At 63.1% G+C, this 55,244-nt stretch carries 62 protein-coding genes and 2 pseudogenes (1 of these 64 running past the window's edge); 44 read left to right on the forward strand and 20 right to left on the reverse strand.

Annotated features, from left to right (window positions below):
- Positions 1-147: 147 nt before the first annotated feature.
- Positions 148-1,053 (reverse strand): aldo/keto reductase, encoded by a 906-nt coding sequence (locus tag ABIB56_RS06625; RefSeq protein WP_354568296.1) that lies wholly within the window; start codon positions 1,051-1,053, stop codon positions 148-150.
- A 458-nt stretch (positions 1,054-1,511) separates the two neighbouring features.
- Here ABIB56_RS06625 and ABIB56_RS06630 point away from each other — a divergent pair.
- Positions 1,512-2,312, forward strand: a pseudogene (locus ABIB56_RS06630) (IS1380 family transposase); the annotation flags it as partial.
- A gap of 140 nt (positions 2,313-2,452) precedes the next feature.
- Here the strand turns inward: ABIB56_RS06630 and ABIB56_RS06635 are convergent.
- From ABIB56_RS06635 to ABIB56_RS06650, 4 genes are all read right to left on the reverse strand, one after another.
- Positions 2,453-3,901, reverse strand: a complete 1,449-nt coding sequence (locus tag ABIB56_RS06635; protein WP_354568298.1) for an aldehyde dehydrogenase family protein — start codon at positions 3,899-3,901, stop codon at positions 2,453-2,455.
- Positions 3,898-5,037 (reverse strand): NAD(P)-dependent alcohol dehydrogenase, encoded by a 1,140-nt coding sequence (locus ABIB56_RS06640; RefSeq protein ID WP_354568300.1) that lies wholly within the window; start codon positions 5,035-5,037, stop codon positions 3,898-3,900. Before ABIB56_RS06640 ends, ABIB56_RS06635 begins: the two co-directional genes overlap by 4 nt.
- Before the next feature lie 89 nt (positions 5,038-5,126).
- Entirely contained in the window at positions 5,127-5,990 is an 864-nt protein-coding gene (locus ABIB56_RS06645; protein WP_354568301.1) for a fumarylacetoacetate hydrolase family protein, read from the reverse strand.
- Positions 5,947-6,879, reverse strand: coding sequence for a VOC family protein (locus tag ABIB56_RS06650; RefSeq protein ID WP_354568302.1), 933 nt, complete (start codon positions 6,877-6,879; stop codon positions 5,947-5,949). The genes ABIB56_RS06645 and ABIB56_RS06650 overlap by 44 nt, the downstream gene beginning before the upstream one ends.
- A 139-nt stretch (positions 6,880-7,018) precedes the next feature.
- Here ABIB56_RS06650 and ABIB56_RS06655 point away from each other — a divergent pair.
- The 13 genes and pseudogenes from ABIB56_RS06655 to ABIB56_RS06715 all read left to right on the forward strand — a co-directional run.
- Positions 7,019-7,198 (forward strand): annotated as a pseudogene (locus ABIB56_RS06655) (helix-turn-helix domain-containing protein); the annotation flags it as partial.
- A 93-nt stretch (positions 7,199-7,291) separates the two neighbouring features.
- Positions 7,292-7,807 carry an IclR family transcriptional regulator gene (locus ABIB56_RS06660; RefSeq protein WP_354568501.1) on the forward strand — a complete coding sequence of 172 codons (516 nt, stop codon included), beginning with the start codon at positions 7,292-7,294 and terminating at the stop codon, positions 7,805-7,807.
- A 236-nt stretch (positions 7,808-8,043) separates the two neighbouring features.
- Complete coding sequence (locus ABIB56_RS06665) at positions 8,044-9,591, forward strand: sugar ABC transporter ATP-binding protein (protein WP_354568303.1); 1,548 nt, start codon at positions 8,044-8,046, stop codon at positions 9,589-9,591.
- 2 nt (positions 9,592-9,593) lie between these two features.
- Positions 9,594-10,610 carry an ABC transporter permease gene (locus ABIB56_RS06670; RefSeq protein ID WP_354568305.1) on the forward strand — a complete coding sequence of 339 codons (1,017 nt, stop codon included), beginning with the start codon at positions 9,594-9,596 and terminating at the stop codon, positions 10,608-10,610.
- A 43-nt stretch (positions 10,611-10,653) separates the two neighbouring features.
- Complete coding sequence (locus ABIB56_RS06675) at positions 10,654-11,664, forward strand: sugar ABC transporter substrate-binding protein (protein WP_354568306.1); 1,011 nt, start codon at positions 10,654-10,656, stop codon at positions 11,662-11,664.
- A 66-nt stretch (positions 11,665-11,730) separates the two neighbouring features.
- On the forward strand, positions 11,731-12,702 hold the full coding sequence (locus ABIB56_RS06680; RefSeq protein ID WP_354568307.1) for an ABC transporter permease: 972 nt from the start codon (positions 11,731-11,733) through the stop codon (positions 12,700-12,702).
- Positions 12,703-12,718: 16 nt separating this feature from the next.
- A complete protein-coding gene (locus ABIB56_RS06685) occupies positions 12,719-13,891 on the forward strand; it encodes a zinc-dependent alcohol dehydrogenase (RefSeq protein WP_354568308.1) in 1,173 nt (390 codons plus the stop codon).
- 13 nt (positions 13,892-13,904) lie between these two features.
- Entirely contained in the window at positions 13,905-14,726 is an 822-nt protein-coding gene (locus tag ABIB56_RS06690) for an SDR family NAD(P)-dependent oxidoreductase (RefSeq protein ID WP_354568309.1), read from the forward strand.
- Positions 14,727-14,851: 125 nt separating this feature from the next.
- Entirely contained in the window at positions 14,852-15,157 is a 306-nt protein-coding gene (locus tag ABIB56_RS06695) for a hypothetical protein (RefSeq protein WP_354568310.1), read from the forward strand.
- Positions 15,126-15,860: an SDR family NAD(P)-dependent oxidoreductase gene (locus ABIB56_RS06700; RefSeq protein ID WP_354568311.1), complete on the forward strand. Its 735-nt coding sequence runs from the start codon at positions 15,126-15,128 to the stop codon at positions 15,858-15,860. Before ABIB56_RS06695 ends, ABIB56_RS06700 begins: the two co-directional genes overlap by 32 nt.
- Positions 15,861-15,888: 28 nt before the next feature.
- Positions 15,889-16,194, forward strand: a complete 306-nt coding sequence (locus tag ABIB56_RS06705; protein ID WP_354568312.1) for a Dabb family protein — start codon at positions 15,889-15,891, stop codon at positions 16,192-16,194.
- 141 nt (positions 16,195-16,335) lie between these two features.
- Positions 16,336-17,004: an HAD-IA family hydrolase gene (locus ABIB56_RS06710; protein WP_354568313.1), complete on the forward strand. Its 669-nt coding sequence runs from the start codon at positions 16,336-16,338 to the stop codon at positions 17,002-17,004.
- Positions 17,005-17,153: 149 nt separating this feature from the next.
- Positions 17,154-18,556, forward strand: a protein-coding gene (locus ABIB56_RS06715; RefSeq protein ID WP_354568314.1) for an IS3 family transposase whose coding sequence is annotated in 2 segments (ribosomal slippage) — positions 17,154-17,484 and positions 17,484-18,556 — 1,404 coding nt in all. Because the reading frame shifts where the segments join, the coding sequence is not laid out codon by codon here.
- 340 nt (positions 18,557-18,896) lie between these two features.
- Here the strand turns inward: ABIB56_RS06715 and ABIB56_RS06720 are convergent.
- Positions 18,897-19,067, reverse strand: coding sequence for a hypothetical protein (locus ABIB56_RS06720; RefSeq protein WP_354568315.1), 171 nt, complete (start codon positions 19,065-19,067; stop codon positions 18,897-18,899).
- 268 nt (positions 19,068-19,335) lie between these two features.
- The gene (locus ABIB56_RS06725) at positions 19,336-20,181 is read right to left on the reverse strand and encodes a helix-turn-helix transcriptional regulator (protein WP_354568316.1); all 846 of its coding nucleotides are present in this window, start codon (positions 20,179-20,181) and stop codon (positions 19,336-19,338) included.
- 102 nt (positions 20,182-20,283) lie between these two features.
- Between ABIB56_RS06725 and ABIB56_RS06730 the strand changes: the two genes are divergently transcribed.
- Positions 20,284-20,979, forward strand: a complete 696-nt coding sequence (locus ABIB56_RS06730; RefSeq protein WP_354568317.1) for an SDR family NAD(P)-dependent oxidoreductase — start codon at positions 20,284-20,286, stop codon at positions 20,977-20,979.
- Between the two features lie 41 nt (positions 20,980-21,020).
- On the opposite strand, the gene ABIB56_RS06735 is transcribed toward ABIB56_RS06730, so the two are convergent.
- Positions 21,021-21,758, reverse strand: a complete 738-nt coding sequence (locus ABIB56_RS06735) for an alpha/beta hydrolase (protein WP_354568318.1) — start codon at positions 21,756-21,758, stop codon at positions 21,021-21,023.
- Positions 21,755-22,639, reverse strand: a complete 885-nt coding sequence (locus ABIB56_RS06740; protein WP_354568319.1) for a helix-turn-helix transcriptional regulator — start codon at positions 22,637-22,639, stop codon at positions 21,755-21,757. Before ABIB56_RS06740 ends, ABIB56_RS06735 begins: the two co-directional genes overlap by 4 nt.
- Positions 22,640-22,773: 134 nt before the next feature.
- On the opposite strand from ABIB56_RS06740, the gene ABIB56_RS06745 reads away from it, so the two are divergent.
- The 4 genes from ABIB56_RS06745 to ABIB56_RS06760 all read left to right on the forward strand — a co-directional run bounded on the left by ABIB56_RS06745 (position 22,774) and on the right by ABIB56_RS06760 (position 25,423).
- Positions 22,774-23,643 (forward strand): DUF4397 domain-containing protein, encoded by an 870-nt coding sequence (locus ABIB56_RS06745; RefSeq protein WP_354568320.1) that lies wholly within the window; start codon positions 22,774-22,776, stop codon positions 23,641-23,643.
- Positions 23,630-24,307, forward strand: coding sequence for a class F sortase (locus tag ABIB56_RS06750; protein WP_354568321.1), 678 nt, complete (start codon positions 23,630-23,632; stop codon positions 24,305-24,307). The genes ABIB56_RS06745 and ABIB56_RS06750 overlap by 14 nt, the downstream gene beginning before the upstream one ends.
- 30 nt (positions 24,308-24,337) lie before the next feature.
- Positions 24,338-24,715 (forward strand): DUF3054 domain-containing protein, encoded by a 378-nt coding sequence (locus ABIB56_RS06755; RefSeq protein WP_354568322.1) that lies wholly within the window; start codon positions 24,338-24,340, stop codon positions 24,713-24,715.
- 540 nt (positions 24,716-25,255) lie between these two features.
- Positions 25,256-25,423: a hypothetical protein gene (locus ABIB56_RS06760; RefSeq protein ID WP_354568323.1), complete on the forward strand. Its 168-nt coding sequence runs from the start codon at positions 25,256-25,258 to the stop codon at positions 25,421-25,423.
- 30 nt (positions 25,424-25,453) lie between these two features.
- Here the strand turns inward: ABIB56_RS06760 and ABIB56_RS06765 are convergent, their stop codons facing one another.
- Positions 25,454-25,948 (reverse strand): FBP domain-containing protein, encoded by a 495-nt coding sequence (locus tag ABIB56_RS06765; protein ID WP_354568324.1) that lies wholly within the window; start codon positions 25,946-25,948, stop codon positions 25,454-25,456.
- Positions 25,949-26,114: 166 nt separating this feature from the next.
- Between ABIB56_RS06765 and ABIB56_RS06770 the strand changes: the two genes are divergently transcribed.
- From ABIB56_RS06770 to ABIB56_RS06790, 5 genes are all read left to right on the forward strand, one after another.
- Complete coding sequence (locus ABIB56_RS06770; protein ID WP_502917575.1) at positions 26,115-26,483, forward strand: hypothetical protein; 369 nt, start codon at positions 26,115-26,117, stop codon at positions 26,481-26,483.
- A complete protein-coding gene (locus tag ABIB56_RS06775; protein ID WP_354568325.1) occupies positions 26,480-27,250 on the forward strand; it encodes an HNH endonuclease signature motif containing protein in 771 nt (256 codons plus the stop codon). The genes ABIB56_RS06770 and ABIB56_RS06775 overlap by 4 nt, the downstream gene beginning before the upstream one ends.
- A gap of 38 nt (positions 27,251-27,288) precedes the next feature.
- On the forward strand, positions 27,289-28,809 hold the full coding sequence (locus tag ABIB56_RS06780; protein WP_502917580.1) for a DUF7059 domain-containing protein: 1,521 nt from the start codon (positions 27,289-27,291) through the stop codon (positions 28,807-28,809).
- A 91-nt stretch (positions 28,810-28,900) separates the two neighbouring features.
- Positions 28,901-29,761, forward strand: a complete 861-nt coding sequence (locus tag ABIB56_RS06785) for an alpha/beta fold hydrolase (protein ID WP_354568327.1) — start codon at positions 28,901-28,903, stop codon at positions 29,759-29,761.
- Positions 29,754-30,359, forward strand: a complete 606-nt coding sequence (locus ABIB56_RS06790; protein WP_354568328.1) for a TetR/AcrR family transcriptional regulator — start codon at positions 29,754-29,756, stop codon at positions 30,357-30,359. The genes ABIB56_RS06785 and ABIB56_RS06790 overlap by 8 nt, the downstream gene beginning before the upstream one ends.
- 10 nt (positions 30,360-30,369) lie before the next feature.
- Here the strand turns inward: ABIB56_RS06790 and ABIB56_RS06795 are convergent, their stop codons facing one another.
- Positions 30,370-30,999, reverse strand: a complete 630-nt coding sequence (locus ABIB56_RS06795; protein WP_354568329.1) for a TetR/AcrR family transcriptional regulator — start codon at positions 30,997-30,999, stop codon at positions 30,370-30,372.
- An 87-nt stretch (positions 31,000-31,086) separates the two neighbouring features.
- On the opposite strand from ABIB56_RS06795, the gene ABIB56_RS06800 reads away from it, so the two are divergent.
- The 7 genes from ABIB56_RS06800 to ABIB56_RS06830 all read left to right on the forward strand — a co-directional run bounded on the left by ABIB56_RS06800 (position 31,087) and on the right by ABIB56_RS06830 (position 34,824).
- Positions 31,087-31,461 (forward strand): VOC family protein, encoded by a 375-nt coding sequence (locus ABIB56_RS06800; protein WP_354568331.1) that lies wholly within the window; start codon positions 31,087-31,089, stop codon positions 31,459-31,461.
- Positions 31,462-31,593: 132 nt separating this feature from the next.
- Entirely contained in the window at positions 31,594-31,851 is a 258-nt protein-coding gene (locus ABIB56_RS06805) for a hypothetical protein (protein ID WP_354568332.1), read from the forward strand.
- Between the two features lie 85 nt (positions 31,852-31,936).
- Entirely contained in the window at positions 31,937-32,542 is a 606-nt protein-coding gene (locus ABIB56_RS06810) for an MFS transporter (RefSeq protein ID WP_354568333.1), read from the forward strand.
- Between the two features lie 50 nt (positions 32,543-32,592).
- On the forward strand, positions 32,593-33,426 hold the full coding sequence (locus tag ABIB56_RS06815; RefSeq protein ID WP_354568334.1) for an SDR family oxidoreductase: 834 nt from the start codon (positions 32,593-32,595) through the stop codon (positions 33,424-33,426).
- 59 nt (positions 33,427-33,485) lie between these two features.
- Complete coding sequence (locus ABIB56_RS06820; protein WP_354568335.1) at positions 33,486-33,659, forward strand: hypothetical protein; 174 nt, start codon at positions 33,486-33,488, stop codon at positions 33,657-33,659.
- Positions 33,660-33,669: 10 nt separating this feature from the next.
- Positions 33,670-33,936 carry a hypothetical protein gene (locus ABIB56_RS06825; protein ID WP_354568336.1) on the forward strand — a complete coding sequence of 89 codons (267 nt, stop codon included), beginning with the start codon at positions 33,670-33,672 and terminating at the stop codon, positions 33,934-33,936.
- Positions 33,937-33,981: 45 nt separating this feature from the next.
- Positions 33,982-34,824 (forward strand): DUF3097 domain-containing protein, encoded by an 843-nt coding sequence (locus tag ABIB56_RS06830; RefSeq protein ID WP_354568337.1) that lies wholly within the window; start codon positions 33,982-33,984, stop codon positions 34,822-34,824.
- Positions 34,825-34,895: 71 nt separating this feature from the next.
- Here the strand turns inward: ABIB56_RS06830 and ABIB56_RS06835 are convergent, their stop codons facing one another.
- The gene (locus ABIB56_RS06835; RefSeq protein ID WP_354568339.1) at positions 34,896-35,525 is read right to left on the reverse strand and encodes a DUF1345 domain-containing protein; all 630 of its coding nucleotides are present in this window, start codon (positions 35,523-35,525) and stop codon (positions 34,896-34,898) included.
- 80 nt (positions 35,526-35,605) lie between these two features.
- On the opposite strand from ABIB56_RS06835, the gene ABIB56_RS06840 reads away from it, so the two are divergent.
- The 3 genes from ABIB56_RS06840 to ABIB56_RS06850 are packed head-to-tail and all read left to right on the forward strand — an operon-like array spanning position 35,606 to position 37,330.
- Positions 35,606-35,788 (forward strand): PspC domain-containing protein, encoded by a 183-nt coding sequence (locus tag ABIB56_RS06840; RefSeq protein WP_354568340.1) that lies wholly within the window; start codon positions 35,606-35,608, stop codon positions 35,786-35,788.
- A gap of 26 nt (positions 35,789-35,814) precedes the next feature.
- Positions 35,815-36,303, forward strand: a complete 489-nt coding sequence (locus ABIB56_RS06845) for a GNAT family N-acetyltransferase (RefSeq protein WP_354568503.1) — start codon at positions 35,815-35,817, stop codon at positions 36,301-36,303.
- A 49-nt stretch (positions 36,304-36,352) separates the two neighbouring features.
- Positions 36,353-37,330: an aldo/keto reductase gene (locus tag ABIB56_RS06850; protein WP_354568342.1), complete on the forward strand. Its 978-nt coding sequence runs from the start codon at positions 36,353-36,355 to the stop codon at positions 37,328-37,330.
- A gap of 9 nt (positions 37,331-37,339) precedes the next feature.
- Here ABIB56_RS06850 and ABIB56_RS06855 read toward each other — a convergent pair whose 3' ends face one another.
- Positions 37,340-37,921, reverse strand: a complete 582-nt coding sequence (locus ABIB56_RS06855) for a TIGR03086 family metal-binding protein (RefSeq protein WP_354568343.1) — start codon at positions 37,919-37,921, stop codon at positions 37,340-37,342.
- 129 nt (positions 37,922-38,050) lie between these two features.
- A complete protein-coding gene (locus ABIB56_RS06860; protein WP_354568345.1) occupies positions 38,051-38,659 on the reverse strand; it encodes a TetR/AcrR family transcriptional regulator in 609 nt (202 codons plus the stop codon).
- Between the two features lie 82 nt (positions 38,660-38,741).
- Here ABIB56_RS06860 and ABIB56_RS06865 point away from each other — a divergent pair, with 82 nt between their 5' ends.
- Genes ABIB56_RS06865 through ABIB56_RS06875 form a run of 3 tightly spaced genes read left to right on the forward strand, consistent with a single transcriptional unit; the run spans position 38,742 to position 43,484 of the window.
- A complete protein-coding gene (locus ABIB56_RS06865; RefSeq protein ID WP_354568347.1) occupies positions 38,742-39,656 on the forward strand; it encodes an aldo/keto reductase in 915 nt (304 codons plus the stop codon).
- Positions 39,657-39,678: 22 nt separating this feature from the next.
- A complete protein-coding gene (locus tag ABIB56_RS06870; protein WP_354568348.1) occupies positions 39,679-42,564 on the forward strand; it encodes an alpha/beta fold hydrolase in 2,886 nt (961 codons plus the stop codon).
- Complete coding sequence (locus ABIB56_RS06875; protein ID WP_354568349.1) at positions 42,561-43,484, forward strand: ABC transporter permease; 924 nt, start codon at positions 42,561-42,563, stop codon at positions 43,482-43,484. The genes ABIB56_RS06870 and ABIB56_RS06875 overlap by 4 nt, the downstream gene beginning before the upstream one ends.
- Positions 43,485-43,531: 47 nt before the next feature.
- On the opposite strand, the gene ABIB56_RS06880 is transcribed toward ABIB56_RS06875, so the two are convergent.
- The 3 genes from ABIB56_RS06880 to ABIB56_RS06890 form a co-directional block, all read right to left on the reverse strand.
- The gene (locus ABIB56_RS06880; RefSeq protein WP_354568350.1) at positions 43,532-43,795 is read right to left on the reverse strand and encodes a hypothetical protein; all 264 of its coding nucleotides are present in this window, start codon (positions 43,793-43,795) and stop codon (positions 43,532-43,534) included.
- 138 nt (positions 43,796-43,933) lie between these two features.
- Positions 43,934-44,434, reverse strand: coding sequence for an SDR family NAD(P)-dependent oxidoreductase (locus tag ABIB56_RS06885; protein ID WP_354568352.1), 501 nt, complete (start codon positions 44,432-44,434; stop codon positions 43,934-43,936).
- A 100-nt stretch (positions 44,435-44,534) separates the two neighbouring features.
- Positions 44,535-45,521: a hypothetical protein gene (locus tag ABIB56_RS06890; RefSeq protein ID WP_354568353.1), complete on the reverse strand. Its 987-nt coding sequence runs from the start codon at positions 45,519-45,521 to the stop codon at positions 44,535-44,537.
- Between the two features lie 69 nt (positions 45,522-45,590).
- On the opposite strand from ABIB56_RS06890, the gene ABIB56_RS06895 reads away from it, so the two are divergent.
- Together ABIB56_RS06895 and ABIB56_RS06900 are read left to right on the forward strand one after the other, a co-directional pair.
- On the forward strand, positions 45,591-46,103 hold the full coding sequence (locus tag ABIB56_RS06895) for a PaaI family thioesterase (RefSeq protein ID WP_354568354.1): 513 nt from the start codon (positions 45,591-45,593) through the stop codon (positions 46,101-46,103).
- Between the two features lie 92 nt (positions 46,104-46,195).
- Complete coding sequence (locus tag ABIB56_RS06900; protein ID WP_354568355.1) at positions 46,196-47,140, forward strand: cation diffusion facilitator family transporter; 945 nt, start codon at positions 46,196-46,198, stop codon at positions 47,138-47,140.
- A gap of 71 nt (positions 47,141-47,211) precedes the next feature.
- Here ABIB56_RS06900 and ABIB56_RS06905 read toward each other — a convergent pair whose 3' ends face one another.
- A complete protein-coding gene (locus tag ABIB56_RS06905; RefSeq protein WP_354568356.1) occupies positions 47,212-47,769 on the reverse strand; it encodes a YceI family protein in 558 nt (185 codons plus the stop codon).
- 115 nt (positions 47,770-47,884) lie between these two features.
- On the opposite strand from ABIB56_RS06905, the gene ABIB56_RS06910 reads away from it, so the two are divergent.
- The 5 genes from ABIB56_RS06910 (at position 47,885) to dinB (ending at position 52,680) form a co-directional block, all read left to right on the forward strand.
- Positions 47,885-48,415 (forward strand): DUF1697 domain-containing protein, encoded by a 531-nt coding sequence (locus ABIB56_RS06910; RefSeq protein ID WP_354568357.1) that lies wholly within the window; start codon positions 47,885-47,887, stop codon positions 48,413-48,415.
- A 251-nt stretch (positions 48,416-48,666) separates the two neighbouring features.
- Positions 48,667-49,482 (forward strand): M23 family metallopeptidase, encoded by an 816-nt coding sequence (locus ABIB56_RS06915; protein ID WP_354568358.1) that lies wholly within the window; start codon positions 48,667-48,669, stop codon positions 49,480-49,482.
- 82 nt (positions 49,483-49,564) lie between these two features.
- Positions 49,565-50,392: a glycosyltransferase family 2 protein gene (locus ABIB56_RS06920; RefSeq protein WP_354568359.1), complete on the forward strand. Its 828-nt coding sequence runs from the start codon at positions 49,565-49,567 to the stop codon at positions 50,390-50,392.
- A gap of 38 nt (positions 50,393-50,430) precedes the next feature.
- Complete coding sequence (locus ABIB56_RS06925) at positions 50,431-51,357, forward strand: oxygenase MpaB family protein (protein ID WP_502917576.1); 927 nt, start codon at positions 50,431-50,433, stop codon at positions 51,355-51,357.
- A gap of 12 nt (positions 51,358-51,369) precedes the next feature.
- Positions 51,370-52,680: a DNA polymerase IV gene (gene dinB, locus ABIB56_RS06930; RefSeq protein WP_354568361.1), complete on the forward strand. Its 1,311-nt coding sequence runs from the start codon at positions 51,370-51,372 to the stop codon at positions 52,678-52,680.
- On the opposite strand, the gene ABIB56_RS06935 is transcribed toward dinB, so the two are convergent.
- Together ABIB56_RS06935 and treZ are read right to left on the reverse strand one after the other, a co-directional pair.
- Complete coding sequence (locus tag ABIB56_RS06935; protein WP_354568362.1) at positions 52,661-53,476, reverse strand: dienelactone hydrolase family protein; 816 nt, start codon at positions 53,474-53,476, stop codon at positions 52,661-52,663. The genes dinB and ABIB56_RS06935 overlap by 20 nt on opposite strands.
- Before the next feature lie 63 nt (positions 53,477-53,539).
- On the reverse strand, positions 53,540-55,244 hold the 3' portion of the coding sequence (gene treZ / locus ABIB56_RS06940) for a malto-oligosyltrehalose trehalohydrolase (protein ID WP_354568363.1). The gene runs 23 nt beyond the window's last position; only the last 1,705 of its 1,728 coding nucleotides appear in the window; the start codon falls outside the window, past its right edge; its stop codon occupies positions 53,540-53,542.

A 55,244-nucleotide genomic window follows, 5' to 3' on the forward strand; every position in this document is an offset into this window, starting at 1 on the left:
GCCGCTCCCACTGGCGCCGACGACATCAACAAACAGCGAAACGCCACTACTACAAAACCCGCGGACACAGCCCATAAACGCGACTGCAGTACTAGCGGGGCGAGAATGCGACTGGCGTGAAGCTGTAGGCCCCGGGTTTTTGCAATGTCAGCTCGGTGAGCCTGCCGAAGACAGTGCGTTGACTTCGTCGGCACTGAGCGACAGGGCACCGGCGGCCGTGTTCTCCTCGAGGTGGGAGCGCTGGGAGGTGCCGGGGATTGGTACTATCATGTCGTCGAATGCCAGCAGCCACGCGATGGCAATCTGCCCCACCGTGGCGTTGTGGTCGCGCGCTATTTGGCCGATCGGTCCCGCACTCTCGTCGAGGCGACCCTGCGCGACCGGAGCCCAGGGGATGAAGGCGATGCCGTCTCGGGAGCACACGTCGAAGACGGCTTTCGCGCTGCGATCGACAACATTGAACCGGCTCTGCACCGAGGCGATTTTCACTATTCCCCGAGCCTCCTGCAGCTGTTCGGGTGTGATTTGAGACAGACCAATCGCGACGATCTTCCCCTCGTCCTGAAGGTTCTTCAACTCCCCGACCTGGTCCGCGAGCGGCACCTTCGGGTCGATCCGGTGAAGCTGGAACAGGTCGATCTGGTCTACGCCCAGCCTACGCATGCTCATCAACGCCTCTTGCCGAAGATACTCAGGCCGACCGACCGGAGGCCAAGCCGCCGGTCCGAGCTGCTTCGTACCCTCATTGGTGTCGATGACATCCGGGCCGTTGCGAGTCAGCCCGGCCTTGGTGGCGATCAGCAGATCGTCAGGGTAGGGATGGAGCGCGTCGCGCAGTATCTGCTCGCTAACATACGGCCCGTAGGAGTCGGCGGTGTCGATGAACTGCACGCCGAGATCAACGGCCCGCCGAACAGTAGCGATGCACTCGTCACGGTCGGCTGGCTCGCCCCAGATGCCGCGGCCGGTCAAGCGCATCGTGCCGAAGCCGAGACGGGCGACCTGCTTTCCCGCGATCTGAATAGTTCCGGTCTGATCACTGAGAGCGTTCATGATGGATCTCCTTCAAATGTGATGGTACTCGGCTGGCTCACGCAATGGAACAAACGAAAGGGCGACTCTGGGGCGCCGCTGCGTGTACGAGGTTAGCTCTCCGCATCGATTTCGCGGATCGAGGACCGCACATTGTTCGCCGTACTGATGGCACCCGAAAGATAAAATCCTTCACCGGGATGCCGCACATCGTCCGGGGCCTGCGGCTGAATCATCAGGACACTATTTGGCCGCCATCATCGCCGAGATCAGTCTGGCAAGCTACACGAGGTTTGTGTCATCAACGAATGTGGAAAAATGGCTCGATTTGCGGAAAATTTGAACCTCGAGATGGCTTCAATATTGGTCAAAAGTCATCCCCTAATAGGTTCAGTTTTAGCGCATTTCTTTCTTATCGCGCCGTCTACTCCTAAGCCTCGATCCACCGATGAATGCTTGGGTTGTGGCGCCTTACACCCGGCTTGAAGGTTGAATCTCTCATCGCTGGGATGGTCGCCGGGGCTGACTCGATCGATGACATGGGCTTGTTGCGTCACGGTGGGATGAGCAGGATCTTCTCAACCTGTTATGCGCCGTCGACGCTGGGGTCGTTTCTTCGCTCGTTCACTTTCGGGCACGTTCGCCAGCTCGACGCCGTCGCGTCCAGGTTCCTGGTGAACCTCGCCCAGCACGCACCGATCGTTCCCTCCGCAGCTGGCGGCATGGTGTTCGTGGACGTTGATGACACGATCATCGAAGTCCACGGTCATCAGAAACAGGGTGCCGGGTTCGGGTACTCCGGGGTTCGTGGCATCAACGCTCTCCTTGCGACGGCATCGACCGCCACGAGCGCACCGGTGATCATCGGACAACGATTCCGGAAAGGTGCCTCCGGATCTCCTCGGGGCGCCGCACGGATCGTCGCGGATGCGTTGAAGACCATCACGAGGCTCTCTAGCCTCTCCTCGCAGAAAGTGTTGCTGCGGGCGGACTCCGCGTATTACGGCTTCGTGACTGTGAACGCGGCACTGAAAGCAGGCGCTGACGTATCGATCACTGCCCGTCAGGACCCGGCCGTGAAACGCGCGATCGCCAGCATTCCCGACGAAGCCTGGACCACGATCAACTACACCGACGCGATCTTCGACGAGAGCACCAAAGCATGGATCTCTCGCGCCGAGGTAGCCGAGGTGTCCTTCACCGCGTTCAGCTCCCGAGCAAAGAAAGACCACACACCCGGCCGCCTCATGATGCGTCGTATCCCTGAGCTGAACCGGAAAGACTGACCTGTCCGAATGCGCCGTATGAGCACCGGGCTCACGATGACGAATACAGAGAGGAATGTGAAGCGGCTCGCGGCACCGTCAAACAGATGGTGCATGGGCCGCCCCGGGAACTGCGGCGCGTAGTACTGGCGAAATTAGGAGACTGTCGAGCGATAGATGTGTTTGACTTCTTGGAATTCGGCGAGTCCGCCTGGTCCGTTGAGGCGTCCGATGCCGCTCTTTTTGTAGCCGCCTTCTTCGAATTGGTCGAGAATCTGCGCCCACGAGTTGATCCAGACGGTACCGGCTTCGATGCCTTCTGCGACGCGTTGGGATCGCGCTCCATCTTTTGTCCACACCGACGCGGACAGGCCGTATTTTGTGGCGTTCGCCCGGTTGATGGCCTGATCCTCGGAGTCGAAGATCTCGAACGTCACGACGGGGCCGAAGACTTCTTCTTGGATAAGCGGGGAATGCAGATCGAAGACGTTGATGAGTGCGGGTCGGAAGAATGCACCGGCACCGTCGGTGAGCCCGCCCCGTAGTGCGACGGCGTCTTCGCCGAGGGCCGCGACGATCCCGTCGACTCGGGTCGCTGCGGCATGGTCGATAAGCGGTCCCAGTTGAGTGTCCGGATCGGTACCGGCGCCTACTCGTACTTTCGACAGCTCGTCCACAAGGCGGTGCTGCAGTTCGTCGGCGATACTGCGTTCGGCAAGTACCCGGCTGCCAGTCATGCAGAACTGCCCGGCGAACGTCGTGACCGCCGCCACCAGAACAGGCACGACTTCGTCCAGATTGGAGTCGGCGAACACGATCATTGGGGTCTTACCGCCCAGCTCGAGAGAGACCTTCTTGAGCTTTTCACCCGCCGCGATGGCGATGCGGGTCCCGACCGCGGTGCTTCCGGTGTAGCTGAGGACGGGAACGTCGTCGGAGGCGACGAGTTCCTTCGCTCCCGCATCGCCCGACTCGGTGAACATGTTGATCACGCCAGCTGGCAGCGACTCGACGCTTGCGAACGTTTCCGCCAAGAGAGCATTAGTCAACGCGGTTTGTGCGGGCATCTTGACCACGACCGTGCACCCTGCAGCCAAAGCGGGGGCGATGGAGCGAATCGCGAGGATTGCCGGGGAGTTCCAGGGCACGATGACCCCCGCCACACCCACGGCTTCTTTGAGAAGCATGGAGGTGGCTCCCGGGTAGACGTGGGCGGCTGACCCGGAGTCGGTCAGGGCCAATCCGGCGAAATATCGCAGCTTCGGGGCGGCGATGCTGAGTTCGAACTGCGCCTGCCCGAGGGGTTTGCCGTTTTCTAGAGAGATGGCTAGGGCGAGCTTCTTGAGGTTCGCCTCGATCGCCGCACCCAACTCCCAGAGCACCTTGGCACGCAACTCGCGATTCTCTGCCCAATCCAGGGTCGTGAACGCCGTGTCGGCCGCCGCGATGGCCAACTTCGCCACTGCCAGGTCAGCGTCGTAGAAGGTGCCGAGGACTTCGTCGGTTGCCGGGTTGAGTGAGTCTTTCGGTTCCGTGCCACCAACCCACTCGCCATTTATGAAATGGCGAGCTGTTTCAGTGGTGAAAGGGCTGTTGATGCTCATGCGTGCTCCTCGTCTGTGGTGAAGCGGGCCGGGTCGTCGTAGACGACCACCGGTTTGACTGTTGTTCCGTTTTCCGAGTCGAGGAACGCGGCGTTGATGTCCGTGAAGGAGTACGTCTTGATCAGTCGGTCGAAGGGGAACTTTCCCAGCTTCCACAAGTCGATGAGGGCCGGGATGAACACCTGCGGCACGGAGCTTCCTTGGATGATGGTTTTGAAAGTCCAACCCCGATTGAGGGATTCACCGATCTCCAGGTGTACTTCGGTACCGGACCGCGACGAGCCGACGAGCGCGAGGGTTCCGCGTACCGCTAAAGAATCCGCGGCAGATCGTAGTACGCCAGGGATTGCGGTGGTATCGAGTGCATAGTTGACACCTTGTCCGCCTGTGATGGCCATCAGACGGTCCACGACGTTCTCAGTACGACTGTTCACCGTGTGCGTGGCACCGAGCGATTTCGCGAGATCGAGCCGGCTGTCGAGAATATCGATCGCGATGATCTGTGCGCATGGTGAGAGCGCGGCCGCCATGATCGCGGCACAACCCACCGCCCCGGTGCCGAAGACGGCAACCGTGGTCCCGGGCTTAGGACGCAATTCGTTTAACACCGCGCCAGCTCCTGTTTGCATTCCGCAGCCGAGCGGCGCGACGAGGGTGAGATCTATATCTTTGTCGACTTTCACGATGCTGCGTTCGGCGACGTTCGCGAACTGCGCGAACGATGACTGCCCGAAGAACTGGCCCCCGATCGGCAGGCCGTCTTCGCTGAAGGGCGTGCTGCCATCCGGTCGGCGTGCCGCGAAGTTCCGGGCGAAGAGTTGCTCGCAATAGGCGAGGTCCCCGCTCAGGCAGTGCCGGCAGATGCCGCAGGAGTTCGCGGAGAGGACGACGTGATCTCCTACCTGGACGGTGGTGACGTCGACGCCGATGACTTCGACGATACCGGCGCCTTCGTGACCCAATACTGCCGGTAAAGGAGTGGGGATCATTTGATCACGGACGACCGCGTCCGTGTGGCAAACCCCCGATGCAACAAACCGCACCCGCACTTCGTCATCGCGCACGTCATCGAGATTTAGCTCGGCAATCTGTAGGGGTGCCCCTCTTTCTCGTGCAACCGCAGCAGCGACTTTCATGTGCTTCTCTCCTTGTCGTTCAGAATTTAACGAGCCTCATCTACCGACGTCACCATTCGTCTGGTTGAGGCGCCGTCTGAGGGCGTCGATTACTCCTCGCGGACTGGGTTTTCGAGCTTGCCGATTCCGTCAACCTCGACGACGATACGCTCGCCGGGCCGTAGGAATCGCTGCGGTTCCCGCCTGAATCCCACGCCTCCAGGGGTGCCCGTCAAGATGACGTCGCCGGGCTGCAACGTCGTAAATACCGAGATCTCAGCGATCAAGCGGGGGATCGAGAAGATCATTAGATTTAGCGGCGACTCCTGCACGATTTCACCATCAATGATCGTGCGGATGGATGAGGTGGACAGGTCCACTTCGTCTGGTGTCACGATTGCCGGTCCCAATGGAGTGGAGTTATCCCAGGCTTTCCCCTGAACCCATTGATGGGTGAGGTACTGAAAGTCGCGGATGGTTACGTCGTTCGCCACGGAGTACCCGAGAACATATGACGGTGCATCCTCTTCGGAGATTCGTCGACCAGTACGCCCGATGATTACGGCGAGCTCGCCTTCCCAGTCAGGCTGCTTACCTTCAGGAGGCAGGAGTATGGCGGCACCGTCAGCGATGAGACTGGACGCGAATTTGGGGAAGAGGACCGGATAATCAGAGTCTGCGCGTTTCGTCTCCGTAATGTGAGCCTTATAGTTCAGCCCGACGCAGAGAATGCGCTTGGGCGCCGGGCTTGCGGGGCGAAGAGTCACCGACTCCATCGAGATGGTCTCGTTCGACCGATCCGCTGCTGCGAGCTGATCCGATGTGACCGATGAATCGATCTGGGAAATTCCGACAAGCGGTCGAATCCGTCCTTCTTCGAGGACTCCGACATGGTTTTCGCCATCTATCGCGTAGCTGACGTAGACCATCTCATATTCTCCCGCTAGTTTTGCGCCAGCGCGGTAGTTGGCCACCCCAAAGATTCACGGTCGTCGGCACCGCTTCCCACCGTCGCGGGACGTAGGTGACGCTCTTGTCGTAGAACTTCTCCATCTCCGCGGAGAGTTCGATGTGATTACCGGACGGGTCGTCAAAGAAAACAAATAAGTTGTTTCCCGGTCCGTGGCGGCCTGGGCCCCATTCGACGCGCACATTCAATTCGGTGAGGCGGTCACACCATGACTTGAAGTCTTCCCACTCAGCAAGGTCGTAAGAGTAGTGATCAAGGACGCCTGCCTGGTCGACATTGACAATCGCGAGAGTGTGGTGATCATGATCTGAGCGGAGCCAGCAAAAGCGGCCATCGGAGAGCTGGTCGCTAATTCGGAACCCGATGGTGTTGACGAAAAAGTCGACCATCGGCTGCACAGCGGTGGTGCCAATCGTGGTGTGCTGGAATTTGAGAGGCCGACGTCCCGAGTCCGAACTATTCTCGCCCTGACGGTAGACCTCCGAGTGAAAGTGAACCGGAGTACCTTCGGGGGTAAATGTCACGAGGCCCTCAATTGGACCTGTGGGCGACGTGACGAACGACTCTTCCAGGTGTTCGACTCGATAGCCATCAGCCGTCAACCGACGTCGGATGCCGTCAATACCCTCTTCGTCTCGAACTTCGAACCCGAAGTACGCGAGTCCGTGCCTCCCCGGAAGAAGGTCAAGCACGTGGTGGCCCGTTCCCCACCCAAGACGAACCCCACCGCCGTCGAGGCTGTCCTGGCGCACGAGGCCGAGAACTCGCGCGTAAAAGCGTTCGTTGGCCGCCACGTCGGACACGGTGAGACCGATGTGCGAAACGTGGGTCTGACGGAGGGTGCCCGCAGCATCAGATTCAGTGAGCACGACGCGGTTCGGTGCGGTCGGCATGAGGTCTCCTCTTTGAGATCGCGATTGTTAGATGTCGCGATTGACAATACAGTAACTTCAACCGTCAATACATTCAAGGAACAGTGTCTCGACAATCGCACAAGCTGTCACGCTGGCTGGGGCCTTATGATCGGATGATATGACCATCGAGCGGCGGGCCGCGTACCGTGACGGGAATAGCACAGCCGATCGCGCGCTGACCATCCTTCAGATGTTCACGGAGTCTCGTAGCCGTATCTCAGCCACATCTGTGGCCGACCACCTGGGGGTAAGCCGTTCCACCGCTTACCGGTATGCGCAAACTCTGGTACGGTCCGAGTTCCTTATAGAGGATTCGGGTAGCGGGTTCCGTCTCGGCCCAAAGGTAATGGAGTTGGCGCGAATCGCCCGACGAAGCTATGGCCTCTCAGACATGGCCGTTCCGGTCATGCGCGAGTTAGCGGCCGAGTATCACGAAACGATTCTGCTCACTCGGCGAATCGGGTCCACGATTGTCTGCATCGAGCGCGAGGAATGGGCGGGTCAATATGTCCGGCTCTCCTACGAGCGCGGCAGTCGACTGAGCCTCAACGCTGGCGCTTCGGCATACATCCTGCTCGCGTGGCTCCCCGAAGACTATGTTCGCCAGCTCATCGAATCGCAGGATCTCCATAAATACACCCAGAGCACCCTCATTACGTCCGACGAGATTATCGCGCGGCTTAGGCAAATCCGCAGCGATGGTTACGGCGTTGCGCAGGGTGAAGTCGACTCAGACGCGGTGGCCCTTGCCGCGCCGATCTTTGATGGACACGGCGAAGTGGTTGCTGGCCTGAGCCTGGTGACGCTCAAGTCGCGCATGACTCCGGATTCGCAGGTGGAGATCGTGGGTCGGCTCGTCAGGAGCGCGGAGCTCCTGAGTTCCGAGATTCGCAGCTACTCCGAGTAATCGTCAACCACCTCGTAACTCTCACGAGTCCATTTCGATGGATCGGCCCGTGATCACCGAGATACCTTCTAGTGCTTGTCTTGTTTTGTGATACTGTAACGTCGCATATCGACACAACGCCGATTAGGGCGTTCGCGAGACACAGCACCGAAAGGTTCAATGATGATCCGAGTAACTAACAACGACTCGTACGGTCGCCCTCTTATCCACTTCATTGAGTCTTCTTCGCGATAGCCATGACGGACAACGGGAGCGTCACCACCACCTCAGCCTCTCCTGGCGAAAGCGGCACCCCCCTCATGCGGCTATCCGGAATCTCGAAGTCGTTTGATGGAACGACCGTGCTGAAGAGCATGGATCTCGACGTAGTTCGAGGCGAGATCCTGATTCTGCTTGGCGAAAATGGCGCCGGTAAATCGACGCTAAAGAACATCATGTGCGGGCTTCTCGCTCCTGATGGGGGCTCCATCGAGTTCCAAGGCACAGTGCAGACGGAATGGAACCCGCGTAAAGCCAAGGAGCTTGGCTTGGCGGCAATCCATCAAGAGCTCAGCCTTTTCCCCAACCTGAGCGTCGCAGAGAACGTGAACATGATCGGTCTTGGAAACGGGCGCGGATATGTAGAAACCAAGGACCTCGAACGACGCACCAACGCCATGTTCCAAGATCTTCTGGAGATCGGCATTGACTCATCGATCCTCGTCGCCGAGCTACCGCTCGCCACGCGTCAGCTGGTGGAGATCGTCAAGGCCATTCGCACCGCTTCCAGTGTTTTGGTGCTCGATGAGCCGACCACTTCCCTCAGTATCCAGGAGCGTCGGCAGCTCTTCACCGCCATGCGCCGCCTCCGCGACAACGGATATGCCTTGGTGCATGTCACCCACTTCCTTGAAGAAATCGAAGCCGTCGGAGACCGTGTTGCCATCATGCGCGATGGTGAACTCGTTGCCCTCAATACAAAGAACGAACTGACGGTGCCACAAATCGAGCAACTCATGGTCGGACGCGAACTTGCTGCGGTCAGCCGACCAGAGACTCCACCCCACGACGGGGCGCCGGTGGTCCTTGACGTGTCCGACCTCGGAGACGCCGCCCTCCTCCACGACATAAACCTGTCTGTTCGCTCGGGCGAAGTAGTGGGAATCGCCGGACTCTCGGGAGCCGGCAGAAGCGAGCTCATGCAGGCGCTCGTCGGGCTTCGCGCGGCGCACGGCGACGTCAAACTCGAGGGAAGACGGTTCAATCGCCGCTCAGTCGTTGCCGGAGTCCAGCGAGGGATTGTCCTGGTCTCAGAAGATCGCCGTACCGAACAGGCCTTTTTGGAGCGAACCGTGCTTGAGAATCTGACCGCGTCCATGCTCGGACGCGTGTCGAACAAACTCGGCCTGATGCGACTCGGGAAGGAAAGACAACTCGTCGGAGAACTGATCAAGAAGTTCGGTGTGCGAACGGATTCGGCAAACGCTGAATTCGGATCGATGTCCGGCGGCAATCAGCAAAAGGCGATTCTGGCCAGGTGGCTAAGTCTCAGCCCGAAGGTGTGTCTGCTGGATGAGCCGACTAAAGGAATCGACGTCGGCGCGAAAGCTGAGGTTCAGCGCACGATTTTCGAGCTCGCCTCCACCGGCGTAGGGCTACTCGTCGTGTCCTCGGACCTGCCCGAGCTATTCCACGTCAGCGACCGCATCTTGGTGATGAAAGGCGGCACCATTACCGCCGAACTGCACCGATCTGAATTCGACGCAACTACGATCCTTCGCGCCGCATCATCCGAGAAGGCATAAGCGTGCAACGTTTCAGCTCGCGGCTCTCGCCGCAAATTGTCAGCGTCCTGGGCGTCATCGTCATCGTTATCGTTATCTTCTCCATTTTGTCTCCTGGGTTCCTCGCGCTGGGCAACGTCAGCAACCTCCTCCTCCAAGCGTCTTCGACCGCGATCGCGGCATCCGGGATGACGCTCGTCATCATGGCTGGGTGGATTGACCTGTCAATTGGATCCCTGATGAGCCTGGCGGTCACGATCGCGCTTGCCGCTGCGGGTGTGACGTCGGCTGCGTACGGTAGTTCCAGCATTTGGACGTACTTCATCGTCATAGGGGTATCAATTGCTGGAGGCGCTCTCAACGGTGTCCTCATCTGGGCGCTGAAAGTCCAACCACTGCTTGTGACTCTTGGCACGATGACTATTTTCAGCGGCATCGCACTCCACATCACCAGCGCTGGCAACAGATCTGCTAGCGGCCCAATCCAGTACCTGGGACGAGCAGTCGTGTTCGGAATCCCACTGCCTGTGATCGTCGCAGTTGTTGTCGTGGTCGTCATCGCTTTCCTTCTGCGTCGCACCCCGTTCGGTCGATATGTCACCGCCATCGGCGGATCGGAGCGCTCAGCCCGAGAGACCGGCCTTCCCATCAACCGCCTGCGTATCGTCGTGTTCGCAATCTCTGGCCTCTGCGCCGGGATAGCTGGGATCATCACGGTCGGCCAAGTCGGCACGATGCAGTCCACATTCGGCGTGGGTTTTGAATTTACCGTTATCACCGCCGTCGTCGTCGGCGGAACAAGCCTTACGGGTGGCAAAGGATCCGTTATTGGAAGTGCTCTAGGAGCGATACTTCTGACGCTCATCGACAACGGTCTTAACCGAGTTAACGCGTCCGTCTACATTTATGACGTCATCACCGGCCTAGTTCTCCTCGTCGCGGTGCTCACCGACTCAGTGGTCATGGGCCGCATCCGAAGGATGAACGTTCGCATCCGACAAGCCGGACTTGAACGCTCACAGAAGACTCCCTCGACGTAGTCAGCCGGAAAATCAATCGCAACAAGCAATCAAAGGAGATGCAATGACGAGCAAAATACGGATCGTGTCCCTGTCGTTGGCCCTTGCAGCCGCAGCGAGCCTCGGGCTCGCCGGATGCAGCGGTAGCGGCTCAGGCGCGTCCACATCAGGTGCAGACAAAACGACAATCGGCATATCGTTCGAGAACGGCGTCGGATTCCGCGAAGGGCAGAAAAGGTTCTACCAGATCGCCGCGAAGAAGCTCAACGTTAGTCTCGAGTTCCAAGTGGCGCAGAACGACGCACAACGCCAGTCCAGCCAGATCAAGACGATGGTGTCGCAAGGCGACCAGGGCATCATCATTCTTCCCCTGGACCCGGTGGCAATCGAGGCTGACATCAAGACCCTGAACACCGCAAAGGTCCCCGTCACCACGGTCGACGTAGCCCCGAAGGATGTGAACTCCGTGAAATTCCATGTCGGAAGCGACCCGCTCGCCGATGGCAAGGCGGCAGCTGCCGAGTTTGTCAAACTGGCCGACGGCAAGCCCTTTAAGATCGTCGAGATGCAGGGTGCCCTCAACAGCAACACCGGTGTCGCCCGCTCGAAAGGACTCCACGACGGACTGACGGGACACGACAACGTCCAGATCGTCAGCATCGTCCCCACCGACTGGAAGCCAGAACCGGCACTGACGGGCATCCAAAACGCTCTTCAGACACACTCTGACCTGGCGGGAATCTACCTCCCGACAGATGGACAGATCCCAGCCGCGTACTCGGCGCTCTCCGCCGTGAACAAGAAAGTCAAGGTTGGGGAACCCGGTCACGTCGCCATAGTCTCGATCGATGGTGACCCCAACGGATGCCAAGGAGTCAAGGATGCCTACGTGGATCTTGATCTCGCAACCGACGTGCCAAACATGACCCTGCACTCGCTCCAACAAACAGTGAACTTGGTGCAAGGCAAGCCCGTGTCAATCAAGAGCCCCGAGTACCTCCCGTCCATTGCCGTGACGCCCTCGACTATCGCGGCAAATGAGTCAAAGGTCTGGGGCTGCTCGCAAGGGGGCTAACCCACATGAGGGGCTGCGGCGTCGTGCCGCAGCCCCTACCAAGCTTTCAACCCCTGAGAGGTCTAAATGATCCGGTCGTCACTCGGCTCGCTCGTGCGCAAAGCGCCGATGGTCCCCGTACTCATCATCATCCTGGTCGTCTTCTCGATCATCTCCCGCGGCTTTCTGAGCGTCTTCAGTATCCAAAGCATCCTCCTCGACGCGTCGGTGCTCACCGTCGCGGCCCTCGGTGGCATGCTCGTCTTCCTCGTCTCTGGCATCGACCTGTCTGTCGGCGCAACTGTCGCGGGCGCATCCGTCACCGCAGCCATCGTCGGCCAGCTCACTCACAATCCCGGCCTGTCTCTGGGATCTGCTCTACTCATCGGAGGCGTCATCGGGGCGATCAACGGAGCCCTCATCGGCTTCGCCAAATTCGTCCCGTTCATCGTCACACTCGCGATGCTGCTGGTCGTAACGGCGCTCGCGTACCTCGCCGCAGCCGCTTATTCCGGACAGGGCGCAACTGCCGGCTCCGTTCCCATGCTCGATTCCATCCTCGCGTTCGGTCAGGGCGTCACATTCGGACTACCAAACCTCTTCCCGACAGTAATTGTCGCGGTAATTGTGATCGCGCTTGTGTTGTACTTCACCCGCTTCGGCCGCCAGATCAGGCTCGTCGGACAGAACGAAGACGCCGCACGATTCAACGGCCTGAACGTGCCCCTCATCAAATTCTTCGTCTACACCCTGGCAGGAGTCCTCAGCGGAATCGCCGGATGCCTACTCGGCATGCGGCTCGGTGCAGGCAATCCAGCCGGCGGCGACTCACTCCTTCTCCAAGTCATCACCGCCGTGATCATCGGTGGTACGACCCTCTTGGGGGGCCATGGCGGGGCCATTCGCACTCTCTTTGGCGCGCTCGTGATCGTCGCACTCACCCAAGGACTGAGTACCATCGGCTTCCAGTTCTGGGACCAGAACATTGTCCTCGGGTTTGTCATCCTGCTTGGCACGCAGATTGGCCGCCTATGGGGAACATCAAGTCGCACCGCATAAAAGGAGAAATCTAAAGATGAGTGACCATAGAGTTGACGCGGAAACAACAAATAGTCCCCTCCCCAAAACGATGCTCGCCGCGGTGTATTACGACCGAGAAGACATCCGCATCGAGACGGTGTCAGTTCCCTCACCGGGTCCGGGGGAGCTGCTACTCCGCACCGGGACCGTGGGCGTCTGCGGCTCAGATGCGGGCGAGTTCACTCACGGGCCCAGCACCCACCCCGTAAAGGTGATGAACCCCTTCACCCATCACCTCGGACCGATCATTCCTGGTCATGAATTCTCCGGAACGGTAGTCGACATTGGCAAAGGAGTAGACCAAGGCTGGATCGGCGCTATGGTCGCTTCATGCGGATCAGTCTGCTGCGGCGTCTGCGCCGCTTGCCGTCGCGGGGAATCCAACCTTTGCGTCACCTACAACGGCGTCGGTCTCCAACGAAACGGTGCCTTAGCCGGCTACGTTACGACTCCGGCAGCCGCATCCGTTGACGTGAAACCGTTCGGTCTCTCGCTCGACGAGGCTGCACTATGCCAACCTATGGCCATCGCCGTTCACAACGTCCGGCGTGCTGGAAACGTCGACGGGCAGACCGTTCTCCTTATCGGTGCAGGCGGCATCGGCGCTTTCCTGGTCTACGTCCTGAAGCAGCTCGGTGCGCTCGTCGTGGCCGTTGACAGAGATGCTCAACGACTCACGGTAGCCTCGGAGCTTGGAGCGGACATCACCGTGCTCGTCGACGGCCGCGACGATGAGAAAACCATTCGCAACACGGCTGGCGACGTCGAATTCCGAGTCATCATCGAGGCGACTGGATCCGCATCCGCGCTGACAACGGCATTCGATATCGCCCCCAAGGGTGCGCGGATCGTCGCCGTCGGATTGCAGCACACCCCGACATCTCTTGACCTGGCGCGCTTCACCCTCACCGAGAAGACTCTGATTGGCACGAACGCCATGGTGCGCGAAACAGACTTCCCGTTCGCCGTCGAACTCGTTTCACGTCGACGCGGCGGTTGGGGACTCATTGCCCCGACCGTGCTACCCCTTCAAGACCTTGTCGACGGTGCCATCCGACCAATGGTCGAGGGAAGAGCCATCGTGATCAAGGCGCTCATCGACCCTTGGACGCTCGACCAGCGCCCTTCCACGAAACTCGCCGATAACAACGCCTCCTCGAACGATTAAGGAACCACCGACAATGGACTCATCATCATGGCCGCAAACCAAGCCTCGCTTCGCAGACCGGGTCGCGGTCATCACCGGATCAAGTTCTGGGCACGGTAGGGCCATTGCAATTCGACTGGCGAGCGAGGGAGCGTCGCTCGTGTGCGTCGATCTTCAGCCGGGCGCCTTGGGGGGAGGATTTGAAGCCGATCCCGACACGGACACAGACGCGCTCATTCGTCGCAACAGAGGCCGAGCGATATTCGTCCGCGCGGACATCACCTCGGAAGCCGACCTTTCGGAAGTGGGCGCCACATCTGTTCGTGAGTTCGGGGCTCTTGACCTCTGGGTCAATAACGCCGGAATTTCGTTCGGCAACGCGTCAATCTTGGACGAAGCCGACGAGCGATTCACAAAGACCATCGAGGTCAACCTGAAAGGCACCTGGAACGGCGCACGTGAAGCGGCGCGCCGCATGAAGGATCAGCCGGTCAAGGGTCGCGTCCGCGGCCGAATTGTCAACATCGGATCCATCGCCGGGAATATCGGTCAGGCCGACCTTGCCAGCTACTCCGCTTCTAAAGGCGCCGTACACCATTTCACCAAGGCGCTAGCCATTGAGCTCGCTCCGCAGCTGATCACCGTCAATGCGGTGGCTCCGGGGTACTTTGCGACAGCTATGAATCGAGCCCTCTGGGAGGATGAATCAGCGCTAGAGCACGTCCGTGAGATGCACCCGCTCCCGCTCGGTGTTCCCGAGGATATCGCTGCCGCAGTCGCTTTTCTCGGTTCGGACGATGCATCTTTCGTCACCGGCGCAATCCTGCCCGTTGACGGCGGCATGGCCGCAAAATGAGTAACAATACAGAGCCATCGCCATCCTTAGTCACCTTGGAAATGTGGACAAGCCCAATTACAAGCGACTCGCTTTCGATCATCAGAGCAGAAGTCACGTCAGCTGACCCGTCGAATGGGTCTGCTTTGGCGGCAGCAATCGATGACACCGTTAACACGCTGAACACTTTGCGTTCTCCCAACGCCCGTGTCGTTATCGACGTACGAGCGCGACGCGCATCGATCGCAACCGCTGAACAGGACTCCATTCTGGAAGCGCTCCGAGGACTCATCCAAGGGTACGTTGCCGAGTCGGGCGGTCAAATTGGACCGGTGAATCTCGTCGTCACGACCGCCGATCAGACCGAAGACCGAGACCTTACCTGGACGTACCTGGCCGACCCCGACGGCGCCTTCGCACGTGGCGCAACTTTCGATCTCCGGGAGGAATAGACCCATGTCCGTATTAGTCACTGGCGCCGCCGGCGGCATCGGTTCCGCAGTTGCCACAGTATTCGAAGCGGCCGGTTATCGGGTTTTTCGACACGACGCCCGCCCCGACGTCAACATGACGATCGTGGGGAACCTCCTCGATGCAACGACGCTCACGGCGGTCACAAATCTGGTGAGCGAAGAGGGCATCAGCATGATCGTTGCTGCCCATGGAATCGCGGGTCCTGGCGCCCTGGATACGATATCGACGGAATTTCTGGAACGAATCATAGACATCAACACCAGGTCTGTTATCGCTCTCTACGGTGAAACTGCCCCGTATCTATCGGGCCGCGGCGGCTCGTTCATAGTCGTTTCCAGCCAAGCCGGACTCGTCGGTGAGGCTGGTAATGCCGTCTACTCAGCGTCGAAGTTCGCCCTGGTGGGCTGGGCCAGATCCATCAGCCGCTCGGCGGGCTCGCCTCGAATTCGCGTGGTGTGCCCCGGGATGACCGAAACTCCGCTTTTGGTCAAAGCGTTCGAGGGTAACGCCGCGGACCTTGGTATCACTTATGAAGAAGTGCTGGCTGACCGGATGAAGAAAGTCCCAGGAGGCCGACTCGGTCGGCCGTCGGAAATCGGACGAACCGCCCTCTGGCTCTCAGAACTCCTGACATCAGCCTGTGTGGTCGCCCCGGTGACCGGTGGCGAAGTCCTCCGTTAGCAAAACCAAACATAAAGAGGAGAAATAGTTGATCGCCCATATCGTCACGATGAAGTTCAAGCATGCTGCCGACGAGGCAACGGTTTTGGCCTTCCACAACGCGCTGTCAGACATGCGCGAACGCTTGGGTCCGGTCATTGAAAGCTATGTGCACGGACCCGGGCTCGCACTCAGGGACGGCGCCGTCGATTACGGGATTGTCTCCATCGTGAGGGATGAAACAAACCTGCATCGCTACCTCGATGACGAAGGGCATCAAGCGCTCACCGCTAAGTTTGCGCCGCTGCTTTTTGAGAATCGACAAGCCGTGCAAGTTGCCGTGGACTCTGATTGAAGGAGCTCAGAAAGCCGTCCAACGAACCAGTCGCTCGTGTGAGCACCGACGAAAAAATCGGCAAATATTAGTCCGCTGGCTACGGACTTCATCCCGGAATGAATTCCGGCTTCGACAGTCACGTCGGCTTGCGCTCCTAACGTGGAACATCTGGCCACCCGGAATTGGCTCATTAATGTCCGTGGGGTCCTGTTCAACATGGACGGCACGCTCGTCGACTCCTCGGCCGTCGTGGAAGCGCTCTGGGGCGCGTTCGCTCGCAAGTACGACCTCGACATCGGAGAATTGCTGGACTACTCGCACGGGCGCCAGACTAGGGACACGGTTTTCCGATTCCTCCCGGACGACCTCGACCCACACGCCGCGGCCATTGAGTTTCAAGATGAAGAACTATTTCGCCTCGATGGGATCCGCGAAATCGGCGGGGCGGCTGCCTTCGTCCATGAAATGATATCCAGAGTTCCGGTCGCGATCGTTACGTCGGCGGCACGACAGTTGGCGTTGCGGCGCCTTCGTGCAGCGGGGGTGGGAGTGCCTTCGCTCGTGATTGCCGCCGAAGATGTCAAGAAGGGTAAGCCAGACCCTGAGGGCTATATTATCGCCGCGGCGAGGCTGGGAATCCGAATCGAAGATTGCGTAATTTTCGAAGACGCGGACGCTGGGATCGATGCAGCGATTGCTTCCGGCGGGAGGGTAGTGGTGGTCGGCCAGCGTGCTCGAGTGAGGAACGGTATCGCCTCCGTGGCCGACTTTAGAGATCTTTCCGTACTCGGGAACCGTGACACAGACACCGTCGAGATCGATTACTGATCTATAACGCTGCGTTAGGTATGCCCTACGTGTCAGGGTGAGTTGAGGCCAGTAGCTCAGAGCAAGTCCGCCGTTTGACGTAGGGCGAGAATCAGGAAGTCCCGATGATGTCCAGCCCGTCTTTGATTGCCGTGGGCGACGATGGTCCGATGAGTAAGAACAGCAGTCCCGGCCCCCGCGCGGGTGGACCCACGCCCCGGCGGTCGTTCACGCCGAAGCAGAAGCTGGAGCACTTGGCCGCGTATGAGGATGCGATCTCCCAGAACGGGGGCGGTGCGTATCTGCGCGAGCAGGGTATCTATTCTTCCCAGATCACGGAGTGGCGAAAGCTGCGGGATGCGGGCGTGCTGCAGGGCAAGAAGCCTGGTGAGAAGATCGGCCGCCTTACGCCCGAGCAGGCGGAGATCGCGAGGCTTCGCCGCCAGCTTGATCTGACGGAACGGCGTTTGGCTACGACGGGGGTGGCGTTGGAGATCATGTCAAAAATGCACGAGCTACTCGAAAGTCTTTCGAAGAGCTCGCGGGACGAAACACCGCAGACGAAACCGTGATGAGCACCTACCGTGCTCTGACCCGCCGAGGAGTGTCCACCCGGACCGCCGCGGCGTTGGTCGGGTTGCCGCGGTCGACGGCGACCCGGACGCCACGCACCCCGGTGGCGGGGCCGGTGTTGGTGCCGGCGAACAAGCTCGATCTCCTCGAGCGGGCCCGGATCCTGGCCGTGATGAACTCGCCCCGGTTCGTGGACTTACCGCCGATCCAGATCTACGCGCAGCTGCTGGACGAGGGCGTGTATTTGGCGTCGATTTCAACGATCTACCGGGTGTTGGCCGAGAACAAGCAGGTCAAGGAACGCCGCCGGCTGGCCCGCCATCCGGCCCGGGCGGTCCCGGAACTGGTCGCCACCGCACCGGGCCAGGTTTATACGTGGGACATCACGAAGCTGGCGGGCCCGATCAAGGGCAAGTACTTCGACTGCTACGTGATGATCGATATCTTCTCCCGCTACATCGTCGGCGCGAAGGTCCACCCGGCCGAGTCCGCGGTCCTGGCCGCGGAAATGATGACGGAAACGTTCGGCATCCACGGCACCCCGCGGGTCGTTCACGCGGACCAGGGCACGTCGATGACGAGCAAGACCGTCACCGCGTTGTTGTCGGATCTGGAGGTCACCAAGTCGCACTCCCGGCCCCGGGTCAGTAACGATAACCCGTACTCGGAGGCGTGGTTCAAAACCCTCAAGTTCGCACCGGTGTTCCCGGAACGCTTCAATAGCCTCGGCGACGCGAGACGCTTCATGGACACCTTCGTCGAGGGCTACAACCACACCCACCGCCACACCGGCATCGGGCTGAACACGCCCGCAGACGTCCACTACGGCCTCGCGGCCGGCAAAGCCGCCGAGCGGTCCGCGACCCTGGCCGAAGCCCGGGCCCGGAACCCGGAACGCTTCAGCACCAACCTCGACCCCAAGATCCTCGCCACCCCCGACGCAGCGTGGATAAACAAGCCCACCGAAGCACAAGAAGACGAGCCGAAACTAGCCGCCTAAACTCACGCTGGCCCCATCCACCTTGACAAATTCCGATGACGAGTACCTGCTTCTGATGGTCACCCGCAGTACCTGATTATTTGCAGCCGCGGAAGTTTCGCGTGTGGGTTCAAAGACATGAACCGTAATTCGAGCAGGGCGATCACTCGTCTTCTCGCTGCGACGTTGGCGCCGTTTTCTGGGTCGTGAGTTTAGTTGTGTTGTATGGGTCCGACATCTCTGTCCCAACCGTCCCAATTATTCGAGTCACAGCTGGATCCCCAGCCGCAAGGAGACGGGAACCTATTCGGCCTCCCTAGGTGTAGATAATGCGGGTATCGCAACCGTTGTGGTCGGTGTCTTACCAGGTCGGCCCGAATTGGTCGCGCTGGTAGCCCGTAGCGACCTGCGTGGCCGTCGTGAGCTGGGCCAGCGCCTTGGCTACTGTGGCGGCGTTCACTCGAGGTGTGCTGCCGTCGTCTGAGACGAAGCCGGCCGCCTCGAGGTGGTCGATCGTGGAGATCCCTCCCACAGTGGGAGACAGGGCTGTCCGCGCCGAGCTTGACGATGGGGTGTTTCTGTCGATGGTCGATCGAGTTGGGCGACTCCGATCACGATGGCGTCGATCAGGACCGCCATCGCGGTCGTTGCGAGTTTCGCCTTCATGGGTTTCCTTTCCTCAGGCTCTCTCTATTGCAAGGTGCTCTGAGTCTGGATTTTGGGACAAATTACCTTCGGCGAGGTTGGGCACGAGGACGAAGAACACCCGGTGGAACAGGGCTTCGCTGGGCAGGAGGTCGTCATGACGCGAACGCCTGCAGCCCGGCGACCGTCACCAGTTCGAGCTTTTCGGCATCGACAGAGGCGGGAATCGCTGAGTAGGCGATGATCCGTAGGTCGCTGTCGGGCACCGTCAGAACGTCGCAGTCGAGGGTGAGCGACCCCACCGTCGGGTGCCGGAACGTCTTGCGATCGGAATGGCGAGCCGCGACATCCGCTTTGCCCCAGAGTGTCTCGAAAACTGGTGAGTCGCGGCGAAGCTCGGAGATCAGGCCAGCGAGCCCGGCATCCTGCGGATAGCGTCCGCTCGCCATGCGCAGATCTGCGACCATCGATGCCTCGAAGGCCGCGATCTCTTGCGCGCTTCGCTCCAGGAGAGGGTCCACTGTACGGAAATGCCGCCAGGCGATGTTGAGCTCCCGACCGCGGCGTGACGAGGGATCGCCGACCAGGGAGGTCCAGGCGGCGTTCCAGGAGAGAAGCGTCCAGTCGACGCTGAATACTCCGACCGGGAGGTCGGACATACGATCGAGCAAACGTTGGGTACTCGGCGGAACGTGGCGCGGCACGAGAGAGTCGCTCGGTGCGAGTTCGCCGGCCACCCGGAACAGGTGGTCGCGCTCGAATTTCGAGAGCCGCAGCGCTCGGGCGAGGGCAGTGAGCACCTGCGGCGAGGGGTTCTCCGATCGTCCCTGCTCGAGCCGGACGATGTAGTCCACGGACAGTCCGGCCAGGGAGGCGAGTTCCTCGCGACGCAATCCGGCAGCCCGGCGCACTCCGCCATGAGGGAGGCCCGCATCCGCCGGGGAGAGCCGGTCACGCCAGGAACGCAGCACGATGGCCAGTTCGCCGTGGGAGTTGCTCATGCATCCAGTCTGCTCCGTCTCCGACAAAACACGGTGGTATTGGCGGTCCCATGGACGACTGAGGTGATGGTTGTCTGCCGGACAGTGACGGATGCTGGAGCAATGACACTCACACTCATCACAGGGGCCAATAAGGGCCTCGGCTTCGAAACAGCGAGGCGACTCATCGGCCTCGGTCACACCGTCTACATTGGCGCCCGGGATGCCGCGAAAGGGCAGGAGGCCGCCGACAGCCTCGGCGCACGATTCGTGCAACTCGATGTCACCGACCAGCAATCGGTGGATGCGGCAGCGAGACATCTGCGGGAGAACGAGGGCAGCCTCGACGTGCTCATCAACAACGCGGGAATCGCCGGTGACCATATCGCGCCGCCGGATGCGACAGCCGACGACGTGCGACACGTCTTCGACACCAACGTCTTCGGGCTCGTCCGGGTGACCCACTCCTTCCTGCCTCTGCTGCAGGAGTCCGACACCCCGGTGATCGTCAACGTCACCAGCGGCATGGGGTCTTTCGCGGTCACGATGGACCCGGCGAGGTTCGAGTCGACACTGCAATCCGTCGCCTATTCGCCGTCGAAGACCGCCGTGACGATGATGACGACCCAGTATGCGAAATCTTTGCCGGGCATCCGCATCAACGCCGTCGATCCCGGGTACACCGGCACCGATCTGAACAGTTTCCGGGGGACCCAGACCGTCGAGCAGGGCACCGACGCTATCGTGCGCCTGGCGACGATCGGCCAGGACGGACCAACAGGTACCTTCCAGGACGCAGCAGGAACAGTGCCATGGTGAACTGAAGTGCGCCAGCCTCGAGGAGACGGTCGTCGGCGCCCTCAGCCCAACACGCTGTCGAGGGCGTCGGTGATCGCCGTTCGCGCCTGCCTGCTGGTGATGGTGGCTGTTCTGTCGCCCGGCTGCACCCCGTAGTCGCCGAAGGCGGCATGGTTCGCTCCGGCGATCTCCACGAAATCGGCGTCGGCCGGCAGCAGCGGCTTGGTCGAGGCAATTTTCGCGGGCGTGCTGAGCCCGTCCCGGCTTCCGCCGATGCTGAGCACATCGAGGCGGGGGCGAGAGAGGTCGTTCGCGCAGTAGCTCCCGAAGAGTACAAGGCCAGCGACATCCTTCGAATCGGCCAGCATGCAGGCGCGCACGCCGCCGAGAGAGTGCCCGCCGACAAACCAGCGGGTGACATCTGGCGCGTCGGTGGTAAAGGTCGCCAGCGGCCGCTGGTCGAAGAATGCCAGGTTGAGCGTGGGCTTTGTGATCACGACGGTCACGCCTTTTTCCACGATGCCGGAGAGCTTGTACATGTAGGCATAGGGGTCGACTTTGGCGCCGGGAATGAAGACCAGGCCGGTACCGGTGGCCCCGTGGCGCGGGATGAGCACTATCGAATGATCTGTCGACTCCACAGAGATGGATGCGTCGTTCCAGGCCTTCAGCGCGATGACGCGGTCACCCTGCATGACGATGTTCGCCCACGCCGCGAAGCCGACAACGACGACGATGAGCACTGCGACGACAGCCACGACGATACGAACCGCGCGACGACCGGCTGTGCGTAAGGTCACGTGGCCCGTCGCCGGGATTCGAGCGATACCGGTGCCGGGAGGGGGGTCTCGTCATCCTGTTCGCCGGCCGCGATCCTGGCGAGCCGGCGAAGGCCGACCTCCGACGGCGTGCCTGGCTCGGCGTGGAAGATCACCAGCACCTGTCCGCTGGTTCCCTCGATGCTGAACTTCTCGTAGTGCAGGTCGAGAGCGCCGACCTCCGGATGCTGCATCAGGGAGATTCCGCCGGCCTTGGGTCGCACCTCCTGCTGTGCCCACAACTGCCGGAACCGCTCGCTGCGCAGCGACAGCTCGCCGACGAGCTGCGCGAGTTGCGGATCATCCGTCTCCGAGCCGACCGTCGCGCGCAGGCCCGCGACGATGCGCTCGGTCATCCCTTCCCAGTCCCGGTTGAATTCCTGCATGCCGGGGTCGAGCAAGGCAGAGCGCAGGGCGTTCGCCCCGACTTTATAGATTGGCGAGAGCGCTACGGCGAGCGCGTTGGACGCCAGCACGTTCATGTGGCGTCCGTGCACAATGGCGGCCTGGTTCGTCCATGACGATACGAGGTACTCGAGGCTCGGCGACACGTACTCTGGCCCCGGATCGGCGCGGCGACGGCCGGTCGTGGGATGGGCGAGACGATGCAGGTGGGCTGTGGCATCCGCGTCGAGCTGCAGTGCCATGGCGAGGCCATCGAGCACCTGGTCGGTGGGGTGCAGGTCGAGACCCTGCTCGAGTCGCAGATAGTGGTCGGAGCTGATGCCGGCCAGTTGCGCGGCCTCCTCGCGGCGCAGGCCGAGCACGCGTCGTCGACCGGTGCCGGGCAGCCCTGCTTCTTCCGGGGTGAGAAGTTCTCGGCGGGCGCGGAGGTACTCGCCCAGGGGGCTGCCTGTTTCCATTGCTCCACCCTACGCAGATGAGGGAAGGCGCGTCAGCGTGTCTCGGCACGCATACCCAAACCACTTTCGTCGCGGCTACGAACCACCCGTGTATCGCCGTCACCCGACAGCGCGTCGATATGAAGGACTTACCCATGATTACAAGTACAGTTCGGCGACTCTCCCGCACCATCTCCATCGCGGCGGCCGTCATCGCAGGTTTATCTCTCGGCGTTGCCCCCGCGCTCGCCGACACCGCACAGGTCACGGTTCCAATTACCGCCTCGACCGCGGGATGGATTCGACTGGCACATCTCTCGCCGGACACCGACGCCGTCGATGTGAGGGTGACGGCTAAAGGTTCACGAACAGTGCTCCTCGAACTGGACGGTGTCGCCTACGGCGCGGTTTCCGGCTATTCGGCCCTGCCGGCCGGCCGATACACCGTCACGATGACGCCGAGCGGGGCGAAGCGGAGCACCAAGCCCGTGATCACGTCATCGGTGGTGGTCACCGCGGGACAGAGCACGACGGTTGCCGCGTTCGGCCGGAATGTGCGACTGCGGATGAAGGCCTATCCCGACGACCTGGCGTCTCCTGCGGCGGGAGCGGCGCGGATCAGGCTGCTACAGGCTTCTGCGCTGACTCCCGTGGTCTCGGTGGTCACCTCCACCGGCGTCGCGATAGCCACGGACGCGAGGGCCGGGGCGACCACTCCCTACGTCGAGGTGCCAGCTGGGCCGTGGACGCTCTCGATCGGCGGCCAGAAGCTGAAGTATTCGGCAACGGTGTCGCTGGCCTCCGGAAGCGTCACGACCGTCGTCGTGCTCGATACGGCGTCCGGAGGGCTGACGGCCAGGCCGATCCTCGACAGCGCTGCCGCAGCGCAGACGCCGGTGGGCGCCGTACAGACCGGCGGCGGATTTCTCGCACGGACTGTGAAGCGCACCATCCGACGCGGGGCGCTTTCGCCCGCTGACTTGCATCCATATTCACAGAAGAAGGTGACCCATGGCACGGCATAAGAAAGCTTTCGCCGACCGATCGATGGTCTATCGCTCCACCTGGGTGCTCACCGGTGCGCTGGCCTTGGGGGTCGTGATGGGTGTGTCGACGGCTGCTGTGATCGCCGGCACGATGACGAGTCGCGGCCAGGCGCAGGGGGCCACGAGCGTGTCGAAGGTGGGGGATGCCGGACGGCTGCTCGATCCCATCGAAGCTGCGGTAGCAGCGCCGACCTCGGGTATTGTCGCCTCCCATGTCGCGATACCCGATATTGGGGTTTCCACCGACCTGGAATCCCTCGGCGTCGATGGCGCGGGGGTACTTCACCCTCCGGTCGACCCTGACAAAGCCGGCTGGTATGCCGCCGGAATACTGCCGGGGCAGGTGGGGGCGGCGGTGATCGCCGGCCACGTGGACTCCGTCACGCGTCCTGCCGTCTTCGAACACCTTGGAGACCTGAAGCCCGGCGCAAAGATCCTGGTGACCATGTCGGATGGCACGACACTCACTTTCGAGACGCAGTCGACAGATCTCGTGCAGAAAGCCAACTTCCCCACCGGCAGCGTCTATGGAAACGTTCCGACTCCTCAGTTGCGCGTGATCACCTGCGACGGGCCGTTCGACCGCACAACCGGCCACTACACCGACAACTTCGTCGTTTTCGCCACCCTGGTCGCTTCCTGAATTCAGAGACTCTGACTCTAGGCTGGGTGGATGACCGCCCCGCGCCCCGCATCCGTCGTCCTGTCGTTCGTCGTCGACCTGGTGCTGGTGATCGCTTTCGTGTTGATCGGGCGCGCGAGCCACGGCGAGGACCTGCCGGGCACCCTCAACACGCTGTGGCCGTTTCCCGTCGGACTGATCGTGGGCTGGCTGGGGATGCGCGCCTGGGCGTCGCCTCGGCGAGTGGTCTGGACCGGGATCGGGATCTGGGTGGCGACCGTGCTTCTCGGCATGCTGTTGCGCGTGGCGAGCGGACAGGGCGTCGAGGTCAGTTTCGTGATCGTCGCTACCATCGTCGTCGCGATCTTCCTGCTCGGCTGGCGGGGGATTGTCGCCCTCGTGGTGCGCCTGCGTCGCCGCAGCGCCTGAGTCCTGGCACCGCGCTGAGTCCCGGCACCGACGGACTGGCCCGCGCGCCGCGGCTTCTGTCGGCACCAGTCCGCTGAACAGGATGGCCCGACTCGCCTGAGCCGAATCATCCTGTCGTACGGGCCGCCGAGACCGCAGGTCCTGTCGACGGGGCAGAGCGGTGCCGCGAAACGCTTGTCAGGGGCAGTCAAGCTCATAACCATTTCGTTCCAGAAGTAATTGGTTTTAGTTTGGCAGTCCTGCCCGGATGTCAAGCGGTGGATGCGGCACCCCGGTAATGCGCGTATTCTCAGGCAGACGTGGAGCCATTCGGGTTCCCATTCCGAGGGAGCTCACCATGGCCGACAAGTCACCGAAAAAGTCCACCTCGAAGACCGCGGCATCGAAGTCCCTCAAGGAGAAGCGCGCCGACAAGAAGTCGAAGGCGGCATCCAAGTCGAACGGCTAGTCGAGGCCGGCGGCCCGTTGGAGCAGTAGCGTCCGCTCGCGCTCATTGCGCGTGAGCGCCGCTGCGTGCTCGAACTCTGTTCGTGCCTCCGCATGCCGCCCGAGCCTGGCGAGGAAATCGCCGCGAACGCTCGGCAGCAGGTGGTACTGAGAGAGCGCCCCGTGCGCGACGAGTTCATCGACGATCTCACGTTCACCAGCCAGCGCACTTCGTTGGCGCCGCTGGTTATCGAAAGCGGTCTCGGCATCGGGAGAGGTTGACGCCGCCGACGAGGTGGGTATTGGTGGTCATCAGACGGCTTTCATGATGTCGGCGGTGAATGACTGCACACGTCCCATCAGGCCTTCTGCCCGGCGGGCGACGATCTCGGAGGGTTCGGGCTGCATCGGCATCTTCGGCGGAACGATGCGGATGATAAGCGAGCAGGCCAGGTCTGCACAGATGTACATCCCCACGGTGTTGCCGTCGCGGCCGGCCTGGCCCGCTTTCGCCGCAGCGAACAGGGCCACCTGGTCAGAGGGCTGCGGGGTGTGGCAGAGCGAGCACATCGCCGAGATCCCTGGACGCATACTGGCGCCCGAAGCTCGCAGCATTACACCGACAGGCTGGTCGTCCACCCAGTGAACAAGATAGCCGCGCAATGGCGCGCGTGGGTCGCGCCAGCCGAGGTATTCGCGCTCGTCCCAGAGCACTTCGTGCAGGCCAGGAAGCGGCATCCGCTCGATCTCGCCGCGGGTGGCGTTGACGATGCTGGACCGGATGTCGGTTTCGCTGAGCGGTTTCACATTCTCCTCGCACGGGTTGGAATGCTTAAAAGCGTAGCCCGCGTTCTGCTGAGAGGATCGGGTCTTCACCCTCGGTACCCGCCTCCGGTCGACCGGAGCTTGTGGCTGGGCCCGCGCTCTGGATGCTGACGTCGCTCAACGATCCGGGTACCGCACGCCGGAAGCCTTGATCCAGAATGTCACCCGCTGGACCCGCCGTGACGCATCTGCCCTGGTGAGGGCGAGTGAGGTGGTGGGCGAGTCGCAGGCTACCGGCGATGCCAAAGCTTCCTGGCTTGGTGAGGTGGGTGATGCGGTCCTCCGCGGCGACATCGAACTTGCGGCCGTCGACGCCATTCGCAACGGCCTCGGGCTGCCGGGTGACGAGATCAGCGCGGCCGCTTTGCGTGACGCTGCGCACGTCCTGGTCGCGCGGGCAGAAATCCTCGACGCAGACAAACTTTTTGCAGAAGCCCGCGTGTTACGGGGTGAGTTGGATGCCGCGGGCATCGCTGATCGAGAGGCGGAACGTCGTGGTCGCCGTACCTGCGATTGACGCGTCTCGCCGACGGGATGGTCACGCTGAGCGGGCTGCTCGATCCGGAGTCTGCGGCGTTGGTGACCGATGCTTTCGACATCGTCACCTCGCCACGTCGAGGAGGTCCGCGATTCGTCGATAGTGCCGAAAGGGCACATGCGGATGAGTTGCTCGCCGACGAACGTTCCACAGAGCAGATCATGCTCGATGCCCTCGTGGGGATGGTGAAGATCGCCGGGATCGTCGACGACGGTGTGCTCTTCGGGGGAAAGCGACCCGCCGTTCGCGTCCTGGTCAGCGAACGATCACTTGCGCGATGGATGGGTCACGGACGGATCGAAGGGCAGCCGGACCCGGTTTCGATCGAGACGATCGAGCGGTATAGCTGCGATACGGGAATCCTGCCCATCGCTTTCGACGACGATGGCGCCTGCCTCAACGTCGGACGAGAGCATCGACTCTTCACCGCCAAGCAGCGAGTGGCTCTCGCCGCCAGGGATGGTGGATGTATGTGGCCGGACTGCCAGCGACCACCCTCGTGGACGGAAGCGCACCATATCGATCACTGGCATCGAGATCAGGGCGAAACGAATGTCGCCGACGGTGTGCTGCTGTGCCGGCATCATCACATGTTGTTGCACGACAACTGGCGGGAGATCGAGCGGCAGGGAGCCGGGTACGTGCTTATTCCTCCGCCGAGTGTGGATGTGTCACGCACCCCTGTGCGGCTGGCATCCAAGAGCCGTTCCCTCGGTGACCTGCTCGCCGAACAGCGGGCTGGATAGATATGCACATCGCAGCTGTGCATATCGAAGTGAGGCACATGCAGTTGAATTGCGGGGTGACTTCCGACCTCATCACGCTGCTGCGCACCGACCTGCTCTTCGCCGATTTCAGCGTGGAAGGTCTCACGACGCTCTGGGGCGACGAGGCGGATGCCGCCCTCCATCGCGCGCAGCGCGTGCCGGCGATTCGAGCTCTTGCCGACCAGCGCTCGCCCTCGGCAACGCTCGCGACTCTCTTCGTGCTGGGGATGCCCGTCTCGCGGGAGGTGTTCGAATCGGCCCTCCCCGTGATCGGCTTGGACGGTGCCGTCTCACTCGGACTGGTCGAGCAGACGGACGACCTCGTAAGGCCGCTGCTCGACCTGCGACCCTACAGCTTCGTCGACGCCCACGGTGTTGTGAGCTGGTGGATCGCCAGCGATCTCGGGGAACTGTCCACTGGCGGGGCGTTGCGCGAAGACCACGTACTGGGGGTCGGCGGGGCCTCGATGACGCTGAGCGGGCTCATGATCGGCACGCCCGCCGACAGCGCGCTCGATCTCGGCACCGGATGCGGCATCCAGGCGATGCACGCAGCGAGGCATGCGAAGCGCGTGGTCGCCACCGATATCTCACAGCGCGCGCTCGACCTGGCGTCCCTCAACGCGCAACTCAACGGAATCGACAACATCGAGTTCCGCCTCGGCAGTCTCTTCGACCCGGTGGCGGGGGAGCGCTTCGGCCACATCGTCTCGAACCCGCCCTTCGTGATCACCCCGCGCACCGATGGGGTACCGGCCTACGAGTATCGTGACGGCGGCCTGGTCGGCGATGCCCTGGTGGCCTCGGTGATCGCCGGTTGCGCGGAGCACCTCGAACCGGGCGGCGTGGCCCAACTGCTCGGCAACTGGGAGTACGGGATCGACCGCGACGGACTCGAGCGTGACGGGCTGGATCGGGTCGGTGGCTGGATCGACGCGAGCGGCCTCGACGCCTGGGTCGTCGAGCGCGAGGTGCAGGATGCCGCCCTCTATTCCGAAACCTGGATCCGTGACGGCGGCACAAGGCCCGGCGCCGAGTTCGATCGGTTGTACGGAGCATGGCTCGACGACTTCGCCGCCCGCGAGGTCACGAGTGTGGGCTTCGGATACCTCACCCTGCGTTCGCCGCGGTCAAGCTCGACCCTGCGCAGGCTGGAGCGGCTCGACGGTCCGGTCGGCTCAGGTCTCGGCCCGCACGTGGTGGCGACGCTCGATGCTCACGATCGCCAGTTCTCCCTGGACGACGACTTACTCTCCCGCCTGGTGCTCGCGGTCGCCGGCGACGTCACGGAGGAGCGACACTACTGGCCAGGCAACGAAGACCCCACGGTGATGACCCTCCGGCAGGGCGGCGGCTTCGGTCGCTCGATGGCCCTCGACACGGGCCTTGCCGCATTGGTCGGCGCCTGCGACGGCGAGCTCAGCGTGCGCGCCATCATCGCCGCGATCGCGCAACTGCTGGAGGCCGACGAGAGTGCGTTGAGCGCCGAACTTCTGCCCAGCATCCGTGAACTCATCGAGACCGGTTTTCTCGCTTGACCTCGGCCGGCTATGCATCAGGCGCGTCTCGCCGCAGAACGCGGGTGAAACGCGCTTGCACTTTACGGCTAATGCCATTAGCTTTAAAGCTATGAATACTTCCACAACGCAGGATTTTCGCTACCTCGACCGCCCACAAGGCCGCGTCGCCTACAGCCTCGACGGGGCTGGCCCGCTGATCGTCGCAATCCCCGGCATGGGAGACCTGCGCTCCAGCTATCGTGAACTGGTCGCGCCGCTCATCGACGCCGGTTACCGAGTGGCTGTCATGGACCTGCGCGGTCACGGTGACAGCGACACTACGTTTAGCGCTCACGGAGATATCGCCACCGGCCAGGACCTGATTGCACTGGTTGAAAAGCTGGATGGCCCGGCCGTCGTACTCGGCAACTCGATGGGCGCCGCCGCAGCGGCCTGGGCTGCGGCGGAACGTCCCGACCTGTTCGCCGGCCTCGTGCTCTACGGGCCGCTCTTGCGCGAGGGCAGCTCGTCGCGGTTAGTGATGACGACGAATCGACTGCTCTATCGCATCGTTCTCGCCCGCCCGTGGGGAGCCAGGTTCTGGGCGGGCTACTACCGTTCGATCAACAAGGGAACGCGCGCTCCGTGGCTCGATGAGCACATCGCAGAGATCACGGCCACACTGCGTAAACCCGGTCGGCTCCGCTCGTTCCGCGATCTCGCCCTCCAACTCGACCACTCGGTGGTCGAACCTCGGCTGATCGATGTGAAAGCACCCATCCGCGCCTTCGTCGGTGAGCTCGACCCCGACTACTCTGACCCGCGAGCGGAGAGCGAATGGATGGCGAACCTTGGAGCACAGGTCGACCTCGTGTCGGATTCCGGCCACTACCCGCACGCCCAGCGTCCTGACATCACCGTGCCGGCGACGCTCGAGTTCCTCGCGGCGCTCCGCGACGAGAGCGTGGTCGGGTGGGCGACGCGTGCCTAGGGTCGGGCTCAATCGCGGCGCGGTGGTCGCAGCATCCATCGACCTGGTCGACGAGGGAGGCTACACCGGATTCGCCGACCTGACGTTGGCAGCTCTGGCGGCGCGCGCCGGGATCGCGGTTCCGAGCCTCTACAAGCACGTGACATCCCTCGCCGACCTTCGGCGCGAGATCGCCATCGTCTCGGTGAACAGGCTCACCGAAGTGATCTCGGCGGCATCCACGGGTCTGGCCGGTCGCGACGCACTGCGGGCCATGGCGCACGCGATTCGTATCTTCGCCCAGCAGAACCCAGGTCTTTACGCCGCGACCCAGGTCGCGGCCCGCCGCGACGAACCGCTCGACCAACCGCTGTCCGTCGCCGCCACACGGACGCTCGACGTGATGGCAGCGGTGCTGCGCGGTTTCGCTCTGCCGCCCGAGCTGACGATCGACGCGATCCGCGTCATCCGGTCCGCGCTGCACGGGTTCATCCTGCTGGAACTCGGTGGAGGGTTCGGCCTGCCCGACGACCTCGACCGGAGCTTCGACCTACTCGTCGAGCTGGTGACCGCCGGGGTGGAGAAGATCAGTGCGGAGTCGCTGGCCACGATCACCTAGCCGAATTCATTTAGAGGCCGCGCGCCACCATGTCGACGAGTCGTTCGCTGGCGTTCGCCACCATCTCGCTGGGGAGCCTGCGCAGCGGCCCGTCGATCACGAGCATTCCGAGCCCGTGAACGGATGACCACGCCAGCAGCTCCGCGTCGGCCCGTCGTTCCTGCGGGAGGGCTCCCACCTCGACCAAACGGTCAAGCACATCACCCAGCACGCCGTAGGGGCTGCGGCCCTGTGCTCCCGCCTTGTCCTCCGACCGGGCGTTGCTGAGGTCGTCGGGAACCGAGAAAGCCGCGCGAAAGAGGCCGGGCTGCTCGCGGGCGAAGGCGAGGTAGCCGAGTCCCACGGCACGCAGTTCCTCGCGGGCGTCGACCTTCGGGTCGCCGGATTCGGGCACCGCGGCGATCGCTTTCTCCATGCTGTCCGCAGCCATCCCCTGGGCGGCAGCTGACACAGCGAGGAGCATGGCCCTGCGATCGGCGAAGTGGCGATAGGCGGCGTTGGGGGAGACTCCGGCGCGCCTGGTTGCTTCGCGGAGCACCACGGCATCCGGTCCGCCCTCGCGTGCCATCTCCAGCGCGGCAGAAAGAAGGGTCTGGTGGAGGTCACCGTGCCGGTAACTTTCACGGCTGAGCGCGCTCATCACACAACACTCCTCTGGACGACGGGGTGAATCCGTGTCATTGTGGACAGTGTATACATTTATTTTCACAATCCGAGGAGGACAACGATGTTTACAGCCGACCATGCATTCAGCGGTTTTTCGATCAACGACTTAGAAGCCGCAAAAAAATTCTACGGTGAGACGCTGGGCCTGACGGTCTCGGAGAACAGTATGGGCTTCCTCGAACTGCGCCTCGGTAGCGGTGCGACGGTGCTCGCCTACGTCAAGGATAGCCACGAGCCAGCGAGCTTCACGATCATGAATTTTCCGGTAGATGACGTCGAAGCCGCCGTCGACGATCTCAACTCGCGCGGGGTCGTCACCAGGATTTACGACGATATGCCCGGTGACGAAAAGGGGATCATGCGCGGCAACGGACCGGACATCGCCTGGTTCAAGGACCCGGCGGGCAACGTGCTCTCGGTGCTCAAGGGCGACTAGTTGCCGCTCCTCATCTTTTCTCTCGTAGCGCAACCCCTCGGGGGTAATTTTCGAGATTTTCCCACACAGGCATAGGTTGAATTCCGGGTTGCCACCGCACCAGAACAGCTGCGCTCGCGGAGGGAGAATGCAATGGCGTTCGATTCGGTAGGTAATTCGATCAAGCGTGTGAAGAGCCTCGTTCCCGCCAGGCTCGATCGTCTTCCCTGGACCAAGTTCCACTGGTCCATCGTGGTCGGTCTCGGCGTGGCCTGGATTCTCGACGGTCTCGAGATCCAGATCGTGGCATCCGCGGGTTATGCCAAAGACCTGCATATGAGCTCCGTGGAGGTCGGTGCCGCCGGATCCGTCCCGGCGGCGAGTACGCGGCGATCAACTCAATCACGGTGACGGCGTCCAACGGGGTCGGTTTCCTAGCCATGATGAGGGTTCTGTTCATCAAGTACCCCAAGCGCACGCTCACCGGTGCCGTGTGATGATCACCCAATCGTTCCTGTACAACGCGATCTTCTTCACCTACGCACTGGTACTGCAGGACCTTTATCACATACCGACAGGATCCACCGCTCTGTACTTCTTTCCCTTTGCCATCGGCGACCTGGCCGGCCCGCTGATTCTCGGCCACCTGTTCGATGTCTGGGGCAGGCGGAAGATGATCTTCAGCACCTATGTGATCGCCGCGGCTGTGCTCGGGGTCTCTGCGGTGTTGTTCAGCGTCGGCGCCCTCAATGCGACGACGCAGACCATTTTCTGGTGCGTGTCGTTCTTCTTCGCCAGCGCCGGGGCCTCATCCGCCTACCTGACGGGGAGCAAGCCCTTCCCGCTCGAATTGCGCAGTCGCGCGATCTCGTACTTCTTCTCGCTTGGCCAGCTGTTCGGGGCGCTCGGCCCCGTCGTCTACGGCGCGCTGATCGGCAAGGGTGAGGACCGCGGTCCGCTCACCGGCGGCTACTTCCTCGGTGCGGGCATCATGATCCTCGGCGGGGTGGTTGCGCTCATCTTCGGCACGAATGCCGAACGGCAGTCGCTGGAGGACGTCGCTGAGCCGCTGTCGGTAGGCGCGTCGGATACTGGCAGATAGGGAATTCGCGGATGGCAGCGCGGCTTTAACCTGTCGTCTAAGGAGGCCACATGGCTGGCAAGGTTTGGTTCATTACTGGTACATCGCGCGGTTTTGGTCGTGAGTGGGCGATCGCGGCCCTGGACCGCGGCGACAGGGTGGCGGCGACCGCGCGTAACACCGACAGCCTGTCGGAACTGGTCGAGAAGTACGGCGATGCGGTTCTGCCTCTATCGCTGGATGTCACCGACAAGGCCGCGGCGACGGCAGCCGTGGCCCAGGCCAATGAACACTTCGGTCGTCTCGACATCGTGATCAACAACGCAGGATACGGTCACTTCGGATTCGTCGAGGAGGTCACCGAAAAAGAGGCGCGGGCCCAGATGGAGACCAATCTCTTCGGCGCACTCTGGATCAGCCAGGCGGCCCTCCCGATTATGCGTGAGCAGGGGAGTGGCCACATCATCCAGGTGTCGTCAATCGGCGGCATCAGCGCCTTTCCTCTCGTCGGCCTGTATCACGCATCCAAGTGGGCGCTCGAGGGCTTCACGCAGTCTCTGGCCCAGGAGGTCGCCGACTTTGGTATCAATGTCACGCTGGTCGAACCCGGTGGTTTCTCCACCGACTGGAGCGGTTCATCATCCGTGCATTCGGAAGAGAACCCCGCTTACGCCGACTTCCGTAAGAAGGTGCAGGCGGCGCGCCAGCAGCGCCTCGGAACGCCTGGCGACCCGGTGGCCACGAGGAGCGCCATCCTCAAGGTCGTAGACGCTGATCGCCCGCCTCTGAGGATCTTCTTCGGCGACGGCCCGCTCGGCATCGCCACTGCGGACTACGCGAGCCGTATCGCGCTCTGGGAAGAGTGGAATGACGTGTCGATCGAGGCCCAGGGAGCTGCGGACTAGTCTCCACAGTCCGATGGTTCCGTAGAATGGAGGTACCGCATCCGAATCCTGGAGGAACAGTGAAGATCGTCGCATTTGTCATCTCGATGGCGCTGTTCCTCGGCGGCTTCCTGCTGATGGGATATGCCTTCGAGCCGGGCAGCGGCGAGGGTGTGATGTTCTTCGGCGGCCTCGTGGCGATCGCGCTGTCGATCGCCATCCCGTTCCACGTTCTGAAGCGCCTCGGCGGCTGATCGTCAGCCGATGAGCGACTTCGGCGTCGGCGCGCAGGTCGTCGTACGCGACGCCTCCGGTTCCGATCGATCACCGTGGCCCGACGAACCCTCCGGCATCATCGTGCGCTCAGGCGGCTCTGCGCTCGCCGGGGTGTGGGGTCGCGGTGGCGGCGGACGGATGTGGTGGGTCGAGTTCGACGAACTCCAGACGAATGCCGAGGGTGACGGTCTGTTTCCCTCCGCCCAGGTGCACGAGAAGTACCTGGAACTCGCACCTCCCGTCGACGAAGCCTGAGCGAGTCGTCATGCGTCGACGAAGCACAGCGGCTACCCTCGCCGAGTGACTTTCGATCGATACGACAAGGACCCTCTGGCCGGCAACTGGCGTGACGCCGGCCGGGTTGTCGTGCCCACTATCGCAGCCGAGAGGGACCTCGTGGTCGAGGAGACTGCGACAGGCTTCTGCGGCGCGGTACTGGGGATCGAAGGCAAGCTGGTGCGCCTCGAAGACTTCCACGGCAGGGTGCGGGTCTTTCCGCTCGGCTCCGGATTCCTGCTCGAGGGCAAGCCGGTGATCCTGCGCGCGCCGTCCGCCGCGCAGACGGGAAAGGCGCGCACCGCGTCCGGCTCGTTCGCCGTCGCCGACCAGAAAGCCAGGGTGGCCCTGCCCAGTCGGATCTTCGTCGAGGGGCGACACGACGCCGAACTGGTCGAGAAAGTGTGGGGTGCCGACCTGCGGGTCGAGGGTGTTGTCGTCGAATACCTCGAAGGCGTGGACGATCTCGATGCGATCGTCAGGAACTTCGCTCCGGGTCCAGGGCGCCGGGTGGGGGTACTCGTCGATCATCTCGTCGCCGGATCGAAGGAGAGCCGGATAGCGGAGGCGGTGGCCCGCGGGCCGTTCGGTGCTCACGTGCTCGTGGTGGGGCATCCGTTCGTCGACGTCTGGCAGGGGGTGAAGCCGGCGCGTCTGGGGCTGACGGCATGGCCGGTGATCCCGCGGAATATCGAGTGGAAGCACGGCATCTGCGAGGCGCTGGGCTGGCCGCATGAGGAACAGGCGGACATCGCGAGGGCGTGGCAGCGGATCCTGGGACAGGTTCGCACCTACGCCGATCTCGAGCCGGTGCTGCTCGGCAGGGTCGAGCAGCTGATCGACTTTGTGACGGGACCGACTTTGTGACGGGACCGACTTCGTGACCGAACCAATTTCGTGACCGAGCCGACTGAGCGGGTCGAGCCGACCGAGCCGGTCTAGCTCGACAGGCCGGCGATCAGGTTCACTGTCGAGGCGAGGATCACGGACCCGAAGACAAACGACAGCAGCGCGTGGCGCAGTGCGGTCACCCGGATGCGATGACTGGTGATATTCGTGTCGGAGACCTGGAAGGTCATGCCGAGCGTGAAGGACAGGTAGGCGAAGTCGGTGTACTGCGGCGGGTCCGGCTGGTTGAAATCGATGCCCTTCTCGGCGGTGTAATAGAGCCGGGCGTAGCGGAGCGTGAAGAGGGTGTGCAGGAGGATCCAGGACAGCGCCACGCTCACCAGGGCGAGTCCTGCCAGGATGCCCTTCTGGGCGCCCGGCGCGTGTGCGGCGTTCACGAGCACGAATCCCACCGAGAACAGGCTCGCAATGCTGAGCAACAGCACCATGAGATCGGCGACTCCACGGGCCGGCTCCTCCCGGCTGGCGTGCGCGGCCGTCTGCTCGGGGTTCTCACGTCCGATGGAGATCCAGACCCACGCGGAGTAGACGAGAGAGGCGAAACACCAGCCGACGGTGGGTGCATAGACCCACTCGCCGAAGGCACCCGTGACTATCGCCGCGATCACCCCGACTACGAGCATGATCACGAGGCGGATGGCGATATGGTGATGGCGCATGAGCCGATTAGACCACTTCGCCGGAAAATTCGGGGGATAACCCCATCGCGCGCCTCGCATTTCGCTGGCAGCCTTGGATCATGGCTGAATTGAAACGACCACGGTCCGGGCGAGTGTTCGCCGGTGTCTGCGCGGGAATCGCGCACCGCTACGGCTGGAGGCCGAACATCGTGCGGCTGGTGTTCATCCTCTCCTGCATTTTGCCCGGCCCCCAGTTCCTCATCTACATCGCACTCTGGATACTGGTTCCGGCGGAGAAGTAGCCGCACGGCACAATGGGTGAGTGAACATGCACCCTCGCCCGCTTGCGGCCGCCGACATCCCTCGTCTCAGTGAACTCAATGACGCCGCCTATCCGGCGGTACCGATCACGCCGGTGGCCGAGATGACCCAGCTGCTCGACGCGGCGGATTTCACCTTCGCGGCCACCGATGCCTCCGACGAGCTGGTGGGTTTCGTCATCGGCATGCGGCCGGGCAACGACTACGACAGCGAGAACTACCGCTTCTTCGAATCTCGCGGCACCGACTTTCTCTACGTCGATCGCATTGTGATCGATGAAGAAGCGCGCGGCGGCGGCCTCGGACGGATGCTCTACGCCGCCGTCTTCGACCGGGCCAGGGCAGAGGGCCGCACCGAGGTGACCTGCGAGGTCAACATCTCACCGCCGAACCCCGGTTCGCTCGCCTTCCACGCACGACTGGGTTTCGAGCGGGTGGGCGAGCAGTCGACGAAGGGCGGCTCGGTGACCGTCGCTTTGCTCGCCGCGGCGCTGTGAACGTGCGGGATGGTCGTCTACGACCCTGACGAGGAGGAGACTTATCCCCATGGATTACAAGCGATTGGGAAACAGCGGCCTCGAGATCTCGGCGATCACCCTCGGCTGTATGAGCTTCGGCGAGCCGTCACGGGGTAATCACGAGTGGAGCCTTCCAGAAGAGCAGAGTCGCCCCTTCATTCGGCGTGCCCTCGAGCTCGGAATCACCACTTTCGACACGGCCAACGTCTACTCTGACGGATCGAGCGAGGAGATCGTCGGCCGAGCCCTCGCCGAGTACGCCACGCGCGACGAAGCGGTCATCGCGACGAAGGTTCACGGCCGGATGCGTCAAGGTCCGAACGGCGCCGGCCTGTCTCGAGGCGCCATCATGCACGAGATCGATGCGAGCCTTCGCCGACTCGGCACCGACTACGTGGACCTGTACCAGATCCATCGCTGGTCGGATCTCACCCCGATCGAAGAGACGATGGAGGCGTTGCACGATGTCGTCAAGGCGGGCAAGGCGCGCTACATCGGAGCATCGTCGATGTTCGCCTGGCAGTTCGCCCAGGCCCAGTACACAGCGGATCTGAACGGCTGGACACGATTCGTCTCGATGCAGGACCACTACAACCTGATCAACCGGGAAGAGGAACGCGAGATGCATCCGTTCTGCCTCGATCAGGGTGTCGGGGTGCTGCCGTGGAGTCCACTCGCCAGGGGCAGACTCACCCGCGAATGGGATGCCACGACCAACCGCACCCAGACCGATCAGTTCGGCAGCACACTGTACGGGCAGGCCGAAGACGCCGACCGCCGAGTGGCCGAAGCGGTGGCATCCATCGCGACCAAGCGCGGCGTGCCGCGCGCGCAGGTTGCTCTGGCCTGGGTCGCCCAGCAGGATGCCGTGACCTCGCCGATCGTCGGCGCGACCAAGCTCTCGCACCTTGACGACGCGGTGGCTTCTCTCGAATTGGCTCTCACCAATGATGAATTCGAGGAACTCGAGGCGCCGTACGTGCCCCACGCGATCGCCGGCTTCTAGGCCTGCTCCTTAGGCAGCGGAGGCCAACTCGCGGTCATCGCGACCGGTAAGGGCCAGCAATCGCGACTGCAGCGGAGCGTCGTCGGGCAGCGCCACCGGCAGCGCGTAGAGGCCGCTCGCGGCGAGGGTCGCACGCTGTGGTTCGAATACCGTCCAGACCGCTTCCACCAGCGCGTCATCGAGCTGTTCCGATGCTCCGACGGCACGTGCGAGATCCCACGCGTGGATGGCGACCTCGCTCACCTGCTCGCGCAAGAAATCGGTGACGGTCATGGTGTCGTGGAAGAGGGTGACGGTGACGTCGAGCGGAGCGGCTTCCCAGGCTGCGGCTGCGGCGAGGGAGTAGAGGCGCCACTCCGCCCGCAGGTCCGTGCCCAGGGGTTTCGCGGCGTGGTGTGCCTGCATGACCGTGCGTCCGGCGAGGAGGTGGGGCACCTGCTGCTGCTCGTCGATGACGTGGCTGACGAGGTCGCGCACGCTCCATCCGGCGTCGGGCGTCGGGGCATCCCAATCGGTGACCGCGCCCAACCGGGTGGCGAACTCGCGATGGGCCTGCTTCTGAAGTGTCAACCAGTCGCGGATCTCTGGCATGGTCGTGCTCCCATCGTCGTAGCTGTGTCTGACCCAACGCTCGTGGCCCGCTCCCGCATTCCCTGTGCGACGCTTCCGATTAGAGGTGTTCCGTGCCACCTAACTCGCGGACCATTTCGTTGCCGCACGCTACTGCTCTCCGGTAAGGAGCGCGTCGACGATGAGGTCGAGAAGTCTCGCGACACGGTCTGGCCCGTCGTCTCGAGTGGTTGAAAAGAACGCGCCCTGCAGCAGGGTCGCGATGTCGTCTGAATCGACGTCGGAACGAAACACACCTGAACTCACACCTGCCGCCGCGATCGTATCGATTGCAGCAACTATTCGCTCGCGTGTATTTGTGCGCCGCCCGGTCGGTGAGCCCGCTTTCAGGGCAGGCAGAAGGCCCCGCTTCGCTGCGATGAACTCTGCGTAGCGCGCCATCCATGCCCGAAGGGCTTGCTCTGGCGCGTAACGCGCAAGAAGATCCTCTGCGTTCGTGGTCACGCTGATGAGCTCGGCGGCATAAACGGCTTCGAGCAGTGATTCACGGTTCGGAAAATTCCGGTACAGAGTGCCGATTCCGACCCCGGCCTCGCGTGCGATGTGCTCCAGCGGAACCGAATCGCTCTCGGCGAACGCGGCCCGAGCGGCCTCGATGACGCGCTCACGATTGCGTTGAGCATCAGCACGGAGAGGGCGTTCGGCTTGCCCGCAGCTCGCGGAGAAAGTTTCTGTGATTCTCAGATCCGACTCGGTCAAGTGGAGACGCCTCCGCTCATGCTAGATTAGGTGCACTGGAGGAACCTCCGGTTGCCTCATCATCGCATAAGGATGCCCGTCGATGTCCCCTGACACTCCCGTATCAACACCTGGCATCGCGGGCGAACGGCCGCATCCGGGCGGCTCACTCTCTCTCGCTGGGCGTGTCGTCTCCCGAGTGGGCTACGGCGCAATGCAACTCGAACGCCTGCGCGGCGACGGTGCGGCAGCAATCACCCTGGTGCGCCGCGCGGTCGATCTCGGAGTAAATCACTTCGACACCGCCCAGTTCTACGGCAACGGATTCAGCAACTCGGTGCTGCGGCAAGCGCTCAGCCCCGCAGACGATGCGCTCATCGTGAGCAAAGTAGGAGCTGAACCGAACCCTGACGGCCGACCCCCGTTGCGGCTGGCCCAGCGACCCGAAGAGCTGCGCGCAAGCGTCGAAAACAATCTCACCAGCCTCGGTCTCGACCGAATTCCCCTGGTCAACCTCAGGCGCGCCGAGAACAACTCGCGGGTGCTCGCTGAAGGTGACCAGGTCGTCGATTTCGACGACCAACTCGCCACGATGATCGCCCTGCGAGATGAAGGCAAGATCGGTGGGATCGGGCTCAGCAGCGTCACCCTCGATCGAGTTCGGCATGCGTTACCCGCGGGAATCGTGTGTGTGCAGAATGCGTACAGCCTCGTCGCGCGGGGTGACGAAGACCTTCTGGATCTGTGCGTCAGCGAGGGTATCGCGTGGGTACCATTTTTTCCGCTCGGCAGCGCACTCCCGACCCTCCCCAAGGCCACCAACGAACCGGCGGTAGAAGACGCTGCACAACGACTCGGCTGCACCCCGTCGCAAGTAGCGCTCGCCTGGCTGCTTCGGCACACACCGAACACGCTGCTCATTCCCGGAACCGCGGACCTCGACCATCTCGAAGCCAATGTGGCCGCGGGCGACATTCACCTCGACGACAAAACCGTCGCTGTGCTCGACAGCATCTAGCCGTCGATAACAGGGGCTAACCATGAGGCGTGCCAATCTACCAAGCCGAGTCGGCGGTACCAGCACACGCGGCGTGCTTCGAAAACCGCTCGCGGCACTGCTCATGCTCACAGCCGCCGCCACCCTCACGCTTACGGCTGGCGCGACGGCCGCTCTTGCCGCGAACCCGCCACGCGGCAACCCATCAGCCAGCACCGCGTCGGCCGGCCAGGTTCGTTCGTTCTTCGTACCGGTGCCTGAATCGCCAGGCAGCACCACGACCATCAAACTCGACGTCGACCTCTATACCCCCGCCACGACCCCCGCGCCGGCCGTGCTGCTCGCGCACGGTTTCGGGCAGACAAAAACCGATCTCGCCCCCGAGGCAAAAAAGCTACAAGCCGCCGGTTACGTGGTACTCGCCTACACCGCCCGCGGTTTCGGTCAATCCGGTGGCTCGATCGGGCTCGATTCGCTCGACGGCGAGGTTCCGGATGCCCGGGCACTCGTTGACGTGTTGGCGAGTGAGCCCACCGTACACAAGCAGAACGGCGACCCTGTCCTGGGCGCAGTCGGCGGATCATACGGCGGCGCTCTCGCATTGATGCTCGGCGCGACAGACCCCCGCATCGACACCGTAGTCGCCGCCATCACCTGGAACGACCTCGCGCAGGCGCTGATGCCGGGCTCTGCGGGTACCGTGACGGCGCCCGCGGGATCAGCTTCAGCAGGATCGGGTTCATCTGGTCAGGCCTTGCTGCGCGACTTCAAGTCGGGGTGGGGCTCGCGTCTATTCGCTGCCGGCATCACACCAACCGACCCGTGCGGGCGATTCACTCCCGCGTTCTGCGCGCTATATCAGAATCTCATCTCAGGTGCCCAACCGAGCACCGCTGACCGGGCTTTGCTGGCCCGATCGTCGCCGTCGACGGTGCTCTCAGGCATGCACGCACCGACGCTTCTCTTGCAGGGGTTGCAAGACAATTTGTTCGGGCTCGACCAGGCGAATGCGAACGAACAACAGCTAGCGAAGGCTGGCGCCCCGGTTCAGGTGCAGTGGTTCAATGGCGGTCATGACGGCGGCGGCATCGCGGGCACCGACACGATCATCCAGTCGTGGCTGGCCGACCATGTGAAGACGAACCTGCCGGTGCCGTCGACGTTTACCTACGCGGTACCCCCAAGCGCCACAGCCTTCGGCCAGACCATTACGACGCCGGGTTACCCCGGCCTTGACGGTGTGGGTGCCGGCCAGCAGATCGCCCTCGCAGGCCCCGAGGCAACCATCATCAATCCACCAGGCGGGCAACCGGCCTCTGTCACCGGCCTGCCCGGTCTCGACACAAGCAGCGTCGCGGGTCGTGCCGCCATCGGGCTGCTCGGCGCAGCCAATTCCCCGGCTGAGCAGGCACAATTCGTATCGGCTGCGCTGACCGATCCGATCGTACTGGCCGGCGCCGCCACAGCGCACCTGCGCGTCACCCCGGCCCCGGGGACAACCACGCCAACAGATGCCCTGCTGTACGCCCAGCTCTCGGTGAGTACAGGAGACTCGATGCGTGCGCTCCCCGGCGGAGTTGCGCCGATCAGGGTGACTCTGCCGACAGCGGGGGCCAATGTGACGGTGACGCTGCCCGCCACCGCGTGGAGCTTCACCCCCGGAGACCGGGTGACCCTGACCATCCGCACTACCGATTCGCAATTCGAAGGCGCGACGAACCCTGCCGCCTACCTGGTCGCGGTCGACGGACCGATCAGCTTGCCAACCGTTGCCGCAGCAGCGACCGCCCAAAATGCCGGGCTACCGCCGATCGGCGTACTGATCGGCATCGCGGCGACCCTGCTGGCGGGGATCGTGCTGATCGTGATCGCCCTGGTGCGCAGCAGATGCGTCCCCCAGGTCGCCGACGGTGCTCCGACCACCACAGATACACTCACCGACTCGACTGGGGTCAACGCATCCCCCCAGGCCGCTGCAGACACCGCCGTCGACCTCGAGGGCCGAGACGTGCGCGAAGCGCCTCCGCTTGAGATCCGAGGCCTGACGAAGCGCTTTCGCTCGGGATTTATCGCGGTCGATGACGTGTCTTTCACCGTCGAACGCGGTCAGGTACTCGGCCTTCTCGGCGAGAACGGTGCCGGCAAGACCACCACACTGCGCATGGTCGCCGGCCTCGTCCGACCCGACGCCGGAACTGCCACCTCGTTCGGTGCTTCAATCGGCCCGAGCGCCCCGGTGCTTTCGCGAATCGGCTGCTTTATCGAGGGGCCCGGTTTTCTGCCACATCTCTCAGGGCGCCGCAACCTCGAGCTGTATTGGGCGGCGACCGGCCGGCCACGCCGCGACGCACGGTTCGAGGAGGCACTCGCGGTCGCCGACCTCGGCGGTGCCCTCGCAAAACCCGTACGCGGGTACAGCCAAGGCATGCGTCAACGCCTGGCCATCGCTCAAGCCATGCTCGGGATGCCGGATCTTCTCATTCTCGACGAGCCAACCAACGGGCTCGATCCGCCGCAGATCACCGCCCTGCGCGGCGTGCTGCGCGGCTACGCCGAAGGAGGCCGAACCGTGATCGTCTCATCGCACCTACTCGGAGAAGTCGAGCTCACCTGCACTCACGTCGTTGTGATGTCACACGGCCGGGTGGTCGCGACGGGTGAAGTAGGCGACATCGCCGGCGACGCAAACGAGTTAGTGATCGGCGTCACCAACATCGAAACCGCACTTACGGCCATGCTCGCCCTGGGCGTCGACCGCGCCGAGGCCCACGAGCCGCAGGGAATCAGGGTTGCGCCTGGCGTTCACCGGGTTGATGAGGTCATCGTTGCGCTCGTCGAGGCTGGCGTCGGCGTGACCGACATGCAGCGCGGTCGCCACCTCGAAGAAGCATTCCTGTCTCTCATCGGTGCCACGGAGCCGTCAGCATGAGCGGGCACAACACCGTGACTCGTAGCACGGCTGCAACCACCGACCGCACCGGCACAATCGCGCCCGGCTCGGAACGGCGACGCGGCACGATGCCGTTCCGAGTGGAGCTGGCACGTCAGCTGAGTCAGTGGCGTGTGCGCATCGTGCTGATCATCCTCGTGCTGTTGCCCGTCATCGTGCGAGTCGCACTTCTCTTCGGCGGGCCGCCGACAAGCACGAGTAGCGGCGGTGGTGGTGGCGGCACCTCGGCGACGAGCCTCGTCGCGCTCGCGCAAGTGAGCGGGGGCACCTTTACCGGGTTCGTACTTGAACTGACTCAGGGGTTTCTGATCACGCTGATCGCCGCATTGCTCTTCGGCGACATGATCGCCGGCGAAGCATCGCGTTCGACGCTCAAATACCTGCTCACCATTCCAGTACCGCGGCTCCGACTGCTGGGAGTGAAGGTGGCCGTATCGTCGGCCCTCTTGGCCGCCGGCCTCATCGCGCTGACCGTGGTTGCTCTCGTCGTCGGCATCATCTCGTACGGGCCGGGCGGCATCCAAATACCGGGAGGCCCGCTGCTCGGGCTCGGTGACTCGCTCGGCCGAATCGGCCTGGCCACCGCGACCGGAGCCGCCGGTATGCTCTGGGCGGCCGGTCTCGGTACCCTTCTGACGGTCGTAGCCAACTCGCCTCTCGCGGCAGCCGGCGGTGTCGTGCTCGTCTCGATCCTGTCGCGCCTGCTCGATTCGATCCCCACACTGGGCGACCTCCGCATTATTTTGCCGACGCACTACTCGACCGCATTCAATCAGTTCCTCACTGCGCCCACAGATCTCGCGCCAGTGGCCGCATCGGTGCTCTCTGGCCTGATCTGGGCGCTGGTGCTCGGAACGGGGGCGGCCTGGTGGTTCAGCCGCAAAGATATTTCAGGCTGAAGACCGAATCCGGTTGCGCGGGCTCGAGCCCTGACGCGATGTCGCCGTCAAAGCCCCAGCCGGGTGACAGCAGCACTGAACCGCCAGAGCTCGCGCGCGTTCTGTTCGTTGTACGAAAGCTCTGACGATCGCGCGTCGGTTACATCGGTGCGATCGAAATAGCGACCGTCAAGCGGCAATCGGGGAGTTGCGGTAGCCAGATTCGCGAGCGCGTTACTCGAGGTGTCAAGGCTACCGACCCGTGCCGAAAACACTCGCCTGAGCAGACCACCAACCAGCCGCGGCGTCGCGGCGAAATTCGTTTCTGTCATCAGGCCGGGGTTGAATGCGGCTGCGGTGATGCCCGAGTGCTCGGCTCGAAGACGACTCGAAAGCTCAGAAACAAAGTAGAGATTGCAGAGCTTGGAATAGGAATACCGGCGAGCCCTGATGCTCGCCCGCTGACCTGGCTACGCCAACGCCTCGGCGCCGAGCCAGGTCAGCCGCGGGCCGGGTGGCTGATGCATGTCGCTCGAGACAGAGATCACTCTTGCGGTCGGAGACATCGAATTCAGCAGTGAATTGGTCAGCAAGAAATGCCCCAGATGATTCGTCGCGAAGACCGGATCGAAACCGTCGGCGGTCGGACCACTGCCTCCTGCGATGCCGGCATTACAGATCACGGCGTCGATCGGCGGCTCTGGCTGAGTGACCCACTGTGCTACGAACTCCCGCACCGACGACATCGAAGAAACATCCAGCCGCATCGCACGAACCCTGGTATTGCCGGTGGCCTCGGTTATGGCTCGTTCAGCCTCGACACCCTTGGCCATATTCCGGCACGCGAGAATCACGGCACTTCGGGCAGACCTCGACGCGATAATGCGCGCAGTCGCGAAACCGAGCCCCGAATTCGCCCCCGTGACAAGAACGACACCGTCACAATCAGACGTCCCGAACGGAGGATTCATCGCCGGCCTGCGCCAATGCCGGGCTCTCTTGACATTGTTCAGGACTAACCGTCACCCTCACGGGTGATCGCCGGACAAACTCGATGTTTGCAGTGTCAATCTACGGGGTGGTGTGGGCGGGAATGTGCCAGAAGCCGGCGGTGGCGAACCGCAAGGATGACAAGGAGAACAGGGAGGTGTTGGAGCTTCCGGAGAGCGCACCGTCGTTCGACCAGTAGTACTGGTAGAAAGCGGGGGCAGTAACACCCTCCGGGTCGGTGTTCTGCACGACATCCGTGGTGGTGATGCGCAGGCGAAGACCATCGCGCCTGAACTGCGCCACGGTGCTGCAGGTGGTGGCGGAGGCCCCGGTTGCCAGCAGTACCGAGAGGCAGAGCAGGCCGGAGTCGGTGCGTGAGCCGTAGATGTTCTGGATGGGGTCGCCGAACTGGCCGAGCGAGCGAGTGGTCTCGGCGCGGATGTCGAAACCGAGGTCGATCGACGGTGCGTCGACGGGCCCCTGAGCCCTGTTGAACACGCTCAGCGCATCGCCGCTCGGAGCCGCGGCTATGGGGGGAGGCGGAGCGGGCTGAAAGCGGCCGGCGGCGAACCCGACAACCAGGAGGACGGCGACTCCGAGCACGACAAGAGCGGTTCTTCGACGATCCTGTGGCGGACTATCGTCGGTTGCCTCCTGCGTCGGCGGTTCCGTGGCGGCCGCTGCCTCGGCGGCACCGGCGGTGGGCGGATGAAACGCCAGGATCGCTTCGTCCAGTGCACGATCGTCGTCCCGGATCGTGCGCTCCGCCATTCGCAGGGACAACGCGTCTTTGGTGATCTGCACCCGCTCGCCGGTGAGCGGATCGTCTGTCTCCACCATCGTCGCCGAAGCACCTTCGCGAGAGAACACGGCTCGTCGCAGCGGGTCAAGAGCGTCGGACGGATCGGGACGCCCCATGGGTGACGCCGCACCAGGATTGGCTCGCCACCACAGGGCATCCGCCACATCATGCCGTCCGCGGTATATGTCCCGCAGTCGCGCGAGCATTTCGGGGTCGGTGAGCAGCCGCTGTGCTTCGTCCCTCGAAGGACTTTCGCTCGCGAACATCCGTTACGCCTTCCGTGCAGTTCACACGTTATCCCGAGACCTAGGCTGGCAGTTGGGAAAGGATCGCCAATGAGCAACGACGCACAGATATCCGACAGCGAACGCACCAGGACGATGACCTGGGAGGATCCGCTGATCGGGGCGAAGCTGGCCCGCACGATGTCGGGGCTCGACTACATCCAGGCGCTCATCGACGGTTCTGTTCCGCCTCCTCCGATTGTCACGCTGATGAAGATGCGAGCGGTATCGGCCGAAGTGGGCCGGGTCACCTTCACCTGCGACCCCGATGAGTCGCACTACAACCCGATCGGTACCGTGCACGGTGGCCTGGTGTGCACCCTTCTTGACTCGGTGCTCGGTTGTGCCGTGCAGACCACGCTTCCGCATGGCCAGGCCTACACCTCGCTCGAGATCAAGGTCAGCTATCTCCGACCGGTGATGGCGGATACCGGCCAGCTCACCGCCGTGGGAATCGTCACTAAACCGGGTAGTCGTGCCGCATTCGCCGAGGGGACCGTGCACGATTCGAATGGCAAGCTGATCGCCACCGCGAGCAGCACGTTGCTGGTCTTCCCGGTCTGAAACGGGGTCGTCGGGCCGTGCTGAGAACGGTGCTCATTCCCGACTAGCCGAAATGCTGGCCGCGCCGCCCCGGCGTTCTTAGAGTTGTAGTGATGAGCGACTCGCGCGGACACGATCACGCGCATTCTCACGGCCTCGACGGGCCAGCGGGAAGCGCCAATCGGTCGCGCCTCGGCATCGCGATCGGCATCGTCTCCGTTGTGTTGGTGGTCGAGATCATCGGCGGACTGGTTTCCGGGTCGCTCGCACTGTTTGCCGATGCAGGCCACATGCTTTCGGATCTCACCGGGCTGGTCGTTGCCCTCGTCGCCACGATCATCGCCGCGCGTCCTGCGACCGATGCGCAGACCTTTGGCCACCGCCGCTCTGAGGTGTTCGCCGCTTTCATCAATGCGGCGATCCTGTTGGCGGTCGTCGTTTTCATCCTCGTCGAAGCCATCGAAAGGCTGGCGAGCGCTGGCGCAGGCGGGGTGCAGGCGCCGCTGATGCTCGTGGTGGCCGTGGTGGGCGCCATCGCCAACACGGCGAGCCTGCTCGTGCTGCGCGGCGGTGCCAAGGACTCGATCAACATGCGCGGCGCATATCTCGAGGTGCTCGGCGACCTGTTCGGATCGCTCGCGGTCATCGTCGCGGCCATCGTCATCCTGCTCACCGGTTTCGAACGTGCGGACTCGATAGCCTCCCTCGTGATCGCGGCCCTCATTCTGCCGCGAGCGGTGAGTCTGCTGCGGGACGTGCTGCGGGTACTCAGCCAGGGCACGCCGCGGGGCACGGACGTCGCGCTGATCCGTGAACACGTGCTGGCCAAGGAGGGCGTGGTCTCTGTGCACGACGTACACGTCTGGTCGATCACACCGGGGTCGAACGTCTTCTCGGCCCACGTCGTGGTGGAGCGACGAGTGTTCAGCGAGAACCGCACGGACACGCTGCTCGACTCGCTCAGCGAGTGCCTCTCCGAACACTTCGATGTGGAACACTCGACCTTCCAGCTGGAGCCGGAGGAGCACGCCGACCACGAGCTCGAGCAACACCGCTAGCCGATCCTCACGACCGGCGGTACGAAAAAGGGGCCCTCGCTGTGGCGAGAGCCCCGTGGTTGTCGTGTGGACTATTTCTGCAGAACGACCTGGAGGTCGAGCGTGATGGTCACGTCGTCGCCGAGCGTGAAGCCACCGGCCTCGAGGGCTGCATTCCAGCTGACGCCGAAGTCCTGGCGGTTGATCGTGGTGGTCGCGGTGGCGCCCGCCTTGGTCTGCCCGTAGCCGTCAGTGACGATGCCACCGAATTCGCCCTTGAGGGTCACCGCGAGGGTTACGCCACGAAGCGTGAGGTTGCCTACGACGGTGAAGTCGTCGCTGTCGGCTTCGACACTGGTCGAGACGAACTTGATGGTGGGGTGCTCCTCGGCGAGGAAGAAGTCGCTGGTGCGCAGGTGCGCGTCGCGGTCTTTCTGCTTGGTGTTCACCGACGCGACGTCGATGGTCGCCTCGATGGTGCTGTCCTTGGGATCCGCGGCCGTGACGATGGTGGCGTCGAAGGTCTCGAATGTGCCGCGCACCTTGCTGATCTTGAGGTGCTTGACGGTGAAGGACACCTCGGAGTGGGCGGGGTCGAGTTTCCAGGTGCCGGCCACATAGTCCGGATGCGTGTCAGTGAGATTGGTCATAGCTCTATGCAATCGCATAAATCCAGAAACTATTCCGAAAATAGGTGACGTGTCACAAATTTTACGAAATATTAACCGGCTGGGTCTGCAGGCACGTCGCCGGTACCCTCGAGGAATGGCCATGAACGTCGCACTGCTCCGCGGGATCAACGTGGGCACGGCGAAGTCCGTGTCGATGGCGGAGCTCGCGACAGTCTTTGAGAACCTCGGCTTCGACAGGGTCGCGACAGTGCTGCGCAGCGGAAACGTGGTGTTCTCATCGAAGCGCACTGTGCCTGCGGGCGCTGCGGCATCCATCGAGGCGGCCATTCTGAAATCAACCGGTGTCCAATCCAGCGTGCTCGTCTTTTCCGCCGCAGACTTTGCCGCGATCGCGTCAGCCAACCCGCTTCTCGACATCGCCACGGACGGTTCGAAATCGTTCGTGACCTTCATCGCGGACCTTCCGAAGAACCTTCAGGCTCCGGATGCCGCGGCTCTCGCCCCCGAGGTGCTGGCGGTCGGCGCCGCCGCGATCTACCAGTGGATGCCCGATGGCAGCCTCCAGACGAAGGTACCGAAATCGTTCTGGAAACAGTTCGATTCGCCGGTCACGGCGCGCAACTGGAACACCGTACAGAAGCTCCTCGTGCTGCTCGCCGAATGAGGGCGAACACTTCGCGCGCTGAGTTATCCTCCCCTCCTTCACAGGGGATACGGAGGTTGATGTTCGAGGGTAGTCGATGAGAGCCGTCAGTATGACGTTTCATCGGTGCGAGTATTTCCACCTGATGTGAAACCCGATCGGCCTCGGTTTCCCCCTCATATCGGGGAACCCACCGTCCCCAAGCTCGATGATGTGTGCTTGCCGCCTGTGCCTGTGCCCTAGCGCTCCCGCAGTAATCCGGAGAACCTCGCTTGCCTACCCTTCCTCCCCGTGCGTCCACGCACGCCCCGATCCATGCAGCCCCTACTGCGGCGCACCTTCCGGGCCTCAACGGCCGGTCCGTTCGCAACCTCCGTAACCTCTCGCTCGTGCGCTCGGTGCGTCGTTTCGTCGCGGTCATCGCCGCCGTCTTCGCGGTCGCGCTCGGTGCCGGTTTCGCCGTTCCCGCCTACGCGCACTCGTTCGAAGTCACCGCTGTGAAGGCACCCCGACTGCAGGCCTTCTCGGTACCGGACACGATCACGGCAGCCAGCTCTGACACGGCCGTGTCGCAGAAAACTGCGCCCGTCGTCCTCGCTGACGTAGCCACGAGCGTTGCCGATACGGTGATCGCCAGGGACGCCTACAGCGTGACCTCGCCGCCGCCACTGGTCTGGCCCGTCGACCCGAGCACGCCGATCAGCGACGGATTCGGCCCGCGGGTCTCGCCGTGCGCTGGCTGTTCGAGCAATCACGAGGGCGCTGACTTCGACCCGGGCTACGGAGCCCAGGTGCACGCGATCGGGGCCGGTGTGGTCGTGGAGACGGACGCGCCTGGCTGGGCGGCCCTCGGCATCCATGTTGCGATCCAGCACGTGATCGATGGGCAGGTCGTGGTCAGTGCCTATGGCCACATGCAGGTCGGTTCCATGCCGCTCAAGGTCGGCGACTACGTCTATCCGGGCGAAGTGGTCGGACTGGTCGGAAGCACCGGAGCCAGCACGGGCGCACACCTGCACTTCGAGATTCGCGCCGGCGGAACCAACCCGGTCAATCCGATCACCTGGATGCACGCCCACCTCGGCTAGAGACTGTATTTCGACCTCTACCTTTCGGTGCTCGCTCAATCTGGGGCTGGTGAAAATCGGCTGGCCGGATAGATTTAGCCTGATGTTGATTACTGGCGCAACGGTATCGATTGTCATACCCGCCTACAACGAAGAGGCCACGATCCGGCCCTGTCTTCTGGCCGCCATTCTCCAGACGGTTCCCGCGAGCGAGATCATCGTGGTCGACAACAGGTCTACGGATGGCACGGCTGCGATCGTGCACGCGGTGCAGGTCGAATATCCCGACGCCCCGATCATCTACCTGCAGCAGAACGAGGAGCAGGGCCTCGTTCCCACACGCAACTTCGGGCTCGACCACGCGCAGGGCGAAGTGCTCGGGCGCATCGACGCCGACTCGATCATCGAACCGAACTGGGTGGAGGAGGTGCAGAAGGCGTTCCAAGACCCCTCTGTCGCGGCATCCACCGGCCCGGTGCTCTACTACGACATGCCGCTGCGTCGTTTCGGTCTTAAAGCGGATGACACCCTCCGCCAGCTGGTTCTCAAGCTCAGTCGTGAATACCACTTCCTTTTCGGCAGCAATATGGCTATCCGCCGGGAGGCGTGGCAAGCAGTGCGGCTCGAGGTCTGTCGCGACCAGGACGACGAGCTGCACGAAGACATCGACCTCTCGGTGCATCTCGCCCGCCATGCTTTTCGTGTGGCCTATGTGCCGAAGATGGTGAGCGGGATGTCCGCGCGTCGACTCGAGGATTCGCCACGCGACTACGCCTACTACGCGCTGCGTTTCGATCGCACCTATGCCAGGCACGGCATCCGCAGCCCGGCTCTTCGTGCGCCGATCATCGTCTTCCTGGTGATCTATCCGCTGTTCAAGACCGTTCGCGCCATCAGGCAGCGACGGCAGGCTTTCGCCGACCGCAAGTGACGGGCTGCTCTCCCAGCAAGAGGGGTTAGCGTCGAAGCGTGACCAGTTTCGCGCCAGGGGTGAGATCTCGAATGCTCTCCGCCTTCACCGGCAGTGCGAACGGGCGTCCGGACTGGGTTGCCCAGATCGAGAAGGGCGACGATGCCGGGTTCTTCGGTGTCGGGTCGGCCGCCTGGGCGGTTCACGGTGGGATGCCGACCCTGGTCGCCGGCATCCGTGCGCTCTTGATGCAGACGCTTCATCCCGGTGCGATGGCCGGTGTACACGACTGGTCCCGGTACCGGGAGGACCCCCTCGGGCGACTCTCCGGCACGATCCAGTGGCTGATCGGCGTGACTTTCTCCGACACCGCGATGGCGGTTCGCGAATCGACGCGGGTCGGTCGTTTTCACGACAGGGTCACGGGAACCTATCTCGACGCACAGGGTGTCGAGAGGTCATATTCCGCCGGCGATCCAGAACTGCTCTCCTGGGTTCATGTGGTCTTCACTGATGCCTTCCTCGGTAGCCACATGATCTGGGGCGGACGCATCCCCGGCGGTGCCGACCAGTACGTTCGAGAATGGACGAAAGCCGGCGAACTGATCGGCGTGGTCGACCCGCCCGCGTCCGAGGCCGAGTTGCGTTCGCAGCTGGATGCCTTCCGCACGGCCGGCATCCTGAAGAGCGACGAGCGGGTGGCGGAGGCCGTGAGGTTCATCCGCAGTCCAGGGCTCACCAGGGGGATGATGCCTGCCTATCGCATCCTGTTCGCCGGAGCCGTCGCGTCGATCCCTGCCGACTATCGCAGGCTTCTGGGGTTGAGACGACCGTGGTGGCCAGCCATCACGGCGACCCGGGCAGTGCTGGCGCTCGCTGGAAAGATCCTCGGCACGAGCTCGACGAGCGAGGTCGCGGCCAGGCGACGACTCGCCCGGCTCGGCCTGCTGCCGATGGTGGGCGAGGATGTCCGAAGCCTCGGGTAGATTGCCTTCGGGATGAGCAAACAGGACGGCAGCAACCGGCAGGTCAGCGCCACCTCCGTAGACAGCAGCACCGCCACGATCCTGCACGTCGACCTCGACGCGTTCTTCGCCTCTGTAGAACTGCTCGATCGACCGGAGATCGCCCACCTGCCTGTCGTGGTGGCCGGCCGCTCGGCGCGATCAGTGGTGACCGCCGCCAACTATCCGGCCCGCAAGTTCGGCGTGCGTTCGGCGATCCCGCTGTCGCAGGCGCTGCGGATGTGTCCGAAGGCGATCGTGCTCGAACCGCACTTCGAGAAATACCGCTACTACTCCCAGAAAGTCATGGAGATCTTCGACGACGTCACGCCACTGGTCGAACGCCTTGGTATCGACGAGGCCTTCCTCGACGTCGCCGGCGCCCGTAGGGTGATCGGGTCGCCCGCCGACGTCGGCGCGCTGGTGCGTCGCCGCGTGCAGGAGGAGACACGACTCACCTGCTCGGTCGGCGCAGCATCCACCAAATTCGTCGCGAAACTGGCCTCCGGGCGGGCGAAACCCGACGGCATGCTGGTGGTGCCTGCTGCGGACACCCTGGCCTTCCTGCATCCGCTTCCGGTCAGTGCGCTCTGGGGCGTCGGTGCGGCGACCGAGGAATCCCTGACGCGTCGCGGGCTGCACACGATCGGTGACATCGCTCACAGCCAGCTCGGTGCCCTTCAGCGAGCTGTGGGGGAGGCATCCGGTCGCAAGCTGCACGATCTCGCGAACGGCATCGATCCGCGCTCGGTCAACCCGCGGGCCGTGGAGAAGAGCGTCGGTCACGAGGTGACCTTCGAGGTCGACACTGTCGATTCGGAGTTGCTGCGGCGCGAACTGCTTCGCCAGTCCAACGCGGTGGCCGTGCGGCTGCGCACAGCCGGCTGGGTGGGGCGCACCGTGGTGCTCAAGCTTCGCTACGCCGACTTCAGCACCCTCACGCGGTCGCGCACCCTCGCCGAATCGACAGACCTTGGTCGGCGCATCTACGAGGAGGTGCGCTCGATCCACGACGCGCTCGGCAACCACGGCGCCGTGCGATTGATCGGCGTGCGCGTGGAGCAACTCAGCGCTGGCGACGACCAGCAGTTCGGCCTCTGGGACGAGGACGAGGTCTGGCGTGAGGCGGAAGACACCATGGATGCCGTGAGCGCGCGTTTCGGCCGCGGCTCACTGCGGCCCGCGTCACTATTGAAGACTGCGGCTCCGCGCGGGGACGCCCAGAACTCGCATCGCATCGACTACGAGGCTGCGCCGACGAGGGAGGCTGCGTCGACGAAGAAGCTCAAGCCACCGAAGGAGTGAGCTGCCCGCGCAGGAAAGCGGCGACTTTCGCGCGTGCTTCGAAGGCCGGATGACCATCCACCTCTCGCAGCTCATTGGTGAGCACCGCGTGTGCGCCCTTCGCGAAACCGCCCGCGTTGCCGGGTGAGGAATCCAGTTCGATCACCTCGAAGGCGTCGCCGAGTCTGTTCTTGAGGGTGTCGAAGCGGGCGCGGGGAGAGGCCATATCTTCGCTGAATCGCAGTCCCATCGCGCACACCGCACCCTCGCTCGCGCGTTCGGCCACGCGATCGAACTCGGCGGCTGACATGCCAGGGTCCAACAGTCGTGCGCGCCCGAGGGGGAACGGCACTGCCGGCTGGCTCAGCACCGAGGCGAGCACCGAGTCGTCGACGGCGGTCGCGAGGGCGAAGCCGCCGGTGAAACACATTCCGATGACCCCGACGCCGGATGCCGGGGTGCGGGAGGCGAGATCGGCGGCGACCGCGCGCAGGTAGTCGGTGATCGGTCGGTGGGCGTTAGCGGTGAATGCGCGAAACTCCGACGAGACGCAGAGCCTCGAAACCACGCGCATCGTATAGCCGACGGTTGCGGGCTTCTCCGGCTCGCCGAACGGTGACGGAACCACCACGGTGAATCCCTCCGCGACGAGGTACTCGGCGAGTCCGAGAACCTCGGGGGTGATGCCCGGGATCTCCGGTATCAGTACGACGCCCGGCCCGTCGCCCTTCTCGAAGCAGTCGTAGGTGAACCCGGCACCGGTGAACGGGGCGCGCTTCCATCCGGTGAGGTCTGCGTGCGGGGCTGTGGCAGCCATGGTTTCTCCGATCGGGGCGTGCGTCGCAGTGGCATCCGTCGACTCCAGAATCTTATTCCCGGGTTATCGGTCGGGAGGTCGGCGGGCGAGGATCGCCACGGAGCGACTGGGCAGCACCACACCGGATGACGACGCGCCGATGGTCTCGTGGGAGGCGAGCAGCACCGTACCGCCGTAGGGCAGGGCGACCGGGTGCGCGGCGAAGTTCACGACGATGCTGGTGTCCGCGCGGTGCAGTGCGAACCACTTCTCCTCGTCGTCGAAATCGGCGCTGACCCGCGTGAGCCGCGGATCGGTGAGGTCGGAGCGCGTGCGACGCAACTCCGCGAGCTGGCGGTAGAGGTCGAGCAGCCTGGAGTGATCAGCGTCGGCGGGTTCCGACCAGTCGAGCTTGGAGTTCTCGAAGGTGCCCGGGTCCTGGGGGTCTGGCACGGCATCCGGATCCCAGCCCATTCGCTCGAACTCCCTGATGCGGCCCTCGGCGGTGGCTGTGCCAAGCTCCGGCTCCGGATGCGCGGTGAAGAACTGCCAGGGCGTGGACGCGCCCCACTCCTCACCCATGAACAGCATCGGTGTGAACGGGCTCGCCAGTGTCAGCACTGCCGCGATGGCGAGCTGGCCGTAATCGAGGGTCGCCGCGAGCCGGTCGCCGGTCGCGCGGTTGCCGATCTGGTCGTGATTCTGGTTGGCGACCACCAGCCGCCAGCCCGGCATATTCTCGGTGTCGATCGGATGTCCGTGCTCCCGCTCGCGGAACGACGAGTGGGTGCCGTCGTGGTAGAAACCGCGGGTGACGACCTTGGCGAGGGATTCGAGATGCGCGAAGTCTGCGTAATAGCCCGTGGTCTCCCCGGTGACCGCCACGTGTACAGCGTGGTGAAAGTCGTCGCTCCACTGGCCGGTCAGACCATAACCGCCACCCTCGCGGGGCCTGATGAGCTTCGGATCGTTGAGGTCGGACTCGGCGATCAGGGTCAGCGGTCGCCCGAGGAAGGCCGAGAGGGCATCCGTCTCTTCCGAGAGTTCCTGCAGGATGTGCTTCGGCGAATCGTCGACGAGGGCGTGCACGGCATCCAGTCGCAGGCCGTCCACGTGGTAGTCGCGCAACCACATCAGCGCGTTGTCGATCACGAAGGAGCGCACCTGTGGGGTGCCGAGGTCGACCGAAGATCCCCAGGTGTTGGCGCTGGCCTCGTGGAGGTAGGGGCCGAAGCGCGGAAGATAGTTGCCGCTCGGGCCGAGGTGATTGTAGACGACATCCTGGATCACGCCGAGGCCGCGCTGATGGCAGGCGTCGACGAAGCGCTGGTAGGCGTCAGGTCCGCCGTAGGTCTCGTCAACCGCGTACCAGAGCACACCGTCGTAACCCCAGTTGTGAGCGCCGTTGAAGCCGTTGACGGGCAGCAGCTCCACGAAGTCCACGCCGATCGACACCAGGTGATCGAGCTTCTCGATTGCGCTGTCGAGTGTGCCCTGCGGGGTGAAGGTGCCGAGATGCAACTCGTAGATCATGCCGCCGGCGAGCTGGCGGCCGGTCCATGCTTCATCGGTCCAGCGGAACTCTGCGGCGTCGAACGTGCGTGAGAGACCGTGGACGGATTCTGGCTGCCGCCGTGAGCGCGGGTCGGGCAGCGGAGTTTGGTCGTCGTTCAGCAGGTAGCCGTAGTCGCTTCCGGTCACGCTGTCCAGGGCGATCCACCAGCCGTCGTCGACAGAGGTCATCAGATGCCGCGAGCCGTCCAGCTGCAGCGTGACGGTCGTGGCGTTC

It is taken from the genome of Glaciihabitans sp. UYNi722, assembly GCF_040549465.1.
Classification (GTDB): domain Bacteria; phylum Actinomycetota; class Actinomycetes; order Actinomycetales; family Microbacteriaceae; genus Lacisediminihabitans.

Excerpts from the sequence above, each read along its gene's own strand:
- ABIB56_RS06760 (WP_354568323.1), top strand. The coding sequence starts at position 25,256 with ATGCCGCCCGAGCCTGGCGAGGAAATCGCCGCGAACGCTCGGCAGCAG.
- ABIB56_RS06885 (WP_354568352.1), bottom strand. The coding sequence starts at position 44,434 with ATGAATCCTCCGTTCGGGACGTCTGATTGTGACGGTGTCGTTCTTGTC.
- ABIB56_RS06755 (WP_354568322.1), top strand. The coding sequence starts at position 24,338 with ATGACCGCCCCGCGCCCCGCATCCGTCGTCCTGTCGTTCGTCGTCGAC.
- ABIB56_RS06780 (WP_502917580.1), top strand. The coding sequence starts at position 27,289 with ATGCAGTTGAATTGCGGGGTGACTTCCGACCTCATCACGCTGCTGCGC.
- ABIB56_RS06910 (WP_354568357.1), top strand. The coding sequence starts at position 47,885 with ATGGCCATGAACGTCGCACTGCTCCGCGGGATCAACGTGGGCACGGCG.
- ABIB56_RS06810 (WP_354568333.1), top strand. The coding sequence starts at position 31,937 with ATGATCACCCAATCGTTCCTGTACAACGCGATCTTCTTCACCTACGCA.
- ABIB56_RS06795 (WP_354568329.1), bottom strand. The coding sequence starts at position 30,999 with ATGAGCGCGCTCAGCCGTGAAAGTTACCGGCACGGTGACCTCCACCAG.
- ABIB56_RS06805 (WP_354568332.1), top strand. The coding sequence starts at position 31,594 with ATGGCGTTCGATTCGGTAGGTAATTCGATCAAGCGTGTGAAGAGCCTC.
- ABIB56_RS06935 (WP_354568362.1), bottom strand. The coding sequence starts at position 53,476 with ATGGCTGCCACAGCCCCGCACGCAGACCTCACCGGATGGAAGCGCGCC.
- ABIB56_RS06785 (WP_354568327.1), top strand. The coding sequence starts at position 28,901 with ATGAATACTTCCACAACGCAGGATTTTCGCTACCTCGACCGCCCACAA.
- ABIB56_RS06890 (WP_354568353.1), bottom strand. The coding sequence starts at position 45,521 with ATGTTCGCGAGCGAAAGTCCTTCGAGGGACGAAGCACAGCGGCTGCTC.
- ABIB56_RS06625 (WP_354568296.1), bottom strand. The coding sequence starts at position 1,053 with ATGAACGCTCTCAGTGATCAGACCGGAACTATTCAGATCGCGGGAAAG.
- ABIB56_RS06900 (WP_354568355.1), top strand. The coding sequence starts at position 46,196 with ATGAGCGACTCGCGCGGACACGATCACGCGCATTCTCACGGCCTCGAC.
- ABIB56_RS06905 (WP_354568356.1), bottom strand. The coding sequence starts at position 47,769 with ATGACCAATCTCACTGACACGCATCCGGACTATGTGGCCGGCACCTGG.
- dinB (WP_354568361.1), top strand. The coding sequence starts at position 51,370 with ATGAGCAAACAGGACGGCAGCAACCGGCAGGTCAGCGCCACCTCCGTA.
- ABIB56_RS06855 (WP_354568343.1), bottom strand. The coding sequence starts at position 37,921 with ATGCCAGAGATCCGCGACTGGTTGACACTTCAGAAGCAGGCCCATCGC.
- ABIB56_RS06875 (WP_354568349.1), top strand. The coding sequence starts at position 42,561 with ATGAGCGGGCACAACACCGTGACTCGTAGCACGGCTGCAACCACCGAC.
- ABIB56_RS06690 (WP_354568309.1), top strand. The coding sequence starts at position 13,905 with ATGGACTCATCATCATGGCCGCAAACCAAGCCTCGCTTCGCAGACCGG.
- ABIB56_RS06635 (WP_354568298.1), bottom strand. The coding sequence starts at position 3,901 with ATGAGCATCAACAGCCCTTTCACCACTGAAACAGCTCGCCATTTCATA.
- ABIB56_RS06665 (WP_354568303.1), top strand. The coding sequence starts at position 8,044 with ATGACGGACAACGGGAGCGTCACCACCACCTCAGCCTCTCCTGGCGAA.
- ABIB56_RS06920 (WP_354568359.1), top strand. The coding sequence starts at position 49,565 with ATGTTGATTACTGGCGCAACGGTATCGATTGTCATACCCGCCTACAAC.
- ABIB56_RS06895 (WP_354568354.1), top strand. The coding sequence starts at position 45,591 with ATGAGCAACGACGCACAGATATCCGACAGCGAACGCACCAGGACGATG.
- ABIB56_RS06870 (WP_354568348.1), top strand. The coding sequence starts at position 39,679 with ATGAGGCGTGCCAATCTACCAAGCCGAGTCGGCGGTACCAGCACACGC.
- ABIB56_RS06865 (WP_354568347.1), top strand. The coding sequence starts at position 38,742 with ATGTCCCCTGACACTCCCGTATCAACACCTGGCATCGCGGGCGAACGG.
- ABIB56_RS06845 (WP_354568503.1), top strand. The coding sequence starts at position 35,815 with ATGCACCCTCGCCCGCTTGCGGCCGCCGACATCCCTCGTCTCAGTGAA.
- ABIB56_RS06850 (WP_354568342.1), top strand. The coding sequence starts at position 36,353 with ATGGATTACAAGCGATTGGGAAACAGCGGCCTCGAGATCTCGGCGATC.
- ABIB56_RS06750 (WP_354568321.1), top strand. The coding sequence starts at position 23,630 with ATGGCACGGCATAAGAAAGCTTTCGCCGACCGATCGATGGTCTATCGC.
- ABIB56_RS06745 (WP_354568320.1), top strand. The coding sequence starts at position 22,774 with ATGATTACAAGTACAGTTCGGCGACTCTCCCGCACCATCTCCATCGCG.
- ABIB56_RS06800 (WP_354568331.1), top strand. The coding sequence starts at position 31,087 with ATGTTTACAGCCGACCATGCATTCAGCGGTTTTTCGATCAACGACTTA.
- ABIB56_RS06660 (WP_354568501.1), top strand. The coding sequence starts at position 7,292 with ATGGCCGTTCCGGTCATGCGCGAGTTAGCGGCCGAGTATCACGAAACG.
- ABIB56_RS06675 (WP_354568306.1), top strand. The coding sequence starts at position 10,654 with ATGACGAGCAAAATACGGATCGTGTCCCTGTCGTTGGCCCTTGCAGCC.
- ABIB56_RS06650 (WP_354568302.1), bottom strand. The coding sequence starts at position 6,879 with ATGCCGACCGCACCGAACCGCGTCGTGCTCACTGAATCTGATGCTGCG.
- ABIB56_RS06835 (WP_354568339.1), bottom strand. The coding sequence starts at position 35,525 with ATGCGCCATCACCATATCGCCATCCGCCTCGTGATCATGCTCGTAGTC.
- ABIB56_RS06825 (WP_354568336.1), top strand. The coding sequence starts at position 33,670 with ATGAGCGACTTCGGCGTCGGCGCGCAGGTCGTCGTACGCGACGCCTCC.
- ABIB56_RS06880 (WP_354568350.1), bottom strand. The coding sequence starts at position 43,795 with ATGACAGAAACGAATTTCGCCGCGACGCCGCGGCTGGTTGGTGGTCTG.
- ABIB56_RS06815 (WP_354568334.1), top strand. The coding sequence starts at position 32,593 with ATGGCTGGCAAGGTTTGGTTCATTACTGGTACATCGCGCGGTTTTGGT.
- ABIB56_RS06725 (WP_354568316.1), bottom strand. The coding sequence starts at position 20,181 with ATGAGCAACTCCCACGGCGAACTGGCCATCGTGCTGCGTTCCTGGCGT.
- ABIB56_RS06730 (WP_354568317.1), top strand. The coding sequence starts at position 20,284 with ATGACACTCACACTCATCACAGGGGCCAATAAGGGCCTCGGCTTCGAA.
- ABIB56_RS06840 (WP_354568340.1), top strand. The coding sequence starts at position 35,606 with ATGGCTGAATTGAAACGACCACGGTCCGGGCGAGTGTTCGCCGGTGTC.
- ABIB56_RS06685 (WP_354568308.1), top strand. The coding sequence starts at position 12,719 with ATGAGTGACCATAGAGTTGACGCGGAAACAACAAATAGTCCCCTCCCC.
- ABIB56_RS06740 (WP_354568319.1), bottom strand. The coding sequence starts at position 22,639 with ATGGAAACAGGCAGCCCCCTGGGCGAGTACCTCCGCGCCCGCCGAGAA.
- ABIB56_RS06640 (WP_354568300.1), bottom strand. The coding sequence starts at position 5,037 with ATGAAAGTCGCTGCTGCGGTTGCACGAGAAAGAGGGGCACCCCTACAG.
- ABIB56_RS06680 (WP_354568307.1), top strand. The coding sequence starts at position 11,731 with ATGATCCGGTCGTCACTCGGCTCGCTCGTGCGCAAAGCGCCGATGGTC.